Annotated in this window: 51 protein-coding genes (1 of these 51 running past the window's edge); 33 read left to right on the top strand and 18 right to left on the bottom strand. The window is 67.1% G+C overall.

Annotated features, from left to right (window positions below):
• Nucleotides 1-574 carry the 5' end (the start) of an efflux RND transporter periplasmic adaptor subunit gene (locus tag ACIGII_RS17935; protein ID WP_399657605.1) on the bottom strand. It extends 695 nt beyond the left edge of the window, so the window shows 574 of its 1,269 coding nt (coding positions 1-574); its start codon is at nt 572-574; the stop codon falls past the left edge of the window.
• 203 nt (nt 575-777) lie between these two features.
• On the opposite strand from ACIGII_RS17935, the gene glmS reads away from it, so the two are divergent.
• Nucleotides 778-2,619 carry a glutamine--fructose-6-phosphate transaminase (isomerizing) gene (gene glmS / locus ACIGII_RS17930; RefSeq protein ID WP_399640759.1) on the top strand — a complete coding sequence of 614 codons (1,842 nt, stop codon included), beginning with the start codon at nt 778-780 and terminating at the stop codon, nt 2,617-2,619.
• Nucleotides 2,620-2,865: 246 nt separating this feature from the next.
• On the top strand, nt 2,866-3,297 hold the full coding sequence (locus ACIGII_RS17925; protein WP_095362998.1) for a CBS domain-containing protein: 432 nt from the start codon (nt 2,866-2,868) through the stop codon (nt 3,295-3,297).
• Nucleotides 3,298-3,364: 67 nt separating this feature from the next.
• Here ACIGII_RS17925 and ACIGII_RS17920 read toward each other — a convergent pair whose 3' ends face one another.
• The 6 genes from ACIGII_RS17920 to gloA all read right to left on the bottom strand — a co-directional run bounded on the left by ACIGII_RS17920 (nt 3,365) and on the right by gloA (nt 8,552).
• Nucleotides 3,365-4,063, bottom strand: coding sequence for a hypothetical protein (locus tag ACIGII_RS17920; protein ID WP_399640755.1), 699 nt, complete (start codon nt 4,061-4,063; stop codon nt 3,365-3,367).
• A complete protein-coding gene (locus ACIGII_RS17915; RefSeq protein WP_217535702.1) occupies nt 4,060-4,203 on the bottom strand; it encodes a hypothetical protein in 144 nt (47 codons plus the stop codon). Before ACIGII_RS17915 ends, ACIGII_RS17920 begins: the two co-directional genes overlap by 4 nt.
• Before the next feature lie 249 nt (nt 4,204-4,452).
• Nucleotides 4,453-5,916 (bottom strand): UdgX family uracil-DNA binding protein, encoded by a 1,464-nt coding sequence (locus ACIGII_RS17910; RefSeq protein ID WP_399640752.1) that lies wholly within the window; start codon nt 5,914-5,916, stop codon nt 4,453-4,455.
• Nucleotides 5,913-7,220 (bottom strand): putative DNA modification/repair radical SAM protein, encoded by a 1,308-nt coding sequence (locus tag ACIGII_RS17905; protein WP_399640750.1) that lies wholly within the window; start codon nt 7,218-7,220, stop codon nt 5,913-5,915. Before ACIGII_RS17905 ends, ACIGII_RS17910 begins: the two co-directional genes overlap by 4 nt.
• Nucleotides 7,221-7,347: 127 nt before the next feature.
• Complete coding sequence (locus ACIGII_RS17900) at nt 7,348-7,782, bottom strand: VOC family protein (protein WP_399640748.1); 435 nt, start codon at nt 7,780-7,782, stop codon at nt 7,348-7,350.
• 242 nt (nt 7,783-8,024) lie between these two features.
• A complete protein-coding gene (gene gloA, locus ACIGII_RS17895) occupies nt 8,025-8,552 on the bottom strand; it encodes a lactoylglutathione lyase (protein WP_399640745.1) in 528 nt (175 codons plus the stop codon).
• Nucleotides 8,553-8,654: 102 nt separating this feature from the next.
• Here gloA and ACIGII_RS17890 point away from each other — a divergent pair, with 102 nt between their 5' ends.
• Nucleotides 8,655-9,767, top strand: a complete 1,113-nt coding sequence (locus tag ACIGII_RS17890; RefSeq protein WP_399640742.1) for a PLP-dependent cysteine synthase family protein — start codon at nt 8,655-8,657, stop codon at nt 9,765-9,767.
• Nucleotides 9,768-9,879: 112 nt separating this feature from the next.
• Nucleotides 9,880-11,916 carry a M3 family metallopeptidase gene (locus tag ACIGII_RS17885; RefSeq protein WP_399640740.1) on the top strand — a complete coding sequence of 679 codons (2,037 nt, stop codon included), beginning with the start codon at nt 9,880-9,882 and terminating at the stop codon, nt 11,914-11,916.
• Between the two features lie 118 nt (nt 11,917-12,034).
• Here the strand turns inward: ACIGII_RS17885 and ACIGII_RS17880 are convergent, their stop codons facing one another.
• Genes ACIGII_RS17880 through ACIGII_RS17870 form a run of 3 tightly spaced genes read right to left on the bottom strand, consistent with a single transcriptional unit; the run spans nt 12,035 to nt 13,917 of the window.
• Entirely contained in the window at nt 12,035-12,850 is an 816-nt protein-coding gene (locus ACIGII_RS17880; RefSeq protein ID WP_399640737.1) for an SDR family oxidoreductase, read from the bottom strand.
• Nucleotides 12,841-13,428 (bottom strand): DUF1415 domain-containing protein, encoded by a 588-nt coding sequence (locus ACIGII_RS17875; protein WP_399640735.1) that lies wholly within the window; start codon nt 13,426-13,428, stop codon nt 12,841-12,843. Before ACIGII_RS17875 ends, ACIGII_RS17880 begins: the two co-directional genes overlap by 10 nt.
• A gap of 6 nt (nt 13,429-13,434) precedes the next feature.
• Nucleotides 13,435-13,917 carry a YajQ family cyclic di-GMP-binding protein gene (locus ACIGII_RS17870; RefSeq protein WP_399640732.1) on the bottom strand — a complete coding sequence of 161 codons (483 nt, stop codon included), beginning with the start codon at nt 13,915-13,917 and terminating at the stop codon, nt 13,435-13,437.
• 78 nt (nt 13,918-13,995) lie between these two features.
• Here ACIGII_RS17870 and ACIGII_RS17865 point away from each other — a divergent pair, with 78 nt between their 5' ends.
• The 3 genes from ACIGII_RS17865 to ACIGII_RS17855 all read left to right on the top strand — a co-directional run bounded on the left by ACIGII_RS17865 (nt 13,996) and on the right by ACIGII_RS17855 (nt 16,718).
• Nucleotides 13,996-14,892, top strand: a complete 897-nt coding sequence (locus tag ACIGII_RS17865; RefSeq protein WP_399640730.1) for a DMT family transporter — start codon at nt 13,996-13,998, stop codon at nt 14,890-14,892.
• Nucleotides 14,893-15,024: 132 nt separating this feature from the next.
• Nucleotides 15,025-16,032, top strand: coding sequence for a methionine ABC transporter ATP-binding protein (locus ACIGII_RS17860; RefSeq protein ID WP_399640783.1), 1,008 nt, complete (start codon nt 15,025-15,027; stop codon nt 16,030-16,032).
• Nucleotides 16,029-16,718: a methionine ABC transporter permease gene (locus ACIGII_RS17855; RefSeq protein WP_145479139.1), complete on the top strand. Its 690-nt coding sequence runs from the start codon at nt 16,029-16,031 to the stop codon at nt 16,716-16,718. The genes ACIGII_RS17860 and ACIGII_RS17855 overlap by 4 nt, the downstream gene beginning before the upstream one ends.
• 79 nt (nt 16,719-16,797) lie before the next feature.
• Here the strand turns inward: ACIGII_RS17855 and ACIGII_RS17850 are convergent, their stop codons facing one another.
• Entirely contained in the window at nt 16,798-17,400 is a 603-nt protein-coding gene (locus ACIGII_RS17850) for a lipocalin family protein (protein ID WP_399640727.1), read from the bottom strand.
• Nucleotides 17,401-17,564: 164 nt separating this feature from the next.
• On the opposite strand from ACIGII_RS17850, the gene ACIGII_RS17845 reads away from it, so the two are divergent.
• Together ACIGII_RS17845 and ACIGII_RS17840 are read left to right on the top strand one after the other, a co-directional pair.
• Complete coding sequence (locus tag ACIGII_RS17845) at nt 17,565-17,921, top strand: hypothetical protein (protein ID WP_399640725.1); 357 nt, start codon at nt 17,565-17,567, stop codon at nt 17,919-17,921.
• A 34-nt stretch (nt 17,922-17,955) separates the two neighbouring features.
• The gene (locus ACIGII_RS17840; RefSeq protein ID WP_399640722.1) at nt 17,956-20,049 is read left to right on the top strand and encodes a prolyl oligopeptidase family protein; all 2,094 of its coding nucleotides are present in this window, start codon (nt 17,956-17,958) and stop codon (nt 20,047-20,049) included.
• A 155-nt stretch (nt 20,050-20,204) separates the two neighbouring features.
• Here the strand turns inward: ACIGII_RS17840 and ACIGII_RS17835 are convergent, their stop codons facing one another.
• On the bottom strand, nt 20,205-21,401 hold the full coding sequence (locus tag ACIGII_RS17835; RefSeq protein ID WP_399640719.1) for a pyridoxal phosphate-dependent aminotransferase: 1,197 nt from the start codon (nt 21,399-21,401) through the stop codon (nt 20,205-20,207).
• A gap of 112 nt (nt 21,402-21,513) precedes the next feature.
• Here ACIGII_RS17835 and ACIGII_RS17830 point away from each other — a divergent pair, with 112 nt between their 5' ends.
• The 7 genes from ACIGII_RS17830 to hslU all read left to right on the top strand — a co-directional run bounded on the left by ACIGII_RS17830 (nt 21,514) and on the right by hslU (nt 28,592).
• A complete protein-coding gene (locus ACIGII_RS17830) occupies nt 21,514-23,598 on the top strand; it encodes a S9 family peptidase (RefSeq protein ID WP_399640781.1) in 2,085 nt (694 codons plus the stop codon).
• A 96-nt stretch (nt 23,599-23,694) separates the two neighbouring features.
• Entirely contained in the window at nt 23,695-23,949 is a 255-nt protein-coding gene (locus tag ACIGII_RS17825; RefSeq protein WP_399640716.1) for a lipoprotein, read from the top strand.
• Nucleotides 23,942-24,793, top strand: a complete 852-nt coding sequence (gene dapF / locus ACIGII_RS17820; protein ID WP_399640714.1) for a diaminopimelate epimerase — start codon at nt 23,942-23,944, stop codon at nt 24,791-24,793. Before ACIGII_RS17825 ends, dapF begins: the two co-directional genes overlap by 8 nt.
• The gene (locus tag ACIGII_RS17815) at nt 24,790-25,467 is read left to right on the top strand and encodes a DUF484 family protein (RefSeq protein ID WP_399640711.1); all 678 of its coding nucleotides are present in this window, start codon (nt 24,790-24,792) and stop codon (nt 25,465-25,467) included. The genes dapF and ACIGII_RS17815 overlap by 4 nt, the downstream gene beginning before the upstream one ends.
• 22 nt (nt 25,468-25,489) lie before the next feature.
• Entirely contained in the window at nt 25,490-26,395 is a 906-nt protein-coding gene (gene xerC, locus ACIGII_RS17810; protein ID WP_399640708.1) for a tyrosine recombinase XerC, read from the top strand.
• A gap of 89 nt (nt 26,396-26,484) precedes the next feature.
• Nucleotides 26,485-27,036: an ATP-dependent protease subunit HslV gene (hslV, locus tag ACIGII_RS17805; protein WP_399640705.1), complete on the top strand. Its 552-nt coding sequence runs from the start codon at nt 26,485-26,487 to the stop codon at nt 27,034-27,036.
• Between the two features lie 182 nt (nt 27,037-27,218).
• On the top strand, nt 27,219-28,592 hold the full coding sequence (gene hslU / locus ACIGII_RS17800) for an ATP-dependent protease ATPase subunit HslU (protein WP_399640702.1): 1,374 nt from the start codon (nt 27,219-27,221) through the stop codon (nt 28,590-28,592).
• 89 nt (nt 28,593-28,681) lie between these two features.
• On the opposite strand, the gene ACIGII_RS17795 is transcribed toward hslU, so the two are convergent.
• On the bottom strand, nt 28,682-29,350 hold the full coding sequence (locus ACIGII_RS17795; protein ID WP_399640699.1) for a TetR family transcriptional regulator: 669 nt from the start codon (nt 29,348-29,350) through the stop codon (nt 28,682-28,684).
• 229 nt (nt 29,351-29,579) lie between these two features.
• Between ACIGII_RS17795 and smeD the strand changes: the two genes are divergently transcribed.
• From smeD to ACIGII_RS17780, 3 genes are read left to right on the top strand one after another with little or no spacing between them, the layout of a single operon-like run.
• Nucleotides 29,580-30,764 carry a multidrug efflux RND transporter periplasmic adaptor subunit SmeD gene (smeD, locus tag ACIGII_RS17790; protein ID WP_399640696.1) on the top strand — a complete coding sequence of 395 codons (1,185 nt, stop codon included), beginning with the start codon at nt 29,580-29,582 and terminating at the stop codon, nt 30,762-30,764.
• Between the two features lie 12 nt (nt 30,765-30,776).
• Nucleotides 30,777-33,908 (top strand): multidrug efflux RND transporter permease subunit SmeE, encoded by a 3,132-nt coding sequence (smeE, locus tag ACIGII_RS17785; RefSeq protein WP_399640693.1) that lies wholly within the window; start codon nt 30,777-30,779, stop codon nt 33,906-33,908.
• A complete protein-coding gene (locus ACIGII_RS17780) occupies nt 33,905-35,302 on the top strand; it encodes an efflux transporter outer membrane subunit (RefSeq protein ID WP_399640691.1) in 1,398 nt (465 codons plus the stop codon). Before smeE ends, ACIGII_RS17780 begins: the two co-directional genes overlap by 4 nt.
• A gap of 41 nt (nt 35,303-35,343) precedes the next feature.
• Here ACIGII_RS17780 and ACIGII_RS17775 read toward each other — a convergent pair whose 3' ends face one another.
• From ACIGII_RS17775 to ACIGII_RS17765, 3 genes are all read right to left on the bottom strand, one after another.
• Entirely contained in the window at nt 35,344-35,748 is a 405-nt protein-coding gene (locus ACIGII_RS17775; RefSeq protein WP_399640688.1) for a low affinity iron permease family protein, read from the bottom strand.
• Nucleotides 35,749-35,837: 89 nt separating this feature from the next.
• A complete protein-coding gene (locus ACIGII_RS17770) occupies nt 35,838-36,170 on the bottom strand; it encodes a hypothetical protein (protein ID WP_399640686.1) in 333 nt (110 codons plus the stop codon).
• A gap of 195 nt (nt 36,171-36,365) precedes the next feature.
• Nucleotides 36,366-36,818: a nucleoside deaminase gene (locus tag ACIGII_RS17765; protein WP_399640683.1), complete on the bottom strand. Its 453-nt coding sequence runs from the start codon at nt 36,816-36,818 to the stop codon at nt 36,366-36,368.
• A gap of 70 nt (nt 36,819-36,888) precedes the next feature.
• On the opposite strand from ACIGII_RS17765, the gene ubiE reads away from it, so the two are divergent.
• The 3 genes from ubiE (at nt 36,889) to ACIGII_RS17750 (ending at nt 40,532) form a co-directional block, all read left to right on the top strand.
• The gene (gene ubiE, locus ACIGII_RS17760) at nt 36,889-37,650 is read left to right on the top strand and encodes a bifunctional demethylmenaquinone methyltransferase/2-methoxy-6-polyprenyl-1,4-benzoquinol methylase UbiE (RefSeq protein ID WP_399640680.1); all 762 of its coding nucleotides are present in this window, start codon (nt 36,889-36,891) and stop codon (nt 37,648-37,650) included.
• 104 nt (nt 37,651-37,754) lie between these two features.
• Nucleotides 37,755-39,689: a M1 family metallopeptidase gene (locus ACIGII_RS17755; protein WP_399640677.1), complete on the top strand. Its 1,935-nt coding sequence runs from the start codon at nt 37,755-37,757 to the stop codon at nt 39,687-39,689.
• A gap of 111 nt (nt 39,690-39,800) precedes the next feature.
• A complete protein-coding gene (locus ACIGII_RS17750) occupies nt 39,801-40,532 on the top strand; it encodes a hypothetical protein (protein ID WP_399640674.1) in 732 nt (243 codons plus the stop codon).
• Nucleotides 40,533-40,963: 431 nt separating this feature from the next.
• Here the strand turns inward: ACIGII_RS17750 and ACIGII_RS17745 are convergent, their stop codons facing one another.
• Nucleotides 40,964-41,902, bottom strand: coding sequence for a carbohydrate kinase family protein (locus ACIGII_RS17745; protein WP_399640672.1), 939 nt, complete (start codon nt 41,900-41,902; stop codon nt 40,964-40,966).
• Nucleotides 41,903-42,176: 274 nt separating this feature from the next.
• Here ACIGII_RS17745 and ACIGII_RS17740 point away from each other — a divergent pair, with 274 nt between their 5' ends.
• The 8 genes from ACIGII_RS17740 (at nt 42,177) to ACIGII_RS17705 (ending at nt 52,180) form a co-directional block, all read left to right on the top strand.
• Nucleotides 42,177-43,223 (top strand): rod shape-determining protein, encoded by a 1,047-nt coding sequence (locus ACIGII_RS17740; protein WP_038686189.1) that lies wholly within the window; start codon nt 42,177-42,179, stop codon nt 43,221-43,223.
• Nucleotides 43,224-43,379: 156 nt separating this feature from the next.
• The gene (gene mreC, locus ACIGII_RS17735) at nt 43,380-44,384 is read left to right on the top strand and encodes a rod shape-determining protein MreC (protein ID WP_399640670.1); all 1,005 of its coding nucleotides are present in this window, start codon (nt 43,380-43,382) and stop codon (nt 44,382-44,384) included.
• The gene (mreD, locus tag ACIGII_RS17730) at nt 44,381-44,866 is read left to right on the top strand and encodes a rod shape-determining protein MreD (RefSeq protein WP_145479163.1); all 486 of its coding nucleotides are present in this window, start codon (nt 44,381-44,383) and stop codon (nt 44,864-44,866) included. Before mreC ends, mreD begins: the two co-directional genes overlap by 4 nt.
• Nucleotide 44,867: 1 nt before the next feature.
• Nucleotides 44,868-46,931: a penicillin-binding protein 2 gene (mrdA, locus tag ACIGII_RS17725; RefSeq protein ID WP_399640666.1), complete on the top strand. Its 2,064-nt coding sequence runs from the start codon at nt 44,868-44,870 to the stop codon at nt 46,929-46,931.
• Nucleotides 46,928-48,040, top strand: coding sequence for a rod shape-determining protein RodA (gene rodA, locus ACIGII_RS17720; protein ID WP_399640664.1), 1,113 nt, complete (start codon nt 46,928-46,930; stop codon nt 48,038-48,040). The genes mrdA and rodA overlap by 4 nt, the downstream gene beginning before the upstream one ends.
• 511 nt (nt 48,041-48,551) lie before the next feature.
• The gene (mltB, locus tag ACIGII_RS17715; RefSeq protein WP_399640662.1) at nt 48,552-49,697 is read left to right on the top strand and encodes a lytic murein transglycosylase B; all 1,146 of its coding nucleotides are present in this window, start codon (nt 48,552-48,554) and stop codon (nt 49,695-49,697) included.
• Nucleotides 49,694-50,905: a septal ring lytic transglycosylase RlpA family protein gene (locus ACIGII_RS17710; protein WP_399640659.1), complete on the top strand. Its 1,212-nt coding sequence runs from the start codon at nt 49,694-49,696 to the stop codon at nt 50,903-50,905. The genes mltB and ACIGII_RS17710 overlap by 4 nt, the downstream gene beginning before the upstream one ends.
• Before the next feature lie 60 nt (nt 50,906-50,965).
• Nucleotides 50,966-52,180 carry a D-alanyl-D-alanine carboxypeptidase family protein gene (locus tag ACIGII_RS17705; protein WP_399640656.1) on the top strand — a complete coding sequence of 405 codons (1,215 nt, stop codon included), beginning with the start codon at nt 50,966-50,968 and terminating at the stop codon, nt 52,178-52,180.
• A 103-nt stretch (nt 52,181-52,283) separates the two neighbouring features.
• Here ACIGII_RS17705 and ACIGII_RS17700 read toward each other — a convergent pair whose 3' ends face one another.
• Complete coding sequence (locus tag ACIGII_RS17700; protein WP_399640653.1) at nt 52,284-53,345, bottom strand: lipid A deacylase LpxR family protein; 1,062 nt, start codon at nt 53,343-53,345, stop codon at nt 52,284-52,286.
• A gap of 192 nt (nt 53,346-53,537) precedes the next feature.
• Here ACIGII_RS17700 and ACIGII_RS17695 point away from each other — a divergent pair, with 192 nt between their 5' ends.
• The 3 genes from ACIGII_RS17695 to lipA are packed head-to-tail and all read left to right on the top strand — an operon-like array spanning nt 53,538 to nt 55,540.
• The gene (locus ACIGII_RS17695) at nt 53,538-53,816 is read left to right on the top strand and encodes a DUF493 family protein (protein ID WP_399640650.1); all 279 of its coding nucleotides are present in this window, start codon (nt 53,538-53,540) and stop codon (nt 53,814-53,816) included.
• Nucleotides 53,804-54,511 (top strand): lipoyl(octanoyl) transferase LipB, encoded by a 708-nt coding sequence (lipB, locus tag ACIGII_RS17690; protein WP_399640648.1) that lies wholly within the window; start codon nt 53,804-53,806, stop codon nt 54,509-54,511. The genes ACIGII_RS17695 and lipB overlap by 13 nt, the downstream gene beginning before the upstream one ends.
• Nucleotides 54,512-54,529: 18 nt before the next feature.
• Entirely contained in the window at nt 54,530-55,540 is a 1,011-nt protein-coding gene (lipA, locus tag ACIGII_RS17685) for a lipoyl synthase (RefSeq protein ID WP_399640645.1), read from the top strand.
• Nucleotides 55,541-55,679: the final 139 nt, after the last annotated feature.

The following is a 55,679-nucleotide window of genomic DNA, read 5'->3' as shown; positions in this document are numbered from 1 at the left end:
TCAGGGTGTCGTTGGCCTTGGCCAGGTCGATCTGCGGCACCGCACCGCCGTCGTACCCACGCTGGTAGCGCTGCAGGTCGCGCTCGGCGGCCTGGCGTTCGATGTTGGCCTGGTCGGTGTCCTTGCTGGCCTTGGCACGGGCCAGGGTGGCGTCAAGCAGGGAGCGGCTGGCTTCGGCTTCCAGGCCGGCCAGGGTGGCGCGCTCCTGGGCCAGCTTGCTGCGCAGCTCCGGGCTGTCGATCACCGCCAGTTCCTGGCCTTTCTTGACCACGTCACCGGCGACCACCTTCAGGTCCACGGTACCGGCGGAGATCGCGTACAGCACGGGGCTGTTGGCGGCGATCACCTTGCCGTCGGCGGCCAGGTCGCGGACCAGGTCGCCCTGCTTGACCTCGGCAATGCGCACCCGCGCGCTGTCGAAGGACCGGCTGGCGCCCAGCCAGGCGCGGGCGGCAAAGCCGATCGTCAGCAGCACCACCAGCGCGGCGATGCCCGGCCACAGCCAACGCTTCCACGGCGCCGCCGTGGCCGGGGTGGAGAAGGTCTGGTCCTGTGCGGAAGTGTCGCGGATCATCGGGCTCGGTCGCGGTTGGGTTGCGATATACCAAGCACGCCGCGTGCCAAGTTTTAGCCATTTAAAAACAATAACTTGCGAATGTGATCCGACTGTCCGGGTGTCCGCGGACACGGGTCCGGACACTTTTGTTAAGCGGACAGCGGCAGGGCCGCAGCGCGGCCCACGCTAGAATGGCGCATCGACAGCAGGGATTCGAATCTATGTGCGGGATTGTGGGGGCGATCGCGAATCGCGATGTGGTACCGGTGCTCATCGAAGGACTGAAGCGGCTGGAATACCGGGGCTATGACTCCTCCGGCATCGCGGTGCTGGACCAGACCCAGGCGCAGCCCGACGTGCGCCGCGTTCGCCGCACCGGCCGGGTAGCGGAGATGGAAAAAGCTGCTGCGGCCGAAGGCTTCGACGCCAGGCTGGGCATCGGCCACACCCGCTGGGCCACCCATGGCGGCGTGACCGAAGCCAATGCCCACCCGCACACCAGTCACGGCGTGGCCCTGGTGCACAACGGCATCATCGAGAACCACGAAGAGCAGCGCGAACGCCTGCGCGCGTTGGGGTACGTCTTCGAGTCGCAGACCGACACCGAAGTCATCGCGCACCTGATGCACCACAACCTGAAGAACGGCGACAGCCTGCTCTCGGCGCTGCAGCGCACGGTCAAGGAGCTGACCGGTGCCTACGCGCTGGCGGTGATGAGCCGCGCCGAGCCGGACCACTTCGTCTGCGCGCGCATGGGTTGCCCGCTGCTGGTGGGGCTGGGGGAGGGCGAGAACTTCGTCGCCTCCGACGTGTCGGCCGTGATCTCCTCCACCCGCAACGTCATTTTCCTGGAAGAGGGCGACACCGCCGACGTTCGTCGCGACGGCGTGCAGGTGTATGACGAACACAACCTGCCGGTGGACCGTGGCGTGCACCAGTCCGACGTGTCGCTGGCCTCGCTGGAGCTGGGCCCGTACCGCCACTTCATGCAGAAGGAAATCCACGAACAGCCGCGCGCACTCGGCGACACCATCGAAGCGGCGATCGACGCCGGTGGCTTCCCGGCCGAGCTGTTCGGCAAGAACGCCGAAGCGGTGCTGTCGGGCATCGAAGGCGTGCAGATCCTGGCCTGCGGCACCAGTTACTATGCCGGCCTGATCGCGCGTTACTGGATCGAGTCCATCGCCGGCCTGCCGTGCAGTGTGGAAATCGCTAGTGAATACCGCTACCGCGCTGCGTACGCCAATCCAAAGCATCTGATCGTCACCATCTCCCAGTCGGGCGAAACGCTGGATACGATGGAGGCGCTGAAGTACGCCAAGTCGCTGGGCCATCTGCACACCCTGTCGATCTGCAACGTGCCCGAGAGCGCCATCCCGCGCGCCAGCGAACTGGTCTGCTACACCCGCGCCGGCGCCGAGATCGGCGTGGCCTCGACCAAGGCCTTCACCACCCAGCTGGCCGCGCTGTTCCAGCTGACCGTGGTGCTGGGCAAGCTGCACGGGTGCGTCGACGCCGCGCAGGAAGCCGAGTATCTGGAGCAGCTGCGCTTCCTCCCGGGCAGCGTGCAGCATGCGCTGAACATGGAACCGCAGATCGCGATCTGGGCCGAGCGTTTCGCGCGCAAGAACAGTGCACTGTTCCTGGGCCGTGGCCTGCATTATCCGATCGCGCTGGAAGGCGCGCTCAAGCTGAAGGAAATCACCTACATCCACGCCGAAGCCTACCCGGCCGGCGAGCTCAAGCACGGCCCGCTGGCGCTGGTGGATGAGGACATGCCGGTGGTGGTGATCGCGCCCAACGACAGCCTGCTGGAGAAGGTGAAGTCCAACATGCAGGAAGTGCGTGCGCGCGGTGGCGAGTTGTTCGTGTTCGCCGACCAGGACAGCAACTTCGTCGAATCCGAAGGCGTGCACGTCATCCGCACCCCGCGCCACGCCGGCGTGCTCAGTCCGGTGGTACACACCATCCCGGTGCAGCTGCTGGCGTACCACACCGCGTTGGCGCGCGGCACCGACGTGGACAAGCCGCGCAACCTGGCCAAGAGCGTGACGGTGGAGTAACGAGCGAGCCTGGTCGATCCAGGGTAGGTGCCCACCGTGGGTGGGCACGCTTCAACGAAAAGGGGCGGCCAGGCAGGGCCGCCCTTTGCCGTTTCTGGCGTCGGGAAAACTTTAGTCGAGTCCGCCTGCGACATTCAGCGTCGGTTCTAGTCGAAATGCCATTCTCGGGGTGTCAGCCGCTGGCTGCGTCAATCGGTCCCACCACGCAAGGCGTGTGGCTTCACCCAGTCTGCAACAGGAAAAAGAATGAACGTCCGCGAACTTCTGCAATCCAAGAAAGACTCCGTTGTCACCATCGACGTCGAAGACACGATCGGCGCCGCCGCCCACAAGATGAGCGCGCACAAGATCGCCGCGCTGGTGGTGATGAAGGATGATGTGCCGGTCCGGATCATCTCCGAGAAAGACATCGTGCGCAGCCTGGCCGACGACGGCCCGCAGGCAGGTCGCCGGGTCATCGCCACGCTTCCCTCGGCCGGTCTGGAAGGCATCGCCCCCGAGGCGACCCTGAAGCAGGCCATGGCGCTGATGACCTACTCGCGCCACCGCCACCTGATGGTGACCGAAGGCAGCAAGCTGGTGGGCATCCTGAGCCTGGGTGACATCGTCAAGAACCTGCTCAGCGAGCTGGAGCTGGAGAAGGCGGTGCTTCAGGACATCTACATGGCCGCGCACTGATGGCATGACGTAGAGCGGGGCTCTGCCCCGCTGAAGGAAAGCGGGGCAGAGCCCCCCGCGCCATCGTCTACCTGGATTCCAGGCGCTGTCGGGACTTGGCGGTTCTCTCCCTCAACAGACGCAAGGTGGTTTGCGCCTTGATGAGTTCGGTTGGCGATAGCTGGGTCGTACCCGGCGGAAGAAACCAGCCCTTGATGCAGCCGGTGTCCCTCAAGGCAATCTGCACATGGCTATCCCTGTGAAAACCGGAATTCGGTGCGATCTCGGGGCCTTGCCGGAACGCACCCCGCACGGCCTGGAATTGCTCGAGCCCGGCTACGTCTTCCCGGCTTGAGTGTATGAATTGGATCACTGCTCTATCCAGCCCGCGCAGGAGGATCTCTTCGTCACGTGCATCCACCGGGACATTCAGTGGTAGTGACTGCCCAATGCGAAGGTAGCCTGCCTGAAAGTTCAGGTACGCATTTTCGAACTCCAGGCGGCCGGCCCTGGTGGTCATATCGAGGCATCGGTGAACGCTGAAGACGCAGCCGACGACGGCAGGTGTCGCAATGGGCCTGGCAGTCAGCCTGCGCTGCGGTTGGCTGGCCGCTGCTTCGGCGAAGGCCATCGCCCTTTCTTCATCGCCTTCGAAAAGGTAGAAGCCTGGGCCAAGCCAATCGTACTGATTGCCACTGGGCGCAGGCGACAGTCGTCCGGAAACCAGCCCGTCTCTTACAGTGACATCGCAGCCGTGATAACCGATCTGAAGATGTCCATCGTTCATCGGTAGCCGCGCTTCAGCTTCCCGGAAGCGGTCAATATCCCCGACTTGCGTATGATCGCCTCCGCCTGCTCCGGCGTCATGTCATAGATTCGGCGAATCCTTTCCTCATCGCTCAAGGTGAGCAGGTCCGCAGCGGTCATCCGGACACGTCTGCTTTCGACCCTTTGCACAGCGAATGACTGCGGACTGGATTTTGAAGTAGCCATGGACGCAGCATACCTTCGCGCAGCGTGGTACCTCACAAGCGCTTCATCAGCCTGCCAAGGATGAGAATGTCGAACCAGGGAAGGAGCCGGAAAAACGCACAAAAAGCGTATTTCAATCATTCCAGGAGCGTTGCGCATTCGCCCCTGCCCCTTGTCGCGAACGGCAACCTCGGGTGTTTCGACCTACCTTAAGTCGCCGGATGAGTTGGTCGAAACGTAATCTGCAAGGTTCGCCAGGTCGCTGAGCAACAGGCGATACGCATCCCCCTGCGCTTGTCCCGCGGCTTGCCGCAGCACCCATGACGGGTGGACCGTAGCGAAACCGCGCGTGCCGTCCTCCAGGGTGTGCCATCGGCCACGGTCACGCCCGAGTTGGAAGTCGCTGCCGAACACCGCCCGTGCGGCGCTGGCACCCAGGCATACGATCACCTTCGGATGCACCTGTTCGATTTCCGCCAGCAGCCATGGCCGGCACGCGTTGATATGAGTGACCTGAGGTTTGGAATGGATGCGCTTCTTGCCGCGCCGCTCGTAGCGGAAGTGCTTCACCGCGTTGGTCAGGTACAACGTGCTGCGGTCGATGCCCAGCTCCTGCAGCGCACGGTTCAACAACTGCCCGGCCGGGCCGACAAACGGATGTCCACTGAGGTCTTCGCTGTCGCCCGGCTGTTCGCCGACCACCATGACCTGCGCATCCTGCGGGCCCTCGCCGAACACGGTCTGCGTGGCCGGCTCCCAGAGCGGGCAGCGGCGGCAGCCGGCGGCCGCTGTCCGCAGTTCGTCGAGGGAGTCGCCGGTGGCGGTGGCCGGGCCGCGCACGGGAATGTGCTGCTCGGGAATCCGCCGCTGCGGCGCCTGCGCCTGGCGGTCGTGCATTTCCTGCACGCGGTCGCCTGCGTCACGCACCAGCGTAGGCAGCAGGCTCGCCTCCGGCAGGTGCTTCCAGTATTTGGCCGGCATTTCCTGCTGCATCATCCGGGTGTTCAGGCGGGCAGGATTGAAGATGTTGGCGTAGTAGGTGCGCCACAGCTCTTCGCGGGCATCTTCCACCGGTGCGTCTGCCTGCTTGCTGCCGGGTCCGAACGCCAGTTCCTGTCCGTCCCAGCGCGCGCTGCGATACGGCGTGAGGATCGCCCAGCGCATGCCCGCAAAGCGGCGCGCGAAGAACGGCGCGACCCGCTCCACGATGAAGTGGTCGGGCTCGAACCAGGCGATGAAGGCATCCTCTTCGCCCGGGACCTCGCGGAAACGCACGAAGGCTTTCATCTTGTGGCTGTCGCGGCGCACCGCCTGGGCCAGGGCCATCGCCCGCAGTACGTCCGGATCGGCCGGGTTGGTGAGCAGGCCGCGCTCGCCGTGGGTGATCCGCCACAGCATGCGGTACAGCAGGAAGTGTCGCTGCGGGTCGCGGTGGCACAGGCAGGTGGCGGCCAGTTCGAGGAACGCCTTCGGCACCGCAATGGTGGTGCGCTCAACGTCAGGGGCCGACAGGGTGGCGAGCGCAGGCGCATCCAGCAGCGACCCTTCACCGTCCTGCAGCCAGTCCAGCTGCGCCGGCGCGACGCAGTGCTGCAGCGCCCGCCGCGCGGCCTCACGCCAGGACTGCACCGACCACGACGGGTCGAGCCGCACACTCCACCGGGTCATGCGGCGGCGTCGGGGAACAGCGAGGCCTGGCGCGGTGGTGGTGCCAGCCGCGCGCGCAGCGCGGTGGGGTCATCCAGCGCGCGACGCGGATGATGGTCGGCCAGCTGCACGAACGGCAGCAGCTTGCTCATCGGTGCGCGCAGGCGGGCCACGTCGGCCACGCGCAGGCGACCATGGCGGCGTGCCATCAGCACGCGTTTGACGTTGCGCACACCCAACCCCGGCACGCGCAGCAGCATTTCCTTGGAGGCAATGTTGAGATCGACCGGGAAGCGTTCGGGGTGGCGGATGGCCCAGGCCAGCTTCGGGTCGATGTCCAGGTCGAGCATGCCGTTCTGCGTGGTATCGGTGATTTCATCCACCCCGTAGCCATAGAAGCGCAGCAGCCAGTCGGCCTGGTACAGCCGGTGTTCGCGCGCCAGCGGCGGTGCCTGTACCGGCAGCAGGCGGCTGGCGTCGGGGATCGGGCTGAAGGCGGAGTAGTACACCCGGCGCATGCGGTAGTTGCCGTACAGGTTGTCGGCGGCCCCCAGGATCTGCTGGTCGCTGGCGCCGTCGGCACCGACGATCATCTGGGTACTCTGCCCAGCCGGTGCGAAGCGTGGGGCGCGGGCGCGGCCGGTACGTCTGGCGGGCGCGGCAGGGGCGGGTGCCGCGACCGGGGTAGGTTTGGCCTCGCTGGCCGCCTTGGCTTCCTTGGCCTCCTCGATCCGCCAGCGCAGCTCGCCCATCGCACCGCGGATGGACGGCAGGGATTTTTCCGGGGCGAAACTGGACAGGCCTTCTTCGGTGGGCAGCTCGATGTTGATCGACAGGCGGTCGGCATGGCGCCCTGCGGCGGCCAGCAGTTCCGGCGAGGCCTCGGGAATGGTCTTGAGGTGGATGTAGCCGGAGAAGCGATGGTCCTCGCGCAGCTGGCGCGCCACTTCCACCATCTGCTCCATGGTGTAGTCGGCATTGCGGATGATGCCGCTGGAGAGGAACAGGCCTTCGATGTAGTTGCGCTTGTAGAAGTCCATGGTCAGCGCCACCACTTCGGCCACGCTGAAGCGCGCGCGCGGCACGTTGCTGGAGACGCGGTTCACGCAGTACGCGCAGTCGTAGATGCAGAAGTTGGTCAGCAGGATCTTCAGCAGCGAGACGCAGCGGCCATCCGGGGTATAGCTGTGGCAGATGCCGGCGCCCTCGGTGCTGCCGATGCCGCCGGAGGCACGCGAATCGCGCTTGCCCGCTCCGCTGGAGGCGCAGGAGGCGTCGTATTTGGCGGCATCGGCCAGGATCGCCAGCTTGCGGATGGTTTCCATGGAGGAACGGTAGGGGGGATCAATCTCACGTTGTGAGACTGGGATGGGGGGTGGCTGAAGGGTTCAGGGACGGTGGGGGCCAGCCACGCAGGGCGTAGCGATACGGAGTGACGGGCGACCCTTCCGCTCAGCGTTCGAAGGTGACCTTCACAGAGTCGGCGCTGTAATCGGCCGGGCCGTGGAAGACCACTTCAATGTTGTTGCCGTCCGGATCGATGGCGAAGGCGGCGTAATAGCCCGGGTGGTAGGGCCGCTCGCCCGGGGCGCCGTTGTCCTTGCCGCCGGCGGCAAGGGCGGCGGCGTGGAAGGCGTCGACGGTGGCGCGGTCGCGGGCCTGGAAGGCCAGGTGGTGGCGGCCGGTCAGCTCGCCGGCGGCGGCGTCGCTGCTGGCGGTGGAGACGAACAGCTCGTCGGCCCAGAAGTAGTCATCGCCTTCGCCGGCGATCGGAATGCCCACGGTGTCGAACACCGCCTGGTAGAAACGGCGGCTGGCGGGCAGGTCGCGCACGATCAGTTGCAGGTGGTCGATCAGTCGACCGCGGTGCAGTTCCATGGTGTCCATGCGATGTCCTTCGGCTGGGAAGGAGCGCAGGTATACCACCGGAGGGATTCAGGGAACGTCTTGGCCCGGTTACGACCAACGGTCGTAACCTACCGGCTTCCCGGCGGAGACGGGCGGGTTGCAGCACCGGCGCCGCGCATGCCTGGCGGATCACGCCGCCGGCCGCGGGCAACGGTGGGCCACGACCGCCGGCCGCGGGCAACGGTAGGCCACGACCGTTGGTCGTGGCCCGCCCCAGGCGATCAGGCCCGCGGGGTATTGGAGATGATTTCCACCCAATAGCCGTCCGGGTCCTTGATGAAGGCCAGGTGCTTCATGCGGCCGTCTTCCAGGCGCTTCTGGTAGGGCACCTGCAGGTCGTCGAAGCGCCTGCAGGCCGCGTGGATGTCCGGCACGGACACGCAGATGTGGCCGAAGCCGCGCGGGTCCTGGTTGCCATCGTGGTACACCGGGCCGTCCTGCGTCTCGGTGCCGTGGTTGTGCGTCAGTTCCAGTACGCCCGGCAGGCCGGCCATCCAGAGGCGGCGCGCGCTGTCATCTTCCGGGACGGGCGTACCGGCCGGCAGCAGGGCCAGGAAATACAGGCTGAACTCGGCCTCGGGGAAATCGCGCTGGTCGAGCAGGCGGAAGCCAAGCACGCGGGTGTAGAAATCCAGCGACGCGGCGGCATCCTTCACCCGCAGCATGGTGTGGTTGAAAACGAAGCCGGTGGTTTCGGCCGGCGGCTGGGCGGCCACGCCGGGCTGGGACTGCAGGGACGCAAGGCTCATGGGGGATCCTGTGGAGGGCCGCGCAACGCGGCTGGCCGTTCATTTTAGCGGCGCAGCGGCAAGGCGACGTAGAATGCTGCATCTTCCTGGCCCGTCGTCGACATGTCGCAGCGTGAATGGGTGGCCGCCGCCATCCGCAAGATCGAAGCCGATTTCAACCGCTCGGCCGACACCCACCTGATTCCGATGGACCTGCCGGGGCACCCGGGCATCGAGCTGTATTTCAAGGATGAATCCAGCCATCCGACCGGCAGCCTGAAGCATCGCCTGGCGCGCTCGCTGTTCCTGTATGCGCTGGCCAATGGCTGGCTGCGCGAGGGGCGCCCGGTGATCGAGGCCTCCAGCGGCTCCACTGCGGTGTCCGAGGCGTACTTCGCCCGCCTGCTGGGGTTGCCGTTCATCGCGGTGATGCCCGCCACCACCTCGCCTGAAAAGATCGCCGCGATCGAGTTCCACGGGGGGCGCTGCCATCTGGTCGAGCGCGCCTGCGGCCTGAACGGCGCGTCGGAACGGCTGGCGCAGGAAACCGGCGGCCATTTCATGGACCAGTTCACCTACGCCGAGCGCGCCACCGACTGGCGCGCCAACAACAATATTGCCGAATCCATCTTCAAGCAGATGGCCGAGGAGCCGCACCCGGTACCGGAATGGATCGTGTGCAGTCCCGGTACCGGGGGCACCGCCGCCACGCTGGGGCGCTACGTCAGCTACCGGCGGCACGACACCCGCATCCTGTGCGCGGATCCGGAAGTGTCGATCTTCTTCGACGGCTATCGCGCTGCCCTGGCCGGCGAGCCATGGCGCGAGCTGACCTGCACGGGCGGCTCGCGGGTGGAAGGCATCGGCCGGCCCCGGGTGGAGTCCAGCTTCATTCCGACCAGCGTGGACGCAATGGTCAAGGTGCCCGATGCGCTCAGCCTGGCGGCCATGCGCCACGTCAGCCGGCAGCTCGGGCGCCGCGTAGGCGGGTCGACCGGGACCAATTTCATCGGCGTGCTGCATGCGGCCGAGCGCATGCGTGCGGCCGGGCGCAGCGGCTCGATCGTGACCATCCTGTGCGACAGCGGCGAGCGTTACGCGCACAGCTATTACAACCCGGACTGGTACCCGCGGCAGGGCATCGACGTGGACCAGGCCGACGCGGTCATCGCAGCGGCAGTGGCCGGGCAGGGCCTGCCCGAGCTGCCCAGCGCCGCACTGGAAACCCTGTACTGAGCCACGCCCACCGGTGAACCGCCCCGAATCGGTGGTGCTCAGGCCTTGTGACCGGCCGGACCCAGTGCCATATGGTGAGGGAATGCCGCGCATGCGGCCCCGTTGCCTGGAGATGCCTGTGACCCCCGCCAACCCCCTGCTCGATTTTTCCGGCCTGCCCCGTTTCGATGCGATCCAGCCCGCGCATGTCGGCCCGGCCATCGATACCCTGCTGGCCGAGGCGGAAGCGGCAGTGAAGGCAGCCGAGACCGTGCAGCCGGTGAGCTGGGCCACCTTCGTCGAGCCGCTGGACGATGCCACCGAGCGCCTGTGGCGTGCCTGGGGCCAGGTCGGCCACCTGCAGGCGGTGGTCAATACGCCGGAGCTGCGCGAGGCGTACAACACCAACCTGCCCAAGGTGACCCGCTTCGGCAGTGCGCTGGGCCAGAACCTGGCGCTGTTCCAGCAGTACCGTGCGCTGGCGGCTACTGCGGAAGCGGCGCAGTACGACCCGGCCCGGCGCAAGGTGCTGGACAACGCACTGCGCGATTTCCGCCTCGGCGGTGCCGAGCTGGATGACGCCGGCAAGGCCCGCTACAGCGCAATCCGCGAGGAACTCTCGGCGCTGTCGGCGACGTTCTCGCAGAACGTGCTCGACGCCACCGATGCGTGGTCGCTGCATGTGGAAGACCGCAGCGAATTGGCCGGCCTGCCTGAAGACGTGGTGGTCGCCGCCCGCGCTGCCGCCGAAAAAGCCGGTCTGCCGGGCTGGAAGCTCACCCTGCAGATGCCGTGCTACCTGCCGGTGCAGACCTACGCCGAACACCGGCCGCTGCGCGAGGCGCTGTACCGCGCCAACGCGCTGCGTGCCTCGGAATTTGGCGATGCGACGCTGGACAACAGCGCGAACATCGACCGCATCCTCGCGCTGCGCGCCGAGCTGGCCGCGCTGCTGGGGTTCGCCAGCTACGCCGAGTACTCCATCGCCACCAAGATGGCCGACGACGCGCCGCAGGTCCTCGGCTTCCTGCGCGACCTGGCGGCACGCGCCAAGCCGTATGCACAGCGCGACCGTGCCGAGCTGGAGGCCTTCGCGCGCGATGAACTCGGTCTTCCGGCATTGGACGCCTGGGACCTGGCATTCGCCGCGGAAAAGCTGAAACAGGCGCGCTACAGCTATTCCGAGCAGGAAGTGAAGCAGTACTTCACCGAACCGAAGGTGCTGGCCGGTCTGTTCGATGTCATCCACAGCCTGTACGGCCTGCAGGTACAGCCGGACCAGGCGCCGGTGTGGCACCCGGACGTACGCTTCTTCCGCGTGGTCGACGCGCAGGGCGCGCTGGTCGGCCAGTTCTACCTGGACCTGTACGCGCGCGAAGGCAAGCGTGGCGGGGCGTGGATGGACGACTGCCGCAACCGTCGCGAGACCGCGCAGGGCGTGCAGACGCCGCTGGTGTACCTGGTGTGCAACTTCGGCAAGGGCGCCGAGGGCAGGGTATCGACCTTCAGCCACAACGAAGTCACCACGCTGTTCCATGAAATGGGGCATGGCCTGCACCAGCTGCTCACCCGCATCGGCGAGCTCGGCGTGGCCGGCATCAACGGGGTGGAATGGGACGCGGTGGAGCTGCCGAGCCAGTTCATGGAGAACTTCTGCTGGGAGTGGGACCGCGTGCAGCAGATGACCGCCCACGTGGACAGTGGCGAGCCGCTGCCGCGCGCGCTGTTCGACCGCATGCTGGCCGCACGCAACTTCCAGAGCGGCATGTTCACCGTGCGCCAGCTGGAATTCGCGCTGTTCGACATGCAGCTGCACAGCAGCTTCGACCCGACCCAGGACAGCGTGCTGCAGCTGCTGGAACGCGTGCGCGACGAGGTGGCGGTCAATCGCCCACCCGAGTGGAATCGCTTCCCGCACCAGTTCAGCCACATTTTTGCCGGCGGGTATGCGGCGGGCTATTACAGCTACAAGTGGGCCGAAGTGCTCAGCGCCGATGCGTATGCGGCGTTCGAGGAAGCACCGGGGCAGGTGGCCGAAACGGGCAGGCGCTTCCGCGATGAAGTGTTGTCGCGGGGCGGCAGCCGCAGTGCAGCCGAGAATTTCGCCGCGTTCCGCGGGCGTGCACCGAACGTGGACGCGTTGTTGCGCCACAACGGCATGGCCGGTTGATGCGAGGCGTACCGACCAACGGTCGGTACCTACCGGCGATTGGGGCAGGTGCCGAGCGTTGGTGCACACGTACCGCTGATCAAGGTAGGTGCCGACCGTTGGTCGGCACGGCGGTGAATCACTCGGCGTAGATCATCGTGCGGCTCATGCCGCCATCGACGATGTGGTCCTGCCCGGTGATGAAACCGGACAGGTCCGAGAGCAGGAACACCGCGAGCGCACCGATATCTTCCGGTTGGCCAACACGCCCCACCGCATGTTGCGCGTGGTCGCGGCGCGACAGCTTCGGCGCACGCCGCCGTGCCGGGGCCTGCCAGGCGTCGGTAGTGATCCATCCCGGGCTGATGCTGTTGACCCGCACCTGCGGTCCGCTGCTGATCGCCAATGCGTGGGTGAACGCCACCAACCCGCCCTTCGCGGCCGCATAGGCTTCGCTGTCCGCTTCGGACTGCCACGCGCGGGTCGAGGCGATGTTGAGGATGGCCCCGCCGCGTTTGTCGGCCGCCTGTTCGCGCAACGCGGCCAGCGCATGCTTGCTGCACAGGAAGGCGCCGTGCAGGCTGGACAGGCGGCGCTGCCATTCGGCCAGTGGCATCTCCGCCAGCGGCGTGCCATGCGCGCTGGCAATGCCGGCGTTGTTGACCAGGCCATCGATACGACCGAACCGTTTCAGCGTGGCCCTCACCAGCGCCTGCACGCTGCGTTCGCTGGCCACGTCCGCGCGCTGGAATGCGGTGCGCTCGGGCAGTGCCCATTCCTTCAGGCAGGCGCGGCCGGCGTCGGCGTCCAGGTCGGCGATCATCACGCTGCCGCCAGCGCCCAGCACCGCCTGCGCGATGCCGCGGCCCACGCCCTGCGCGCCGCCGGTGACGATCACCACCCGATCGCGCAGCGGCTGTGCCGGCCAGTCGCTGATCGACGGGGTCAGTGGCATCGCGGCGTGTCCTTGCGCCCGAGCAGGCGGGTCCAGCCTTCGATGCCCAGCTTATCCAGGGTTTCGATGTTGCGCTGGACGATCACGTCCGGGTCCGGGAACGCGGCGACCGCCCGCTCCACGCTGTCCTCGCGCAGCAGGTGCAGGGTCGGGTAGGGCGCGCGGTTGGTGTAATTGCTCACGTCATCCGGGGCCACACCCTCGAACTGGTACTGCGGGTGGAAGCTGGCCACCTGCAGGATGCCCTGCAGGTCCAGCGCCTCGATCGCCGCGTCGGCGTTGTCGAGGAAGTCGTTGTAGTCCAGGAAATCGGTGAGCACGTCCGGGTGCACGATCAGCGTGGTGTCGATCTGCTCGGCCGGGGTGTCGCGCAGCAGCACCAGTTCCTCGGCCAGTTCCTCCACCAGGGCTTCGACCGTGGTGGCATCGCTGAGCACGAAGCGCACCTGGTCCTTCACATACACCGCCTTGGCGAACGGGCACAGGTTCAGGCCGATCACGATCTGCTCGAGCCACGTGCGGGTCTCGGCGATGGGGTCGGGCGCGTCGCTGCCGTCGATGGCGGGCGTGTCATTCATGGCCGATCAATCGCGGAAGTTGTCGTACTGCAGCGGAACCTCGAAGCTTTCCTTCTTCAGCAGGGCGATGGCGTCCTGCAGGTCGTCGCGCTTCTTGCCGGTCACGCGCAGCTTGTCGCCGTTGATCTGGGTGTCCACCTTGAGCTTGGCTTCCTTGATCTTGGCCGCGATCTTCTTGGCCACCTTCTGCTCGATGCCCTGCTTGACGGTGATCTTCTGGCGCGCGCCGGCCAGGTTGGTTTCGATGTCGCCGAATTCCAGGCAGGCCGCATCGATCTTCCGCGCGGTCAGGCGCTGGCGCAGGATGTCGGTCATCTGCTGGAGCTGGAAGTCGCTCGGCGCGGACTGGTTGATCACGCTGTCCTCCAGCACGAACTTCGCGTCCACGCCCTTGAAGTCGAAGCGGGTGGACAGCTCGCGGTTGGCCTGGTCGACCGCGTTGGTCAGTTCGTGGATGTCCACTTCGGACACGACGTCAAACGAGGGCATGGGGATTCTCCTGCGGGTGAAGTCCCCATTCTAACCAACCGCGCATGCACGCCCCGGCATGGGCGGCGATAATGGCGCATGGATACCCAACGCTCCCCTACCCGCGCCGTGGCCTGGATGTTGCTGGCGGTGGCCTGCTTCTCGCTGATGGACGCGGGCATGAAGCAGCTGTCGGCCAGCTATTCGACCCTGCAGGTGACCTTCCTGCGCGGGGCGGCGTCGCTGCCGTTCGTGCTGGTCTGGGTGCTGGCCACGGCCGGGCCGCGCTCGCTGATCCCGGTGCGCTGGGGCCTGCACCTGCTGCGCGGGGTGCTGGGCATGGCCATGATCGGCTGCTTCGTGTTCGCCCTGCGCAGCCTGCCGCTGTCCACCGCCTACACCATCTACTTCGTGGCGCCGCTGCTGATCGCCGCGCTGTCGGTGCCGTTGCTGGGGGAGCAGGTGGGCCCGCGGCGCTGGATTGCCATCGGCATCGGCCTGGTCGGGGTGCTGGTGGTGCTGCGTCCCGGCGTGGGCGGGTTCATTTCCATTCCCGGGCTGATGGTGCTGCTGGCCGCCACCGCGTATGCGGTCGCAGCCATCACCGTGAGCATGCTGACCCGCACCGATACCCCGCAATCCATGGTGGTGTGGTTCCTGGTGCTGCTGGCGCTGGGCGCCGGGCTGCTGGCGATCCCGGACTGGCAACCGCTGCAGCTCGGTCATGCGGGCCTTATCGCCGGCATGGGCCTGGCCGGGGCCGGCGGCCAGGTCGCGCTGACCCGGGCCTTCCAGCTGGGCGAGGCCTCCATGATCGCCCCGCTGGAGTACACCGGGCTGGTCTGGGTGATCGGCTGGGACCTGCTGTTCTGGGGCGCGCTGCCCGACCGCTATACCTGGCTGGGCGCGGCGATCATCGTGGCCTCCGGGCTGTACCTGCTGCACCGCGAGCGGGTCCGCAAGGTGACCGCCCCGCAGCCGCTGGACCACCCCTGAGGCCCGCCGGGCGGGCGAGGACATCGCCTTATAAGCAAACGGAATATGATTCGCTGCTGCCGCGCGGGCCAGGGCCGTCCCGCGCTGGTAGGCTGCACGCCCCCTCCCGTCGATGCCCCGGTTGACCGCGAAGTGATCGAGTTCCAGCGCCTGCACAAATCCTATGCCGTCGGGGGCCGCGCGATCGCCGCGCTGCAGCCGCTGGACCTGACCATCGAGGCCGGCGAAGTGTTCGGCATCATCGGCCATTCCGGCGCGGGCAAATCCACCCTGATCCGCTTGATCAACCGGCTAGAAGAGCCCAGCGGCGGGCGCCTGCTGATCAATGGCGAAGACGTCACCGCGCTGGACCGCGACGGGCTGCGCGCGCTGCGCCGGAAGATCGGCATGATCTTCCAGCACTTCAACCTGCTGTCCTCGCGCACGGTGGCCGCCAATGTCGCGTTCCCGCTGGAGCTGGCCGGCACCCCGCGCGCGGAGATCGAGGCGCGGGTGGCCGAGCTGCTGCAGACCGTGGGCCTGGAGGCGCATGCCAGCAAATACCCGGCGCAGCTGTCCGGTGGCCAGAAGCAGCGTGTCGGCATTGCCCGCGCGCTGGCCACGCGCCCGCAGATCCTGCTCTGTGATGAAGCGACCAGTGCCCTGGACCCCCAGACCACCGCATCGGTGCTGAAGCTGCTCGGCAGGATCAACCGCGAGCTGGGCCTGACCATTGTGCTGATCACCCACGAAATGGACGTGATCCGCCGCGTCTGCGACCGCGTGGCCGTGCTCGATGCCGGCCACCTGGTCGAGACCGGTCCGGTCACCGAGGTCTTCCTGCACCCGCAGCACCCGACCACCCGGCGGTTCGTCAACGAGTCCGAACAGGTCGACGAGGGTGAGCTGCACAAGGACTTCGATGCCGTGGCCGGGCGCATCGTGCGCCTGACCTTCCTCGGCACCGATACCTACGAACCGGTACTGGGGCGGATTGCCCGCGAAACCGGGGTGGACTACAACATCCTGTCCGGACGCATCGACCGCATCAAGGACACCCCGTATGGCCAGCTGACCGTGTCGCTGGTGGGCGGCGACGTGCAGGCCGCGCAGGCCGGCTTCGTGGCCGCCGGCGTCCACCTGGAGGAACTGCGCCGATGAACCTGGCTACCGCAGGCGGTTTCTTCCGCCATCTCGACGCGGGCAAGTGGGCCGACATCGGCCAGGCCACCGTCGACACCCTGCTGATGCTGGCCGGTTCGCTGCCGCTGACCCTGGCCATCGGGCTGCCGCTGGGCGTGCTGCTGTTCCTGACCGGGTCGCCGCAGCTGCACCGCAAGCCGGTGCTGTATGGCGGGCTGGCGTTGCTGGTCAACCTGCTGCGCTCGGTGCCCTTCATCATCCTGATGATCGTGTTGATTCCGATCACGCTGTGGATGATGGGCACCTCGCTCGGCGTGCGCGGCGCGATCGTGCCGCTGGTGATCGGTGCCGCACCGTTCTACGCGCGCCTGGTGGAAACCGCGCTGCGCGAAGTGGACCGGGGCGTGATCGAGGCCAGCCAGGCGATGGGTGCCACCACCTGGCAGCTGGTCAGCCGCGTCCTGCTGCCCGAAGCGCGGCCCGGCCTGATCGCCGGCGCCACGGTCACCGTGATCGCGCTGATCGGCTTTACCGCGATGGGCGGTGCGATTGGTTCCGGGGGCCTGGGTGACCTGGCCTTCCGCGACGGCTACCAGCGCTCGCATACCGACGTGGCGCTGGTCACCGTGGTGCTGCTGCTGGTGCTGGTGCAGCTGCTGCAGATGCTGGGCGACTGGCTGGTGGCGCGTTACTCGCGCAAGTAATCCTGAAGCGCGGCTCCGGTCGGTCCAAACGCCGGCCGGATGATTACATGCGGATTTGAAATGACGTTGGCCGGCCTGATCACCTTACGTTCGGCACCTCGTAGCCCAGCCGGTCCACCTGCTCGCGGTGCTGCGGCACGCGCTTGAGCTTGTCGGTGTTGACCCCGTAGTCGTCGCGCAGGCGGGTCGCCAGCTCTTTGTACAGGTCCTTGTCCATGTCCGGCGTGCGCGCGAAGATCCACGCCATTTCGCGGCCCGGGTAGCCCAGCATCGCCCAGGAGTAGTCCGGCGCCACTTCCAGCACGCGGGTATGGGTCGGCACCACTTTGTAGAACCAGGTCCGCCAGTTGTGGTTGCCGCTCTCTTCGTCCACCGATGCACGCACGGTGATCTGCTGCAGCGGCTCGGAGAAGCCGTCGCGGAACGAATAGGTGATCGCCACCTTCTGGTCGCCGCGCAGGCTGTACCGGTTCACACTGGCCACATGGCCGCGTTCAACCGGGTTCGGCACGCGGCCGATCACGTACCAGGTGCCCATGAACCGCTGCAGGTCGATCGGCGCGCTGGCCGGGGTGCTGACCGACGGCGCAGGCGTTGGCTTGCTGTCGCCAAATGCACAGGCGGACAGCAGCGACAGCGTCGACAGCAGCAGGACAACGCGAAGCGGGCGGGTCGAAGACATGCGGCGAAAAGCTCCAGTGGTGGTACGGGCCGTGGGTCGGTCAGGGTGGCTGCAGGCATGGTGGGTGGGACGGAAGAGAACGTCAATGGCGGGAATGCGAAGGTCGCAGCCTGTGAGATGGCAGCACGGCAAGGTGGCGCATCACTTTCGCATGGAGCCCTGTCATGACCCTGTCGTCTTCGCGCCGTTCCGGCACCCCGCGCTCCAGCGCCCGTGCCCTGCAGGCTCCCGATCCCCGCGTCCTGCGGGGCATTCGCCAGCTGGCCCTGGCCGGTCTGGCCCTGGTCCTGGTGTGGCCGGCAGCACGTGGCAGCAGTGAATGGCTGGGCTGGTTGCCGATGTGGCTGGTGGCCATGCCGTGCCTGGCCTGGTGGAGCCTCTACCGATTCCGCCTGCCGGCGACGTTGCTGGCCTGGCACGGGCAGCGGCGACGGGGGCCGCAGGCACGGCGCCGCGCCCCGCTGCGCCCGCGCCGGGCGCGCCCTGACCTTCGACAGGGGGGAGCCGGGCAGGCCGTGTGATAGCGTCGGGGGGATATGACCGACTGGAGCCGCAATGTCCCGACTCGCTTCCGCCTGCCTGATGGCAGGCCTGTTCTCCGCTGGCATGGCCGGAACCGCCATGGCCGCTGAAACCCCTGCAGATCCGTATGCCTGGCTGGAAGATGTCACTGGCGACAAGGCGCTGGACTGGGTCAAGCAGCAGAACGCCGCATCGGAAGGCCGCCTGGCCCAGACCCCGGCGTTCAAGCAGATGGAAGCCAGCATCCGCGAGGTGCTCGACTCGGACGCCAAGATCCCCGGCGTGCAGAAGATCGGCGAGTACTACTACAACTTCTGGAAGGACAAGCAGCACGAGCGCGGCGTATGGCGCCGCACCACCCTGGAGGAGTACCGCAAGCCCGCGCCGGCGTGGGAAACCGTGCTAGACCTGGACGCGCTGAACAAGGCTGAAGGTGAAAACTGGGTGTGGCACGGCGCCGAGTGCCTGCGCCCCGACTACAGCCGCTGCCTGATCGCGCTGTCGCGCGGCGGCGCCGACGCCGACGTCACCCGCGAATTCGACCTGGCCAACAAGACCTGGATCAAGGACGGCTTCTTCCGCCCGGAATCCAAGGGCGGGCTGGGCTGGATCGATCGCGACACCGTGTTCGTCTATACCGATTTCGGCAAGGACAGCATGACCACCTCCGGCTACCCGCGCGTGGCCAAGCTGTGGAAGCGCGGCACGCCGATGACCGCCGCCAGCGTGGTCTACGAGGGCAAGCCCGATGACATGTACATCGCGGCCATGCACGACGATACCCCCGGCTTCGAGCGCAACCTGGTCAGCCGCACCCTGGCGTTCTACAACAATGAACTGTATCTGCGCGCCGACGATGGCACGCTGACCCGGATCGATGCGCCGAACTCGGCGGAGAAGGGGCTGCGCCGGGAGTGGCTGACCCTGGAACTGCGCGAACCGTGGACCGTGGGCGGCAGGACCTACGCCGCCGGCTCGCTGCTGGTGACCCGGCTGGATGACTTCATGGCCGGCAAGCGCGACTTCGACGTGCTGTTCGCCCCCACCGACACCACCTCGCTGGCGGGGTCGAGCTGGACGAAGAACCACCTGGTGCTCAACGTGCTGGACGACGTGAAGAGCCGCCTGCAGGTGCTCACCCCCACCGCGAAGGGCTGGGAGAAGAGCGACTTCACCGGCGCGCCGTCCTTCGGCACGATCGCGGTGGGCGCGGTGGACGCCGATGAAAGCGACGCGGTGTGGATGACCGTCACCGACTACCTGACCCCGACCACGCTGGCCCTGGCCGAGATCGGCAGGCAGCCGGAAGTGCTCAAGACCATGCCGGCGTTCTTCGATGCCGACGGCAAGGTCATCGAGCAGCACTTCGCCACCAGCAAGGACGGTACCCGCGTGCCGTACTTCGTGGTGCACGCCAAGGACATGAAGCGGGATGGCGCCAACCCGACCCTGCTGTATGGCTACGGTGGCTTCGAGATCTCGCTGACCCCGTCGTATTCCGGTGGCATGGGCCGCGCCTGGCTGGAAAAGGGCGGCGTGTACGTGGTGGCCAACATCCGCGGCGGCGGCGAATACGGCCCGCGCTGGCACCAGGCGGCGCTGAAGCAGAACCGGCACAAGGCGTATGAGGACATGGCCGCCGTCGCGCGCGATCTGGTCAGCCGGAAGATCACGTCGCCGAAGCACCTGGGCGTGCAGGGCGGCAGCAACGGCGGCCTGCTCACCGGCAACATGCTCACCCAGTACCCGGAGCTGTTCGGGGCGGTGGTGGTGCAGGTGCCGCTGCTGGACATGAAGCGCTACAGCCATCTGCTGGCCGGTGCGTCGTGGATGGCCGAGTACGGCAATCCGGACACGGCCGACTGGGCGTACATCCAGACCTTCTCGCCGTACCATCTGTTCGATCCGGCCAAGACCTACCCGCCGGTGCTGTTCACCACCTCGACCCGCGATGACCGCGTCCACCCGGGCCATGCGCGCAAGATGGCGGCGAAGATGATCGCGGCCGGTAAGGACGTGACCTACTACGAGAACATCGAAGGCGGCCACGGTGGCGCGGCGAACAACGCGCAGGCCGCCCACATGTCGGCGCTGGCGTACGCGTTCCTCTGGGAGCGCCTGAAATAAGCAGTGTGCCGACCAACGGTCGGCACCTACCGACGGCAGCCGCCGACCGTTGGTAGCCACCGACCGTTGGTCGGTGGACGTCTCCGGGTGGTGGGGCGTCTGGTTGGCTCCACCCCTTTTGAACGCCGCGCGTAATGCGCGGCGTTTTTTTGTACCTACCGGGCGGTAGGCGCCGACCGTTGGTCGGTGCGTTTCCAGCTTTCCAGGCCGCGTGCGACCCGTGCCACCGCCTCTTCCAGCCGTGGAATTTCCTGCGTGTACGCCAGGCGCACATGCTGGTTCGCGCGGTAATGGCCAAAGTCCAGGCCGGGGGTGAATGCGACGTGCTCGGTGTCCAGGAAATGGGCGCAGAACGCCTGCGCGTCATCGGTGAACGCGCTGACGTCGCAATACAGATAGAACGCGCCCTCCGGTTCCACCTCGATGCGGAAGCCCAACGCGCGCAGCGCCGGCAGCAGATAGTCGCGACGTGCCTGGAAGGCATGGCGGCGCTGCTCGAAGATCGCGATCGTGTCCGCCTCGAAACAGGCCAGCGCGGCATGCTGGGCGATGCTGGACGCGCTGATGTACAGGTTCTGCGCCAGTTTCTCCAGCTCCGGTACGGCCTGCGGCGGTGCCACCAGCCAGCCCAGCCGCCAGCCGGTCATGCCGAAGTACTTGGAGAAGCTGTTGAGCACGAAGGCATCGTCATCCACCTGCAGCACGCTGGCCGCGTCCATGCCGTAGGTGAGGCCGTGGTAGATCTCGTCCACCACCAGGTGTCCACCGCGGTCCTTCAGCGACTGCGACAACGCCGCCAGCTGCGCCGCGGCGAGCACCGTGCCGGTCGGGTTGGCCGGCGAGGCCACCAGCGCACCGACGCTGGCCGCGTTCCAGTGGGCGTCCACCAACGACGGGGTCAGCTGATAAGCAGTCTGCGGGCCGACCGGCACCAGCTGCGCGGCACCTTCCACCAGCCGCAGGAAGTGGCGATTGCACGGGTAACCCGGGTCGGCCAGCAACCAGTGCCGGTCCGGGTCGACCAGCAGGCTGCTGGCCAGCAGCAGCGCGCCGGAGCCGCCCGGCGTGACCAGTATCCGGTCCGGGTCCAGGTCCAGGTCATGGCGGGTGCCATAGAACGTGGCGATGGCGGCGCGCAGCGCCGGCAGGCCGCGCGCGGCGGTGTAGCGGGTGTGCCCGGCGGCCAGTGCGGCCTGGCCGGCACGCACGATCGGGTCGGCGGTGGTGAAATCGGGTTCGCCGATCTCCAGATGGATCACATCATGGCCCTGCTGCTCCAGCGCCTGGGCGCGGGCGAGCAGGGACATCACATGGAAGGGGGCGATGTCGTGGCTGCGGCGGCTGTAGTTCATGCGCCCATGATAGGCGAGCGCCCGCGGGCTAGACTGGACGCCCACCATTGCATTCGCGGGCAAGGAGCCTTATTTCGTGAATCCCACCGTCTCTTTCCTGGTTGCCAGCCTGATGACCGCTTCCGTGCATGCCGCCCCCGCGCTCACCCCACCCGACGCCGAGAAGCATCCGCACGTGGTGACGGCCCCGTTCGGTGCCACCCGCACCGATGATTACTATTGGCTGCGCGACGACAAGCGCGAAGCACCGGCGATGCTGGCCTACCTGAATGCGGAAAACGCGTACACCGACCAGGTGATGGCGCCGCTCAAGCCCGTGCAGGACACGCTGTACAAGGAGATCGTCGGCCGCATCAAGCAGGACGACGCCAGCGTGCCTGCGCGTGAGCGCGGGTACTGGTATTACACCCGTTTCGAGACCGGCAAGGATTACCCGATCCAGGCGCGCCGCAAGGGCGGCATGGAAGCGCCCGAAGAAATCCTGCTCGACATCAACCAGATGGCGGCCGGCAAGGGCTACTTCAGCGTCGACGACGCCGAGGTCAGCCAGGACAACCAGCTGCTGGCCTGGGCCGAGGATGCGGTGGGTCGGCGCCAGTACGTGATCCGCTTCAAGGACCTGCGCACCGGCGAGGTGCTGCCGGACCGCATCGAGAACGTGTCGGCCAACGTGGTCTGGGCCGACGACAACCGCACCCTGTTTTACGTGGAGAACGATCCGGAGACACTGCTCACCGTACGGGTGAAGAAGCACGTGCTGGGGACGCCGGTGAGCAGCGACGTGCTGGTCTACGAAGAAAAGGACGACAGCTTCTACATGGGCGTGGGCCGCACCCGCGACGACAACTACCTCACCATCGAACTGCACAGCACGGTCAGCTCCGAAGTGCGTTACGCGCCGGCCGCCGACCCACGCCAGTTCACCGTGCTGGCACCGCGCGCCCGCGATGTGGAATACGACGCCGATCATTTCGCCGGGCGCTGGGTGATCCGCACCAACGACGCGGGCGCGAAGAACTTCAAGATCGTCACCGCGCCGAGCGACGCCACCGCACGCAGCCAGTGGACCGACTGGGTCGCGCACGACGACAAGGTGCTGGTGGAGGGCTTCGAGCTGTTCGACGGCTTCACTGCCATTGCCGAGCGCTCCAACGCGCTGGAACGGGTGCGCCTGTTGTTCGCCGATGGGCGCCAGGACTACGTCAAGGCCGATGAACCGGCGTACTCGATGGGCCTGGCCGCCAATCCCGAAGCGGACACGCCATGGCTGCGCTATGCCTATACCTCGCTGACCACGCCGACCACCACCTATGAGCTCAACACCGTCACCGGCGAACGTCGCCAACTCAAGCAGCAGCCGGTGATCGGCTATGACCCCACGCAATACACCACCGAACGGGTCTGGGTGACCGCACGCGACGGGGTCAAGGTGCCGGTGTCGCTGGTCTACCGCAACGGCTTCAGGAAGGATGGCAGCGCCGCGCTGTACCAGTACGCCTACGGCAGCTACGGCATGTCCATGGATCCGGGATTCAACCAGACCGTGGTCAGCCTGCTGGACCGCGGCGTGGTGTATGCCATCGCCCACATCCGCGGCGGTGAGGAAATGGGCCGCGCCTGGTACGACGACGGCAAGCTGCTGAACAAGCAGAACACCTTCAACGATTTCGTCGACGTCACCCGCGAGCTGGTCCGCCAGGGCTACGCCGCCCCGGACCGCGTGGCCGCGTCCGGTGGCAGCGCCGGCGGGCTGCTGATGGGCGCGGTGGCCAACCAGGCGCCGCAGGACTACCGGGTGATGGTGGCGCAGGTGCCGTTCGTGGACGTGGTCACCACCATGCTCGACCCGACCATTCCGCTGACCACCAACGAGTACGACGAGTGGGGCAACCCCGAGCAGCGCGAGTTCTACGACTACATGCTGACCTACTCGCCCTACGACAACGTCGCGCGCCAGGCCTACCCGTCGCTGTTCGTCGGCACCGGGCTGTGGGATTCGCAGGTGCAGTACTGGGAGCCGGCCAAGTGGGTGGCGCGCCTGCGTGACCACAACACCGGCAGCCTGCCGATCGTGTTCCGCACGAACATGGAAGCCGGCCACGGTGGCAAGTCCGGCCGTTTCCAGCGCTACCGGGAGCTGGCCGAATCGTACGCGTTCGTGCTGGACCAGCTGGGCGTGGACGCCGCCTCGCACTGACCCGGCCCAGGGCCGGGGCGCCGTGCTGCAGGCGCCGCCCCGGCCCGTTCATTGAATCGGCACACGGGCCTGCTTTACCCCCGTTATACTCGGCCAATGAGCATCCCCCATCGCAATCGCATCCTGATTCCGTTGGCAGCGCTGGCGCTGCTGTTCCTTTCGGCCTGCGGCAACAAGGGCCCGCTGGTGATGCCGCAGAAGCCGGTGCCGGTGGAAGACCAGGCAGTGGAACCCGCCACCGACGCGGCGACCGTGCCCGAAGCCACCAATGCCACCGACGACCCGCCGGTGGTGCCGGATCCGGTCGAGCCGCAGCTCGACAATGCCAGTGACGACGACGGGGATGAGTAAGGCCGCTTCCACCGCGCTGCGCTTCAGCAAGATGCACGGCGCGGGCAACGACTTCGTCGTGCTCGACCTGCGCGATGGCACCCCGGCGCCCACCCCGGCGTTGGCCGCACAGCTGGCCGATCGCCACACCGGCGTCGGCTGCGACCAGATCCTGACCATCGAGCCGCCGCGCGCGGACGGCTCGGTGGCGTCCTATCGCATCTGGAATTCAGACGGTTCGCAGTCCGAACAGTGCGGCAACGGCGCGCGCTGCGTGGCCGCCTGGCTCGTGCGGGACGGCGCCGCGCAGGGCGAACGCTTCACCATCGACAGCCCCTTGGCCACCCATGCCATCGAACGCATCGGCGATGACCACTACGCGGTGGCCATGGGCGTGCCGCGCTTCGAACCGGAGCAGGTGCCGCTGCTGGGTTTTGCCCGTGCCCGCGAGGAATACCTGCTGCCCCTGCAGGGCGACACCGTCCGCTTCGGCGCGGTGTCCATGGGCAATCCGCATGCGGTGATCGAAGTCGGCCTGGTCGATGCCGCTCCGGTGGAACGGCTGGGTCCGCTGCTGCAGCAGCACGCCACGTTTCCGCAGTCGGTCAATGTCGGCTTCGTGCAGGTCATCGACCCGCAGCATGCCCGCCTGCGCGTGTTCGAGCGCGGCGTTGGCGAAACCCTGGCCTGCGGCAGCGGCGCCTGTGCCGCTGCGGTGGTGATGATGCAGCGCGGTCGCCTGCAGCGCGACGCCAGCGTGTCACTGCCGGGTGGCGAGCTGCGCCTGCGCTGGCCCAGCGACGACGCCCAGGTGGTGATGTCCGGCCCGGCTGCATTCGTCTTCGAAGGGGAGTGGAACGCATGAGCGAGACCGTCGAGAAGATTGGAGCGCACGAGGTCGCGGCGTGGCTGCGCCGGCACCCGACGTTCCTGAAGCAGTTCCCGGACCTGGCGTTGACCCTGGTGGTGCCGCGCGATGACGGTCCGACCGCATCGCTGGCCAGCTACCAGCTGGAAGTGCTGCGCGACAAGAACCGCGAACTGTCGCGGCGGCTGGCCGACCTGGCCGCCAATGCGCAGGTCAACGAACGCCTGGCCGTGCGTACCCATCAGCTTACCCTGGCGCTGATGAAGCAGGACAACGCCGCCGACACCCTGCGGGCGATGGCGGCTTCGCTGGAAGAGGACTTCGCCGGCGACCTGGTTCGCCTGGTGGTGCTGCACCCGGTGCCGGGCCTGGAACAGGCGCCGTGGTTGCAGGTGGTCGAGGAGGGCAGCCCGCTGCTGGCCTCGTTCCGTGACTGCCTGAAGGACGGTGAGCCGATCTGCGGCCGGCTGCAGCCGGAAAAGAACGCCGTGCTGTATGGCGGACGTGTCGACGAGGTGCAGTCCAGCGCGTTGCTGCCGCTGCCCGGCGTCGGTCTGATCGCGGTCGGCAGCCACGATGGCAACCGCTTCTATCCCGGCATGGGCACGTTGTTCCTGCGCATGATGGGCGAAGCGCTGGTCGTGGCGCTCAAGCGGTTCGATCCGGCCTGAGCCTGCCCGGACGAGCGAGCACATGAACGCCGTCCAGGACTTCCTCGGCTACCTGCAGGTGGAGCGCCGTGCCTCGGCGCACACGCTGGACGCCTACCGGCGCGACCTGGAGGCGCTGGGCACCTGGGCGTCTGCCCATGAGGCCCGGACCGAAATGCTGGATGGCGCGCAGCTGCGCCAGTTCATCGCCGACGAACACCGCCGCGGGCTGGCGCCGAAGTCGCTGCAACGGCGGTTGTCGGCGTGCCGCAGCTTCTACGCCTGGCTGTTGAAGCACCAGCGAATTGCAGCCAGCCCCGCCGCGGGGCTGAAGGCCCCGAAGGCGCCGCGCAAGCTGCCGCAGGTCCTCGATGCCGATGAGGCAGTGCGCCTGGTCGAGCTGCCCACCGATGCGCCGTTGGGCATGCGTGATCGTGCGCTGCTGGAGTTGTTCTATTCCTCCGGGCTGCGCCTGAGCGAACTGTGCGCCCTGATCTGGCGCGACCTGGATTTCGCCACGGGCCTGGTCAACGTGCTCGGCAAGGGCAACCGCCAACGCCGCGTGCCGTTCGGTTCGCACGCCCGCGAGGCGCTGTCGGGGTGGCGTGCGGAAAGCGGCGGCGGTGACGGCCAGCCGGTGTTTCCCGGGCGCAAGGGCGGTCCGATCACCCAGCGCGCGGTGCAGATCCGCATCCGACAGCTGGCCCAGCGCCAGGGTCTGTTCAAGCACGTGCACCCGCACATGCTGCGGCACAGTTTCGCCAGCCATATCCTCGAATCGTCGGGTGACCTGCGCGGCGTGCAGGAGCTGCTGGGGCATGCCGACATCGCCACCACGCAGATCTACACCCACCTGGATTTCCAGCACCTGGCCAAGGTGTACGACGCATCGCACCCGCGCGCCAAGCGGCGCCGGCAGCCCGATGACGGTGCGCCGTCGGGCGGCTGAAGGCGCCGCCGCTGAACGGCAGCTTCACCTGCAGGGTTGATGGCAGCGGCGGGTGGCCCCATGTCCCTCGAACGCACCCCGGAGGCTCCATGGATCCCAGTCAGAATCCCACCGTATTTCACGCCACCACCATCGTCTGCGTCCGTCGCGGCGCGCATGTGGCCATTGCCGGCGACGGCCAGGTCACGCTGGGCCACACGGTGATGAAGGGCAACGCGCGCAAGGTGCGCCGACTGGGCCGCGACGGCCAGGTACTGGCCGGGTTCGCCGGTGCTGCCGCTGACGCGTTCACCCTGTTCGAATTGTTTGAAGCCAAGCTGGAGAAGCATGGCCAGCTGACCCGCGCCGCGGTGGAACTGGCCAAGGATTGGCGCACCGAGCGACGCCTCGGCAAGCTGGAGGCGCTGCTGGCCGTGGCCGACACCGAGACCTCGCTGATCATCAGCGGCACCGGCGATGTGATCGAGCCGGAAGACGGCATCATCGCGATCGGTTCCGGTGGCTCGTACGCCCTGTCGGCCGCACGCGCGTTGATGGCGCACACCGAACTGGACGCACGCACCATCGCCAGCGAAGCGATCAACATTGCCGGTGACATCTGCATCTACACCAACCGCAACGTCGTGGTGGAGGAGCTGTAACGCGAAGCGTTGCAGCCCGGTAGCGCCGGCCATTGGCCGGCCCAGGCGGTGTCGGATGCCGATCAACGGCCGGCGCTGCCTCACCGTTACGTCGTGACCCGTGACCGCCTCAGCGCGGGATTCCTCCAGCAGGCAAAGCGTCGCCTGCACGGTTCCCCCCATTCCCTGTGAGCACCCACCCCATGCCGCACAAGATCGAAGTTTCCTCCGCCACCATGACCCCGCGCGAAATCGTGCAGGAACTGGACCGGCACATCGTCGGCCAGCACGACGCCAAGCGCGCGGTGGCCATCGCGCTGCGCAACCGCTGGCGACGCATGCAGCTGCCGGCCGAGCTGCGCGATGAAGTCATGCCCAAGAACATCCTGATGATCGGCCCGACCGGCGTCGGCAAGACCGAGATCGCGCGCCGCCTGGCGACGCTGGCCAATGCACCGTTCGTGAAGGTCGAAGCCACCCGCTTCACCGAGGTCGGCTACGTTGGCAAGGACGTCGAGCAGATCATCCGCGACCTGGCCGATACGGCGGTCAAGCTGTACCGCGAGCAGGCCAAGGTGCGCGTGCGCAACCAGGCCGAGGAGCGCGCCGAAGACCGCATCCTTGATGCGCTGCTGCCGCGCCGTGCCGGTGGCATCGGTTTCGACCCGGAGGCGGCGCGCAACGAGCCGTCGGCGCAGGACAATGAAACCCGGATCAAGTTCCGCCGCATGCTGCGCAACGGCGAGCTGGATGAGCGCGAGATCGAGCTGGAAGTCAGCGCCAATGTCGGGGTGGACATCATGACCCCGCCGGGCATGGAGGAGATGGGCCAGCAGCTGCGCCAGATGTTCTCCAACCTGGGCGGCGGCAAGGCGCAGAAGCGTACGCTGAGCATCAAGGCGGCGCGGCCGCTGCTGGTCGAAGAAGAAGCCGGCAAGCTGGTCAACGAAGACGATATCCGCGCCGCGGCGATCGAGGCCTGCGAGCAGCACGGCATCGTGTTCATCGACGAAATCGACAAGGTTGCCAAGCGCGGCGACAACGTCGGTGGCGGCGACGTCTCGCGCGAAGGCGTGCAGCGCGACCTGCTGCCGCTGGTGGAAGGCTCCAACGTGTCGACCAAGTACGGCACGGTCAAGACCGACCACATCCTGTTCATCGCCTCCGGCGCGTTCCACCTGGCCAAGCCGAGTGACCTGATTCCGGAGCTGCAGGGACGTTTTCCGATCCGGGTGGAACTGGGCGCGCTGAGCAAGGACGATTTCGTGCGGATCCTGACCGAACCGAAGGCGGCACTGACCAAGCAGTACGAAGCCCTGCTGCAGACCGAGGGCGTTGCGGTGAACTTCACCGCCGATGCGGTGGACCGCCTGGCCGAGATCGCCTTCCAGGTCAACGAGCGCCAGGAAAACATCGGCGCCCGCCGCCTGCACACGGTGCTGGAACGCCTGCTCGATTCGCTCAGCTACGAAGCGCCCGACCGCGACGGCGAAACCATCGCCATCGACAAGGCGTACGTGGACAAGCACCTGGGCGAGCTGGTCAAGGACCCGGACCTGAGCCGGTACATCCTGTAACCGGTTCGACGGAACGGCCCACGAAAAGGCGACACTTCGGTGTCGCCTTTTTTGTTGCGCAGCCACGCAGGGCGTGGCGCTACGCGGCGTTACGCCTCGTCGTCGGTCGGTAGCGCTTCCGGCGGTGAGCCGGGGACGAACACGCCCGGCACCACGAAGGCGCTGAAGATCGCGTCCAGGGTCTGGGTGCCGTCGCGCTGCAGGTCGAACAGGTCCGGCTCCAGCATCGCGCTGTACAGCACACCGGTCAGGCTGGTGCTGATGATGCGCGCCACCGTGTCCACCTCCACGCCGGCGCGCAGCTGGCCCAGGTCGCGCGCGCGCTGCAGGGCCGCGGCGAAGATCGCCAGCTCCTCGCGCGACATCTCGCGCTGCATGTCCTGCATGGCCTGGCTTTCCACCGACAGATCGTTGCGCAGCATGATCTCCAGCATGTTGCGCAGCCGCTCGTCCTCGGCAATTTCCTGGAATGACACCAGCAGCGCCGAGCGCAGGTCGCGCACCGGGGTGGTGCGCTTGGACGATGCCGTGCGCCGCAGGCGCTCGATGAACGGAATGCGCTCGCGATCGATCATCGCCGTGAGCACTTCCGACTTGTTCTTGAAGTGCCAGTACACCGCGCCGCGGGTATAGCCCGCACGCTCGCCGATCATCGCCAGGCTGGTGCCGGCGACCCCGGATTCGTGAAAGCAGGCCTGGGCCGCATCCAGGATGCCCTCCCGGGTGGCCTGCGCCGCTTCTTTGGTTTTTCTGGCCATGGCGCTTGTGCACGTGCTGGATGAAACCGGCATGAATTGTACCCGTTTACAAACAAACATGCATGTATGTATATTTACCGCCCACTGATCCAGGCCAGGACCGCGCGCACCCGGACGCGCGGACCCGGCGCGGGATCACCCCCTGCATGGCTGGCGTGTCGTGGCCCGGTATCCCGGTTCGTCGATGGCAGGTCAGCCCATTTCTTCCTGCTTGCCGCGAGTCCCCGCCATGCCCTCACTCCCGTACCGTCTTCCCGCGTTGTCGCTCGCGGTTGCCCTGGCCCTTTCCGCATGCGGCGGCGGTGAACCGCAAGGCCCGCAGGGCGGCCCCGGCCAGGTCACCGTCGCCACCCTGAAGGCCGGCCAGGTCAGCCTCACCCGCGAGCTGCCCGGCCGCACCAACGCGTTCCTGGTGGCCGAAGTCCGCCCGCAGGTGAGTGGCATCGTCGCCAAGCGGCTGTTCACCGAAGGTGGCCTGGTCACCGCCGGCCAGCCGCTGTACCAGGTCGACGACGCCAGCTATCGGGCGCAGGCCAACAGCGCCCGCGCCCAGCTGGCACGGGCCGAGGCCACCGCCAATGCCGCCCGCCTGAGCGCCAGGCGCATCAGCGAGCTGGCCAAGGTCGATGCGGTCAGCCAGCAGGACCTGGAAAATGCCGTGGCCGCGCAGAAGCAGGCCGAAGCCGATGTCGGTGCTGCCAGGGCCGCGCTCGACGCCGCCAATGTCACCCTGGGCTTTGCCCGCATCACCGCGCCGATCAGCGGCCGCATCGGCAAGTCCTCGGTCACCCAGGGCGCGCTGGTGAGTGCTGGCCAGGCCGACGCACTGGCCACCGTGCAGCAACTCGACCCGATCTACGTCGACCTGACCCAATCGGCCAGCGAACTGCTGCAGCTGCGCCGCGAGCTGGCCAACGGCCGCCTGCAGGACAACCAGACCCTGCCGGTCACGATCCTGCTCGATGACGGCAGTGAATTCGCCCACAAGGGCACGCTGGAGTTTGCCGAAGTCAGCGTCGACCCCAGCACCGGCAGTTACGCGCTGCGGGTCAAGGTGGCCAATCCCGACCAGGTGCTGATGCCCGGCATGTACGTCCGCGCCAAGGTCGGCAGCGGCGTGCGCGACAACGGCCTGCTGGTGCCGATGCAGGGCATTGCCCGCGACGCCAAGGGCGACACGACCGCAATGGTGGTCGGCAAGGACGGCAAGGTCGAGGTGCGTCCGGTCAAGGTCAGCCGCGCAGTGGGCAGCGCCTGGCTGGTCGAGGACGGCCTGAAGGCCGGTGACAAGGTCATCGTCGAAGGCCTGCAGAAGATCCAGCCGGGCATGCCCGTGCAGGCCACCGAAATGGGCGCCGCGCCGGCCACGCCGTCGGCGCCTGCCGCGGCCGCCGCGCCGGCCGAAAAGCAGTAAGCGGAGACCCCCATGGCGCGTTATTTCATTGATCGACCCATCTTCGCGTGGGTCATCGCGATCATCATCATGCTGGCCGGTGCGCTGGCGGTGGTGAAGCTCCCCGTCTCCATGTACCCGGAAGTGGCTCCGCCTGCGGTCGAAATCAGCGCCAGCTACCCGGGCGCGTCGGCCAAGGTGGTCGAAGACTCGGTGACCCAGATCATCGAGCAGAACATGAAGGGCATCGATGGCCTGATCTACTTCTCCTCCAACAGCTCGGCCAATGGCCAGGCCACCATCACCCTGACCTTCGAAAGCGGAACCAACCCCGACATCGCCCAGGTGCAGGTGCAGAACAAGCTGCAGCTGGCCATGCCGCTGCTGCCGCAGGAAGTACAGCGGCAGGGCATCAACGTGGCCAAGTCCAGCAGCGGCTTCCTGCAGGTCATCGGCTTCGTCTCCAACGACGGCAGCATGGACGCCACCGACATTTCCGACTACGTCGGCTCCAATGTGGTGGACCCGCTCAGCCGCGTGCCCGGGGTGGGCAACATCCAGGTGTTCGGTGGCAAGTACGCCATGCGTATCTGGCTGGATCCCAACAAGCTGCACACCTACCGGCTGTCGGTGGACGAGGTGACCGCTGCGATCACCGCACAGAACGCGCAGGTGGCCATCGGCCAGCTGGGCGGTGCGCCGTCGATCAAGGGCCAGCAGCTCAACGCCACGATCAACGCGCAGGACCGCCTGCAGACCCCCGAGCAGTTCCGCAACATCCTGGTGCGCGGCGGCACCGACGGCAGCGAGCTGCGGCTCGGCGACGTGGCCCGGGTCGAACTGGGTGCGGAAAGCTATGACTTCGTCACCCGCTACAACGGCAAGCCCTCGTCGGGCATCGCCATCACCCTGGCCACCGGCGCCAATGCGCTGGACACCGCCAACGGCGTGCGCGCCGCACTCGATGACCTGAAGCAGAACTTCCCCGCCGGCCTGGAATCGGTGGTCCCCTACGACACCACGCCGTTCGTGCAGGTGTCGATCAAGGGCGTGATCAAGACCCTGATCGAAGCGATCGTGCTGGTGTTCGTGGTGATGTACCTGTTCCTGCAGAACTTCCGCGCCACCCTGATCCCCACCATCGCGGTGCCGGTGGTGCTGCTGGGCACGTTCGGCATCCTGGCCGCGCTGGGCTTCTCGATCAACATGCTGACCATGTTCGCGATGGTGCTGGCGATCGGCCTGCTGGTGGACGATGCCATCGTGGTGGTGGAGAACGTCGAACGGATCATGTCCGAGGAAGGCCTCTCGCCACTGGAAGCGACCCGTAAATCGATGGGCCAGATCACCGGCGCACTGGTCGGCATCGGCCTGGTGCTGTCGGCGGTGTTCGTGCCCATGGCGTTCATGAGCGGCTCCACCGGCGTGATCTACCGGCAGTTCTCGGCCACCATCGTCTCCGCCATGGCGTTGTCGGTACTGGTCGCGATCGTGCTGACCCCGGCGCTGTGCGCCACCATGCTCAAGCCGCTGAAGAAGGGCGAACACCACGTCGCGCACAAGGGCTGGGCCGGCCGCTTCTTCGGCGGCTTCAACCGCGGCTTCGACCGTTCCAGCGAAACCTACCAGCGCGGGGTCAAGGGCATCCTGGCGCGGCCGTGGCGCTTCATGGCGATCTTCGCCGCGCTGGTGGTGGTGATGGGCCTGCTGTTCGCCCGCCTGCCCAGCTCGTTCCTGCCCAATGAAGACCAGGGCATCCTGATGGCGCTGGTGCAGACGCCGGTCGGCGCCACCCAGGAACGCACCCTGGAGGCGATGTACAAGCTGGAAGACCACTTCCTGAAGAACGAGACCGAGGCGGTGGAGTCGGTGTTCTCGGTGCAGGGCTTCAGCTTCGCCGGCATGGGCCAGAACGCGGGCATGGCGTTCATCAAACTCAAGGACTGGAAGGAGCGTGACGCCGACCAGGGCGTGGGTCCGATCACCGGGCGCGCGATGGGCGCGCTGGGCCAGATCAAGGACGCCTTCATCTTCGCCTTCCCGCCGCCGGCCATGCCGGAGCTGGGCATTGGTTCGGGCTACACCTTCTTCCTGAAGGACAACAGCGGCCAGGGCCACGAGGCCCTGCTCAACGCGCGCAACCAGCTGCTCGGCGGCGCCGGGCAGAGCAAGCTGCTGGCCAACGTGCGTCCGAACGGCCAGGAAGACACCCCGCAGCTGCGCATCGACGTGGACGTGGAAAAGGCCAATGCGCTGGGCCTGTCGACCAGCGCGATCAACAGCACCCTGGCCGCCGCGTGGGGCAGCAGCTACATCGATGACTTCATCGACCGTGGCCGGGTCAAGCGCGTATACGTGCAGTCCGATGCGCCGTTCCGCATGAACCCGGACGACTTCAACCTGTGGTCGGTGAAGAACAGCGCCGGTGAGATGGTGCCGTTCAGCGCCTTCGCGACCAAGCGCTGGGACTACGGCTCGCCGCGCCTGGAACGCTACAACGGCGTGTCGGCGATGGAAATCCAGGGTGAGCCTGCACCGGGCGTGGCCTCGGGCGATGCCATGGCCGAGATCGAGCGCATTGCCAGGGACCTGCCGCCGGGCTTCGAGATCGAATGGACGGCGCTGTCCTACCAGGAACGCCAGGCCGGTTCGCAGACGCCGCTGCTGTACACGCTGTCGCTGCTGATCGTGTTCCTGTGCCTGGCTGCGCTGTATGAAAGCTGGAGCGTGCCGACCTCGGTACTGCTGGTGGCGCCGCTGGGCATCCTCGGGGCCGTGCTGGCCAACAGCATGCGCGGCATGGAGCGCGACATCTACTTCCAGGTGGCGATGCTGACCACGGTGGGGCTGACCAGCAAGAACGCGATCCTGATCGTGGAGTTTGCCAAGGAGAACCTGGAGAAGGGTGCCAGCGTGCTGGAAGCCACCATGCACGCGGTGCGCGACCGCCTGCGGCCGATCATCATGACCTCGCTGGCCTTCGGCCTGGGCGTGTTGCCGCTGGCCATCGCCTCCGGTGCGGGTTCCGGTGCACAGCGCGCGATCGGCACCGGTGTGCTCGGCGGCATGATCGTCGGCACCCTGTTGGGCCTGTTCTTCATTCCGCTGTTCTTCGTAGTGGTGCAGCGCCTGTTCAACCGCAAGGCGACGGAGTCCACGCGATGAAAACCACGCATCTCTTCCTCTGTCTTTCCATGCTGCTGCTGTCCGGCTGCGGCACGCTGGAACCGCGCAGCACCGAGGTCGCTCCGGCGATCCCGGCCCAGTGGCCGGCCACGGCTTCCACCGCCGCGACGGTGGAGGTGGCCGACATCGGCTGGCGCGACTACTTCAACGACCCGCGCCTGCAGGCCGTGATCGCCCAGTCGCTGGACAACAACCGCGACCTGCGCGTGGCCGTGCTGAACGTGGACAAGGCGCGCGCCCAGTACCGCATCCAGCGTGCCGACCGCGTGCCTGCAGTGGGTGTGCAGGGGCAGATGACCCGCAGCGGGGGCGATGCCCCGGTCACCGAGCAGTTCAGCGCCAACCTGGGCGTGGTCGCATTCGAACTGGACCTGTTCGGCCGCGTGCGCAGCCTCAGCCAGGCCGCCCTGCAGCAGTACTTTGCCGAAGCCGCCAACCGGCGCAATGCGCAGCTGGCGCTGGTGGCCGAAGTGGCCAACGCCTGGCTGACCCTGGGCGCCGACCGCGAACAGCTGACGATCGCCCAGGCCACCCTGGACAGCTACGAGCACTCATTGCGTCTTGGCGAGGCGCGGTACCAGCTCGGCGGCGTGTCGGCGCTGGAGCTGAGCCAGACCCGCACCCTCGTGGAAACCGCGCGCACCGATGTCGCCCGTTTCCAGGGCCAGCTGGCGCAGGACCGCAACGCGCTGGTGCTGCTGGCCGGTGGCCCGGTGGACGATGCACTGCTGCCGGACGGCGAGGCCACCGACGTAGCGGCGGTACGCGCCCTGCCCGGCGGGGTGCCCGGTGAGGTGTTGCTGCGGCGGCCGGACGTGATGGCGGCCGAACACACGCTGCTGGCAGCCAACGCCAACATTGGCGCTGCGCGCGCGGCGTTCTTCCCGTCGATCAGCCTGACCGGCAGCGTCGGCTCGGCCTCCTCGGAGCTGTCCGGGCTGTTCGAGTCGGGGACGCGGGCGTGGAGCTTCATGCCGACGCTGAATGTGCCGATCTTCCAGGGCGGCAAGCTGCGCGCTGGACTGGGCGTGGCCACGGCCAACCGCGATATCGCCCTGGCCCAGTATGAGAAGGCGATCCAGTCCGGGTTCCGGGAAGCGGCCGACGCGCTGGCGCTCAACGACAGCCTGGACGCGCAGCTGGCGTCGCAGCGCGCGTTGGTGGCTGCCGCCGAGCAGGCGCAGCGCCTGTCCCAGGCGCGCCATGACGCCGGCCTGGACAGCTTCCTGACGCTGCTGGATGCACGCCGCACCGCGTACAGTGCACGGCAGTCGCTGGTGGCCACGCAGCTGGCGCAGCAGTCGAACCAGGTGGCGCTGTACAAGGTGCTGGGTGGCGGCTGGTACGAGCGCGGGGAGATGGCCGTCCGGTGATGGCATGCGTGTCCACGCGGTGCCGGAACCCGACGCGGCCGTCAGCGACCTGCGTTGCCGGCCCGCACCTTGTCCAGGGCGGTGCGCGCATCGCGCGCCATCTGCTCATACGTGCGGCGGATGTCTTCCAGCCGTTCTTCGTCGAGCTCCTCCAGGTCCAGCAGCTCGTTGTTGGCCTGGGCGGTCACCCGGATCAGCTCGTCCAGCTTGATCTGGATCGCGGCGGTATCGGCGTTCTGGCTGTGCTGGATCAGGAACACCATCAGGAAGGTAATGATGGTGGTGCCGGTGTTGATCACCAGCTGCCAGGTGTCGTTGAACTTGAATACGGGGCCGCTCAGGCCCCAGATCACCACGATGCAGAGCGCACCGAGGAAGGTCCACGGCGTGCCCGCCGCATAGGACGCCTTCTTGGCGACCAGGTTGAAAAGGCTGCGGAGTTTCATCTGCACCGGGACGAAATGGCGTTGGCCCATCATGGGCCGGGGCGGCGTGCAGGCGCCGTGCAGCCCTCCGGTATCCGCGACGCAATCGCTCAGGCGCGGGCGGTCAGGCGCGGGCGGGCATTCAGGTCGTGCCGGCTGGTCAGGTACACGTGCTCCCAGACCTGCTCGATGAACTCGCGGGTCTCGTCCTCGGTAAGGCGCGGCATGATCTGGAACTCGAACTGCTTCTGGAACCTCTCGTGACGCTCGAGGTCGCCCGCGTGCGGCTGCGAAATCAACGAGTCGCAGGCGAACTTGATCCACGGAACGTAGTGCCCGAATGACGTCAACTTCAGCTTTCCCTCGGCGTGCTGGGTTCGCCAGTAGCTGACCTCGGCGTCAACGTCGATCACGGCGGGAATGGACAGTGGTACAGAGGACATGGTCGCGTCGATTCACAGGGAAGAAGACACCGTGATCATGCGTAACATCCAGTGCATGGGGTGTCACGGCGGTGTGCAGCGGGCGTGCGTTTGGACCTTCGCACCTGAAGTGTTAATGACCGTGCCGCGTGCAGCACCCGCCCGCGGTGACGCGTTCAGCCCGCACCGTGCGCAGGCGCGCACGGTGCATTGCACTCACTCGCCGATGTCTTCGTTCCAGATCTCTGGATGCGCCGAGATGAATCCGCCCAGCAGCTCGATGCACTCCTGGTTCTGCATGTCGATCACCTGCACGCCGTTTTCGCGCAGCCAGTCGATGCCGCCGTGGAAGGTGACCGACTCGCCCACCACCACGGTGCCGATGTTGAACTGGCGCACCAGCCCGCTGCAGTACCAGCACGGGGCCAAGGTGGTCACCATGATGGTGTCCTGGTAGCGGCGCTGGCGGCCGGCCTTGCGGAAGGCGTCGGTTTCACCGTGCACCGAGGGGTCGCCTTCCTGCACGCGGCGGTTGTGGCCGCAGCCGAGCAGGCGGCCGTCGGCGTGGTACAGCGCCGCGCCAATGGGAATGCCGCCTTCGGCCAGGCCCTGGCGGGCTTCGGCGATCGCGGTTTCAAGCAGGGCGGCGTAGTCGGGGGTCGTGATCATGGGGAGTCCGTTCAACTGAAGGGGGCATCATAAGGTGCCGCAGGCAGGCAAGCGGTGCGATAATCGGGCCATGAGCGAATCCCCCTACAAAACCGGCACCACCCATTTCGGCTTCCGTGACGTTGCCGCCTCGGACAAGCAGAAGCTGGTGGGCGAAGTGTTCACTTCGGTCGCGCGCAATTACGACCTGATGAACGACCTGATGAGCCTGGGCATCCACCGGGCGTGGAAGCGTTACTACGTGGCTACCGCGCAGGTGAAGCCGGGCGACAGCGTGCTCGACCTGGCCGGCGGTACCGGCGATATCGCCGTCCTGCTCAAGGAACGGGTCGGCGAGGAGGGGACCGTGGTGGTCGGCGACATCAACGCGGGCATGCTCACCGTGGGCCGGGACCGCCTGACCAACCGCGGCGTGGTTGCCGGGCTGGATTTCGTGCAGCTCAACGCGGAAGCGCTGCCGTTCCCGGATGCCAGCTTCGACCTGGTCACCATCGCCTTCGGCCTGCGCAACGTGACCGACAAGGACGCGGCGCTGCGCGAGATGTACCGCGTCCTGAAGGTGGGCGGCCAGGCCCGGGTGCTGGAGTTCTCCGAAGTCACCGCGGACTGGTTCAAGCCGATCTACGATTTCCATTCGTTCAAGATCCTGCCGAAACTGGGCCAGCTGTTCGCCCGTGATGGCGCCAGCTACCAGTACCTGGCCGAGAGCATCCGTAAGCATCCGCCGCAGGAAGCCCTGAAGACCATGATGGGCGAGGCCGGCTTTGCCCGCTGCCACTACAAGAACCTGACCGGCGGGATCGTCTCGATCCATTCCGGCTACAAGGTGTAGAACGGGGCTCGGCGCTGCCGACGCTGCCCCGCTGCGGCGGGGCATTCCGTATTCAGCTTCCCGGAGGGGTAAACTGGCGGTTTCACCCTGATCGGTCCCGATTCATGCGATCCCCGTTCCTGCTGATTCCCCTGGCCGTCGCGCTTGCCGCCGGCTGCTCCAAAGAGCCCGCCGCCCCGACCCCGGCCCCCGCCGCCCAGCCGAGCGCCGCCAACGCCGTGAAAGCCGTCAATCGCAGCCACGATGAAAGTTCCTACGCCGAACCGGACAAGGTCGTCATCAAGGACCTGGCGCTGGACCTGAAGCTGGACTTCGACAACAGGCAGATCGGTGGCACCGCCACCTACGCCCTGGAGTGGAAGGACAAGGCCGCCAGACAGCTGGTGCTCGATACCCGCGAGCTGACCATCGAAAAGGTCGAATCCGTGTCCGCCGATGGCAAGACCGCGCCACTGCAGTTCGCGCTGGCGCCGGCCGACAAGGTGTTCGGCAGCAAGCTGACCATCGAGGCCCCGGAACAGCCGGGCAAGGTGCTGGTGACCTACCACACCGCGCCGACCGCGTCGGGCCTGCAGTGGCTGGAGCCGTCGATGACCGAGGGCAAGCAGCTGCCTTTCATGTTCAGCCAGTCGCAGGCGATCCACGCCCGTTCGTGGGTGCCGTTGCAGGACACGCCGAGCGTGCGCTTCACCTACAGCGCGCACGTAACCTCGCGCCCGGACGTGATGGTGCTGATGAGCGCCGACAACGACCCCAAGGCGGCGCGTGACGGCGACTACAGCTTCAAGATGCCGCAGCCGATTCCGTCCTACCTGCTGGCCATCGCTGCCGGTGACCTGGTGTTCGAACCGATCTCCGGACGTTCCGGCGTGTGGGCCGAGCCGAGCATGGTCGGCAAGGCCGCCAAGGAATTCGAAGACACCGAGAAGATGATCGGCGCCGCCGAGAAGCTGTACGGCGACTACCGTTGGGGCCGCTACGACATGCTGGTGCTGCCGCCGTCGTTCCCGTTCGGCGGCATGGAGAACCCGCGGCTGACTTTCGCCACCCCTACCGTGATCGTGGGCGACAAGTCGCTGGTCTCGCTGGTCGCCCATGAGCTGGCGCACAGCTGGTCGGGCAACCTGGTGACCAACTCCAGCTGGAAGGACATCTGGCTCAACGAAGGCTTCACCACCTACGTGCAGGGCCGCATCACCGAGGCGTTGTATGGCCAGGAAATGGCCGAGATGGAGCGCGAGATCGACCAGAACGACCTGCTGGCCGAGGTCAAGGACATGAGCCCGGCCGACCAGGCACTGGCCCTGCCGCCGCTGACCGAACGCGATCCGGACGAAGCGCTGAGCAACGTGGCCTACGTCAAGGGCTCGTGGTTCCTGCAGTTCCTGGAACAGCGCTTCGGCCGCGAGGTGTTCGATCCGTTCCTGCGCGGCTGGTTCGATGACCACGCCTTCCAGAGCGCCAACACCGACCAGTTCGTCGAGTACCTGAAGAAGAACCTGCTGTCGAAGAAGCCCGGTGCGGTCACCGACGCCGAGCTGAAGGCGTGGCTGGACGAGCCGGGCATTCCGGCGTTCGCGACCAAGGCGCGTTCGCGCAACTTCAGCATCGTCGACACCGCGCGTATCGCCTGGCAGGGCAGCGGCACCCTGCCGAACTCGCAGATCACCAATGAATGGGGCACCCAGGAATGGGTCCACTTCATCGATGGCCTGGGCAAGACCCTGCCGGTGGACAAGCTGGCAGCGCTGGACCGCGCCTACACGTTCACCGGCACCGCCAACGGTGAGATCGCCATGCGCTGGTACCCGCTGGCGATCCGCAGCGGCTATGCCGAAGCCAATGAAGCGGCCGGTGCCTTCATCGAGCGCGTGGGCCGCCGCAAGCTGATCCTGCCGATCTACGCCGAGCTGGTGAAGACCCCGGAAGGCCTGGCGTTTGCCAAGGCTGCTTTCGAGAAGGCCAAGCCCAGCTACCACCCGATCACCACCGCATCGGTGCAGGACATGCTGGACAAGGCGACTCCGGCCGCACCGTAACTGCGGTTGCAGTGCAGCCAGGCATGAGAAGCGGCGGGGGCGACCCCGCCGTTTTTTTTGCGTTTGCGCTACCGGTAAACTCGGCGTTGCACCCGAACCGGACGTCCCGCAATGAAACCACTGATCCTCGCCGCTGCCTGTGCGCTCGCCCTGGCTGCCTGCACCAACCCTGAGGAAGAACGCAAGGCGCAGGACGCTGCGGCTGCCGCCGCCAGGGCGCAGCAGGAAGAAAAGGCCGAAGGCGTGGCCAAGCAGTACGACATGGCCGTGGCCGCGCAGGATTGGGAACGCGCGCGCATCCATGGTGGGTCGCTGCTGGACCAGTACAAGGACACCGACGTGGCCGCGCGCATCGAGCCGGGCTACGCCGAGGTCAAGGCCAAGGCCGAAACCGCGCGTGAGCTGCGCCGCATGCAGGCCCTGTGGCAGTACAACCAGGTGCCGGTGGGCAGCAAGGGCGCCCAGGTGTCGGCCTCGATCTACAGCAAGGAGCGCGTGGACGTGGACGGCAGCGGCCCCAAGCCGGTGCAGCTGGTCTTCCGCGACCATCCCGAATGGAAGCGTCACGCCTACCTGGTGCTGCAGGCGGGTGATTTCCGCTGCCCGCAGTGCACGGTCAAGGTCACCGTGGACGACGGCAAGCCGATCAGCATGGCCGCCTGGCGCCCCAAGACCGACGAGGCCATCGCCATGTTCATCACCGACCAGAAGGCGCTGTGGAAGCTCGCACGCAAGGCCAGGTCGATCAGCATCGAGTTCCCGGTCAAGGCCGGCGGCACCCGCACCGCCGTCTTCGAAACCGGCGGCGTAGACGCCAGCCGCATGCCGAATTGGTGGAATTGATCGCCCGGTGACGCAGCGTGCCGACCAACGGTCGGCACCTACCGATATCGCACGCCCCGTACGAACCGATGTCCCACCCCGGTATCGCACGCCCCGTACGAACCGATGTCCCGCCCCGGTATCGCACGCCCCGTACGAACCGATGTCCCGCCCCGGTATCGCACGCCCCGTACGAACCGATGTCCCACCCCGATATCGCACGCCCCGTACGAGCCGATGTCCCGCCCCGGTATCGCACGTTCCATACGAACCGATGTCCCCCCGGTAGGTACCGACCGTTGGTCGGTACGGCAGGCGCCGGTAACCCCTCTGGGGTAACAGCCCCCTTCTGTTAAGGGGGCGCGCCGACAGGCGCGGGGATAGGAGACATGCCTCGGGGCCCGCCATTCGCACCGCGAATGGTGGGCGAGCAATTCAAACAGCAGATTCGGTTACGCCGAAAGGGCGTACCCGAACTGCTGTTTGAATTGCTCGTTGAACTCGTCAAAGGTGAACCGCTGGTTCTGCGTGCCCGGATGTTCCACCTTCAGCGCGCCCATCAGGTTGCCCATGCGGCCGATGGTCAGCCAGTCGTAGCCCTTCTCGATGCCGTAGATCAGACCCGCGCGGAACGCGTCGCCGCAGCCGGTCGGGTCGACCACGCGGCGCTCGTGTGCCGGCGGGATGTCGTAGGTCTTTTCCGGGGTGTGGATGACCGCGCCCTTCGGGCCGCGGGTGGTGATGTAGGCCTTGACCCGGCTCACGATCTCCTTTTCATCCCACCCGGTGCGTTCCTGCAGCAGGTTGGACTCGTAGTCGTTGACCACCACGTAGTCCGCCTGCTCAATGAAGGTGCGCAGCTCCGGGCCATTGAACAGCGGCATGGCCTGGCCCGGGTCGAAGATGAACGGCACGCCGGCCTCGAAGAACTCCTGCGAGTTCTGGATCATGCCCTCGCGGCCATCCGGACCGACCAGCCCCAGGGTCACGCCCGGCACGTCCTTCACATGATTCTCGTAGGACCGCATCATCGCGCCCGGATGGAAGGCGGTGATCTGGTTGTTGTCGTGGTCGGTGGTGATGAACGCCTGCGGGGTGAACAGCTCGTCGATCACCTTGATCCGGCTCAGGTCGATGCCCAGGCCCTGGAAATACTCGCGGTACGGGCCGAAGTCGGACCCCACCGTGCCCATCGGGATCGGCTCGCCGCCCAGCAGGTGCAGGTTGTAGGCGATGTTGCCCGCGCAGCCCCCGAACTCGCGGCGCATGCGCGGCACCAGGAACGAGACGTTCAGGATGTGCACCTTGTCCGGCAGGATGTGATTCTTGAACTGGTCCGGGAACACCATGATGGTGTCGAAGGCAAGAGAACCACAGATCAAAGCGGACATCGATTAAGGCCTATGCGAATGGGGTTTGAGGCCCGGCGGGCGGGCAACGAAACGGCGCCATGAGGCGCCCAATGGCGCAAAGGTTAACGGGTGCGGCGCCGCAGGGCCAGAACCCCGGCTGTCCGGATCCGGCTGAATGGCCGCCAAGGCTGGCGTTGGGGCAGATTTCTCCTTGCTCGCGCACAGGGGGATTGCTAGGCTTGTCGACCTCGAATTCTGCCCAATTTTTCGCCATCCGGCGCTGGGCGCGGCACCCCTCAGGATCAACTCCCAGATGTTCAAGAAACTGCGTGGCATGTTCTCCAATGACCTGTCCATCGACCTGGGCACGGCCAATACCCTCATCTACGTGCGCGGGCAGGGGATCGTGCTGAACGAACCGTCGGTCGTGGCCGTACGCCAGGACCGTGCCATCGGCGGTACCCGTTCGGTGGCCGCCGTCGGCGCCGAGGCCAAGCAGATGCTCGGTCGTACCCCGGGCCATATCACCACCATCCGCCCGATGAAAGACGGCGTCATCGCCGATTTCACCTACACCGAGGCGATGCTCAAGCACTTCATCAAGAAGGTGCACAAGTCGCGCTTCCTGCGCCCGAGCCCGCGCGTGCTGGTCTGCGTGCCGGCCGGTTCGACCCAAGTCGAGCGCCGCGCCATCAAGGAATCGGCTGAAGAGGCCGGCGCGCGTGACGTGTTCCTGATCGAAGAACCGATGGCCGCCGCGATCGGCGCCGGCATGCCGGTCACCGAAGCGCGCGGCTCGATGGTCATCGACATCGGCGGCGGCACCACCGAAGTGGCGGTGATCTCGCTCAACGGCATCGTGTATTCGGCCTCGGTGCGTATCGGCGGCGACCGTTTCGACGAGTCGATCACCAACTACGTGCGACGCAACCACGGCATGCTGATCGGTGAAGCCACCGCTGAGCGGATCAAGGTCGAGCTGGGCTGCGCCTACCCGCAGGCGGAAGTGATCGAGATGGAAATCTCCGGCAGGAACCTCGCCGAGGGCGTGCCGAAGATGATCAAGATCAACTCCAATGAAGTGCTGGAAGCCCTGCACGAGCCGCTGTCGGGCATCGTCAGCGCGGTCAAGCTGGCGCTGGAGCAGACCCCGCCGGAGCTGTGCGCCGACGTCGCCGAGCGCGGCATCGTGCTGACCGGCGGTGGCGCCCTGCTGCGCGACCTGGACCGCCTGATTTCCGAGGAAACCGGCCTGCACGTGCAGGTGGCCGATGATCCGTTGACCTGTGTGGCCCGTGGCGGCGGCCGTGCCCTGGAGCTGGTCGACATGCACGGCAACGAGTTCTTTGCGCCGGAGTAAGTCGTACCGTCGCTGTTTCGTGGACGCGCCCCTGCGGCGTGATGCCCGCCGCGTGCCCCGCCACGCCGGGCATCGCAGCGCCGGGGCGTTGTCGCATCCCCGTACCGCGGGGCTCTGCCCTGTCGTACTCCGCCCCTTGATCAGTCGAACCTCCTCGTGCCGCCCTACGCCGGTCCACCCGTAGCCTCCCGCCAGGGCGATGCCAGCAGCCCGCTGCGGCTGCTTGCCTACCTGGCCCTGGCCATCACCCTGATCGTGCTCGACGACCAGGCCGGCTGGCTGGCGCGTGCCCGCGCCCAGGCCAACGTGCTGGTGCAGCCGGTGTGGGCGCTGGCCGGCCTGCCGGGGCGCCTGGGCAGCCAGGTCAAGGACAACGCGGCCAGCCATGGCCAGCTGGTCGAGGAGAACCGCGAGCTGCGCAACCAGCTGCTGATCGCCAATGCGCGGCTGACCCGCCTGCAGACCGCCGCGCTGGACAACGCGCAGCTGCGCGAACTGCTCAACGTCGCCGAGCGCAGCGGCCTGGACGTCCAACTGGCCCCGATCCTGGATATCGACCTGGACCCGGTGAAGCAGCGCCTGGTGCTGGCCGCCGGCAGCCGCGACGGCGTGCACATGGGCCAGGCGGTGATCGACGCCGGCGGGCTGATGGGGCAGGTGATCGCCACCACCGGCGGCACCGCCACCGTACTGCTGCTGACCGACCCGGACCACGCGGTGCCGGTCACCGTGGCCCGCAATGGCGTGCGCCTGATCGTGTACGGGCGCGGCGACACCCTGGAGCTGCGCGACATTCCGCTCAGCGCCGGTGTCGAGGTCGGTGATGAGATCGTCACCTCCGGCCTTGGTGGCCGTTTCCCGGCCGGCTTCCCGGTCGGCAGGATCACCGCACTGCGCCCCGACGACACCCACGCCTTCCTGGTCGGCCAGCTCGACCCGGCGGCCAAGCTCGACCGCGGCCGCGACGTCCTCCTGTTGAGGCCGGGCGCCGCAATCCGGATCCCGCCCAACCTCCACCTTTCAGAATCAGCGGGCGGACCGGCAGGGCCTGCACCTGAGGCGGCGACACCGGTAGCGCCGACTGTTAGTCGGCCCACGGAAACCGCGCCACAAGCGACCCAACCCGCACCCCAGCCACCTCCGACGGAACCCACCCGATGAGCCGCCTGCGCGACAAACCGTGGGTGCTGCCGGTCAGCATCGTGCTGGCGCTGCTGCTGGGCCTGCTGCCGTTGCCGGAACTGCTGCAGCCGCTGCGTCCCTACTGGCTGGCGCTGGTGCTGGCGTACTGGGTGATCGAAGCGCCGGACCGGGTCGGCCTGGGCGTGGCGTTCATCTGCGGCGTGATCGCCGACCTGCTGTATGGCGGCGTCCTGGGTGAACAGGCGCTGCGACTGGTCATGCTGACCTTCATCCTGCAGCGCTTCCGCGCGCGCATCCGCTTCTTCCCGATGTCCCAGCAGGTGCTGGCGATCGGCGGGCTGCTGTTCAACGACCGCATCGTCAGCGCGGTGGTCCATATCGCCGTTGGCGAACCGACCCTGCCGTGGTCGTACTGGTGGGCGCCGCTGCTGGGCATGGGCCTGTGGCCGCTGGTGTTCGTGCTGCTCGACGCGGTCCGCTTCGGACGTCGCGGGCGCTGACATGTACGTGCGCCGCCAGGCCAAGAATCCCCACGCCGAAGCCGAACAGTTCCGGCGCCGCGCCGCGCTGGGGTTCCTCGGCGTGCTGGTCTGCCTGCTCGGCCTGGGCGGCTGGTACTTCAAGCTGCAGGTGCTGGACCACGACATCTACGCTACGCGTTCGGAGGCCAACCGGATCAAGCCACGACCGGTGGTACCCGGACGCGGCATGATCTATGACCGCAACGGGCGCCTGCTGGCTGAAAACGTGCCTGCCTTCCGGCTGGACATTACCCCGGACAAGGTCAAGGACATGGACGCCACCCTGGCCGGGCTGGCGAAGATCCTCACCCTCAGCCCCGAAGACATCGAGACCTTCAACAAGTCGCGCAAGGCGCGCCGCAGCTTCCTGCCGGTAACGCTGAAACTGCGCGTGACCGATGAGGAAATGGCGCGCTTCGCGGTCGACCGCTGGCGCTATCCGGGCGTGGAGCTGGAACCGTACCTGACCCGCCGCTACCCCTACGGCGATCTGTTCGCGCACATCATCGGCTACGTCGGCCGGGTCGATGACAAGGACCTGGAGATGCTGGGCGAGGGCAATGCCGCGCTGACCCACATCGGCAAGTCCGGGCTGGAGCGCTATTACGAGACCCAGCTGCGCGGCAAGGTCGGCTACGAGCAGGTCGAAACCAACGTGCAGGGCCGCGCCATCCGCACCATCGGCCGGGTCCCTGCCCAGTCCGGCAGCGACCTGCGCCTGTCCATCGACGCCGACCTGCAGCGCGCCATGGTGGCCGCGTTCGGTGAGTTCGAAGGGTCGGCCGTGGCGATGGATCCGCGCACCGGCGAGGTGCTGGCCATGGTCAGCCTGCCATCGTACGACCCCAACCTGTTCGTCAACGGCATCTCGCACACCGACTTCAAGGCGCTCAACGACAACCCGTCGCGCCCGCAGTTCAACCGCCTGGTGCTGGGTGGGGTGGCGCCGGGTTCTACGATCAAGCCGCTGATCGGCCTGGCCGGACTGGACAGCGGCACCCGCCGCCCCGAAGACCGGATCTACTCCAGCGGCATGTTCTACCTGCCGGGCACCTCGCGCGGCTGGGGCGACGCCAACCGCAGCGGCCACGGCTGGACCGACCTGCGCAAGTCGATCACCCAGTCGGTCAACACCTATTACTACAAGCTCGCCCTGGACATGGGGATCGAGAAGTTCGATCACTACATGGGCTACTACGGCTTCGGCCAACCCACCGGCATCGACCTCACCGGCGAAATCGGCGGGATCCTGCCGTCGCCGCAGAACAAGGCGAAGGCGCGCAAGGAGCGCTGGTACCCGGGCGACACGGTCAACGTCAGCATCGGCCAGGGCGACTGGAAGGTGACCCCGCTGCAGCTGGTGCATGGCGTGGGCGGCATCGCCAATGGCCAGCTGCGCACCCCGCACCTGGTGATGCAGCAGCGCGAAGGCTTCGACGCCGACTGGGTGGCCACCCCGGCCGGTGCCAGCAAGCCGGTCAGCCCCAGCCCGGGCAACCTGCAGGCGGTGCGCGAAGGCATGATGGGCACCATGCGCCCTGGCGGCAGTGGCGCCCGCGCTGCGGCCGGCGCGCCCTACACGATTGCCGGCAAGACCGGTACCGCGCAGGTGATCAGCCGCCGCGGCACCGCCGCGGTGAATCCCAAGAGCCTTCCCATGCACCTGCGCCACCGCTCGTTGTTCGTCGGCTTTGCCCCGGCCGAAAATCCGGTGATTGCACTGGCCATTGCGGTCGAAGGCGGCGGCTACGGCGGTTCGGCGGCGGCACCGATCGCGCGCAAGCTGTTCGACGCCTGGCTGCTGGGCAAGATGCCCGATGGCATGGAGTCGCTGGACAGTGCGCGCGGTACCACCGCCATCGGCATCACCGCGTTCGAAGGCGACAGCACCGCGCGCGAGGCCGGCGACATCGCCGCCGCGGCGCTGGAGGGGGTGCCGGTGCAGGTCGGCCTGCCCGAACCGGTCCCGGCGCCCGTCCCCGTGCCCGGCACGCCCCCGGCCCCTGCTGCTGCCCCCCCGACGCCACCGGAGCGCGGCCGATGAAGGTGTTCCTGCGCTGGGCGACCGACATGGTCGTCCGCTTCTGCAGCACCCTGGACTGGGTGCTGTGCCTGGCCCTGGGCGCGCTGATGCTGATCGGCCTGTCGGTGCTCAAGAGCGCCGGCGGCGACGGCCTGGTGTACGCACAGGCGGCACGCTTTGCGGTGGGCCTTGCCGCGCTGTGGATGATTTCGCGGGTGTCGATCCTGCGCATCCGCTCGGCCACGCCCCTGATCTATGCGATCTCGATGATTCCACTGCTGGCCGTGTTCGTGCTGGGTACCGGCAAGTACGGCCGCCAGTGGCTGGACCTGAAACTGTTCTACCTGCAGCCGGCCGAGCTGCTCAAGGTGAGCCTGCCGATGATGGTGGCCTGGTACCTGCACCGCATGCCGCTGCCGCCCCGGTTCACGACCGTGCTGGTCAGTGCGGTGATCATCGGCGTGCCGACCGGGCTGGTGATGCTGCAGCCGGACTTCGGGACCGGCGTGCTGATCGCCGCCAGCGGCGCCTTCGTTCTGTTGCTGGCCGGCCTGCCGTGGTGGTGGGTGGGCGTGGCGGTGGGCGGGGTGGCAGCGGCGGCTCCGGTGGCCTGGATGTGGCTGCTGCGGCCGTACCAGAAGGACCGCATCATGATGTTCCTGGACCCGGAAAGCGATGCGCTCGGCGCGGGCTGGAACATCATCCAATCCAAGATCGCGATCGGTTCCGGCGGCCTGGATGGCAAGGGCTGGGGCCAGGGCTCGCAGTCGCACCTGAACTTCATTCCCGAACAGACCACCGACTTCGCCTTCTCCGTGCTCAGCGAAGAGTTTGGATGGATCGGCGTGGCCATCGTCCTGGCGTTGTACCTGGTGGTCATCGGGCGCTGCCTGTGGATCGCATCGCAGTCGCGCGACTCCTATTCCCGCCTGCTGGCCGGGGCCACCGGCCTGGCCTTCTTCGTCTACGTGCTGGTCAACGGCGGCATGATCTCCGGCCTGCTGCCGGTGGTGGGCGTACCCATGCCGCTGATCAGCTACGGCGGGACCTCGGCGGTGTCGTTGCTGGCCGGGTTCGGCCTGGTCATGGCCGCGCGCAGCCACAATCCGGTGCACGGCGGCTACAGCTGACGCGGCGGCAAACCGACGCGACCCCTTATGTATAGTCAAAACAACGGCAACCTGAGCGCCGTGTTTTGCGCAATCGGGGCTTTGGAACGATATGAATATGCCGAAACCGGCAGCGCTGGTGCGGGCCGCGTCAACATGTCGGCAACAAAATGAGATGTTGCTCACAGAACTGAATGCGCTTGATCACGATCAATGGACTTGTCGTAAACGGCCTGCACAATGGCGGCCCGCAGCAGCTGCGCAGTCAGCCAAGTGACGCGTCCGAGCGCTGCGGGACGTAGTTGACCTGACGGGTACAGGGGGTGCGACGTTGCGCTGGGGAGTAGCGCGTCGCGCTGGTATCGACCTGGTCGGTAATGCCGGTCGCGCCCATGGGGATGGGGGCGCGACCGGCCATACCTTGACCGGGGATTTACACGTCGTCTTAACGAACGGGTTCCTGTCTACGCAAATCGTTGGGATTCATGGTGTTAGGGGTTTTATTTCATCTTTGACCTGCTAACCTGCGGCGATGATTCGACGCACTTTGGCCTGCATGCTTACGCTCGGTTTGGTTGCCTGCGCGACCCAGCCGCATTCCCCGTCACCGCCGCCGCAGGCGTCGGGTGCGCCCAACAAACCCGGGGCCGCGCACAAGGGGCCGGCCGAGGCCGCGCCCGAAGCCGCCGCCGCCACCGCGCCGCCGGTCGACCTGACCCCGGTGCCGTTCGAGATCGCCCGGGCCAACTTCGTACGCGATACCGCCGCACGCTATGGCATCCCGGCCGCGCAGATCGACGCCACCCTGGCCCAGGCACAGGTGCGCGACCCGATCATCGCGGCCATGTCGCGCCCGGCAGAGCGGGTCAAGCCGTGGAACGAGTACCGGCCGATGTTCATCAGCCAGGCGCGGATCGACGGCGGCAGGAAATTCCTGGCCCAGCACCGCGACGAACTGATGCGGGTGCAGGAACGTACCGGTGTACCGGCCGAAGTGATCGTGGCGATCATCGGCGTTGAAACCAGTTACGGGGCCAACACCGGCAGCTACCGGGTACTCGATGCGCTGTACACCCTGGCGTTCAACTATCCGCGCAGCGGCGACCCGGCCAAACTGGAACGCGAAGTACGCCGTGAACTCTATTTCCGCGATGAACTGGCGCGCCTGTTCGCGCTGAGCCGTGACGAAAAGCTGGACATCCTGGCGATCAAGGGCAGCTACGCCGGCGCCATGGGCATGGGCCAGTTCATGCCCTCCAGCTATCTGGATTTCGCCGTGGACGGCAACGGCGATGGTCGCCGCGACCTGTTCAACAGCTACGACGACGTGTTTTCCTCGATCGCCAATTACTTCGTCAGGAAGGGCGGCTGGGTGCGCGGCGGCCCGGTCGCCGTGCCGGCCACCCTGGCTGCCGGACGGACCCCGTTCGATCCTGTCGACTGGACCCCGACCTGGACGTTGCCCGACCTGGCCCAGCGCGGTTACCAGCCCAGCGAACCGGTTCCCGTCGGGTTGACGGCGACCCCGATCACGCTGGAAGGCAGCGCCGGCAAGCAGTACTGGCTGGGCTTCCAGAACTACTACGCGATCACCCGTTACAACCTTTCCAAAATGTATGCGATGGCCGTGTACCAGCTGTCCCAGGCCATCGCCGGACAGGAGCTGCCGCCGGCATGAACGCATTCGCACACTGCAGATGGCTGGTTCCCGGCCTGATGATCCTGGCGCTGGCCGCCTGCAGCAGTGCGCCCAGCAAGCCGCCCACCGCCAGCGCGGGCGCGGGCAAGCCCGGGGGCACGCTGGTGCAGCGCCCGGGCAAGGGCGCGCGGCCTGCGCATTGTCCGGAGGGCTCGCCGTACAAGGCCGCCACCGAAGACCCCAGCACGCGCGGGGACTATCGCGCGGGCGGGCTGTACAAGCCCGGGGTCAACGACAGTACGCCCACCTACATTCCCAACGTGGCCTGCATTCCCGAACCGGAGGTGGTGGACCTGCCGCGTTCGCCGGTGGGCAACAAGACGCCCTATGCGGTGCTGGGCAAGCAGTACCAGGTCATGGACAGCACCCGCGGTTATGCCGAGAAGGGCACCGCGTCGTATTACGGCGCGAAGTTCCACGGCCGCCTCACCTCCAACCGCGAGGTGTACGACATGTACGCCTTCACTGCCGCACACAAGACCCTGCCGTTGCCGAGCTTCGCGCGGGTAACCAACCTGGACAACGGCGAGTCGGTGATCGTTCGGGTCAACGACCGCGGACCCTTCCACGACGGCCGCGTGGTCGACCTCAGCTACGCCGCCGCGGTGCGCCTGGGCATCACCCAGCGCGGCACCGGCAACGTGGAGGTGCGCGCGCTGCAGCCCGGCGATGACAACCTGCTGGCCGACAAGCCGTCGCGGCGCGAGCGCCGCGCGGCGGCCACGGCCGCAGCGGTCGTGGCCGCCACGCCCCCGCCCCCGCGCAGCGCCAGCGAGATGGACCGCCTGGTGGGCGCGCTGCCGCCCAGCCCTGCGGCCGCGCGACCCGCCGCGACCCAGGCTGCCTCGCTGGAGACCGGCCCGGTCACCGTGAGCAGCTTGCCGCCGACAGCGCCGGTGGCCGCCGCGCGTCCACTGCCGGCGGCCGTTGCCGCGCCGTCGCTGCAGCAGCAGGTCGGCAACGTGCTGCTGCAGGTGGCCAGTTTTGCCAGTCGCGAAAACGCCACCAAGGCGCTGGGCCAGCTGTCCTCGGCGGGCATCGTGGGGGCCAGCATCAGCGACATCGTGAGCGGGGGCCGCACGTTGTGGCGCCTGCGCGTGCCGGCGACCGACCATGCCACGGCGTCGGAACTTGCCGGCCGCATTGCCGGTCTGGGATTCGGTGCGCCACAGATAGTCAAAGAGTAAACGGCCTACAATGGCCCACCCCTGTACCCCCCTTGGCGCCTTCCTGGAGCTTGCTGTCCGATGAAATTCCGCTTTGCCGCTGCTGCCCTGGCCACGACGTTGTTCGTGGGCATGGTCTCCGCCCAGACCCCCTTGCCGACCCCGGCCCCGGCCCCCGCGCCCGCCGCGGCTCCGACTGCCGTGGCGACGCCGCCGGCGCCCAAGCCCAGCGTGGCCAAGGCCTGGATCCTGATGGACTACGCCACCGGCCAGGTGCTGGCGGGCGAGAACATCAATGAACAGCTGGCGCCGGCCAGCATCACCAAGGTGATGACCTCCTACGTGGTCGCCGCCGAAGTGAAGAACGGCAAGGTCCGCACCGACGACCAGGTGATGATGAGCGAGCGCGCCTGGCGCGAAGGCGGCGCCGGCACCGACGGCAGCTACAGCGGCTTCCCGGTCAACCAGACCGCACGCCTGGAAGACATGGAAAAGGGCATGGCGATCCAGTCGGGCAACGACGCGGCGATCGCGCTGGCCGAACACGTGGCCGGCAGCGAAGAGGCGTTCGCTTCGCTGATGAACAGCTACGCCGCCAAGATCGGCATGAAGGATTCGCACTTCGTCAACGCCCACGGCCTGAGCGCCGAAGGCCACCACACCACCGCCTACGATTTGGCACTGCTGGGCCGTGCGTTCGTGCGTGACTACCCGGAAACCTACGCCTACAACAAGGTGAAGGAATTCACCGTCGGCAACATCACCCAGCCCAACCGCAACCTGCTGCTGTGGCGCGACCAGAGCGTGGACGGCATCAAGACCGGTCACACCTCCGAAGCGGGCTACTGCCTGATGAGCTCGGCCCAGCGTGGCGACCAGCGCCTGATCGCGGTGGTGCTGGGCGGCGCCTCGGAGAAGCAGCGCGCCGATGACAGCCTGGCGCTGCTCAACTGGGGCTTCCGCTTCTTCGAAACCCATCGCATGTACGAGCCGGGCAAGGCCGTGGCCGAACACAAGGTGTGGAAGGGCAAGGCCGATACCCTGCAGCTGGGCGTGGCCCAGCCACTGCTGGTGAGCGTGCCGCGGGGCCGTTACAACGACCTCAAGCCGAGCATCGACGTGCCCAAGACCCTGGAAGCCCCGTTCACCGCAGGCCAGCAGGTCGGTACGCTGAAGGTCACCCTGGATGGCAAGGTGGTGGCGCAGGCCCCGCTGGTGGCAGTGGCCGCGGTGGAAGAAGCCGGCTTCTTCAAGCGCCTGTGGGACAGCTTCTGGATGTGGTGGGAATCGGAATAACGGTTCCCTGGTTCGTCCTGGAAATGCAAAAAAAAGACCGGCTCGCGCCGGTCTTTTTTCTTTTCGGTGTGCCCACCAACGGTGGGCACCTACCCGCAGATCGCTATAGCGATCTGCTGATCGTGAACGACCCGTAGATCGGCGACTGGTCCTGCAGGTCGAACTCGCGGGTGCTGTGGTAACGGGCGAGGGCGAACTTCCAGCGGTTGTACATCACCGCCAGGCCGTAGCCGCCCTGGGCGACCCAGTTGCGCTTGTCCACGCTGTGGCTGTTGCGGAAGGTGTTGCCATCCAGGGTGATGTCGCGGATTACCCAGGCCGCGTCGGTGGTGGCGAACAGGTGGAACGACCAGCCGGTCGGCTTGCCACCGCGGGTGGGCGCGGTGTTTTCGCCGGCCGGGCGCAGCGGCGTGCTGCCGAAGTCGTCCGGCAGCTTCCAGCCCACGCGGACTTCGCCGCCGGCATTGAGGTGGGTAGCCAGGTTGCCGACCGCGCCGCCGTAATGGCTGATCGCATCCCAGCCCCAGCCGGCCAGGTTGTCTTCGGCATCGCCCCAGCGGTGCATGCGCTCGTGGGTGAGCATGACCACCGGCTCGTTGTGCAGCTGGTTGTCCCAGCCCTGGAATTTCTCATCGCCCAGCAGGTCGTGCACGGCATCCTGGACTTCCTTGCCCAGTGCCCATGGCCCGACCACGCCCAGGGTCAGCTGGGTGGTCTGCAGGTAGTCGCCACGGCGGGCGTTGTAGCCGAAGCTGCCCACCAGCACGCCGGCGTAGGGCCGGTCGTCCTCGATCACGTCGCGACGGGTGAAGTCCTTGGGGGTATAGATCTGCTGGGCGAAGCTGAACAGCATGTTCTGCTGCTCGAATTCGCCAGGTGCCAAGCGCTCGAGGTGGCGGTTCACCCAGCGCGCCAGGCGCGGCAGGCAGGGGTCGTCGGTGTAGTCGACCAGGTTGGGCGAGACCAGGGTGATCTGGGCGCCGTTGGTGTAGCCCTGGTCCTGGTCGGCGCCACCGAACAGATCGTTGTCGACGCGGAAATTGACCTGGGGCGGGTGCTCGCGCATGGCGTCGGGCCCGCATTGGTCGGCTGCCTGTACCGCAGGGGCGGCAGCTGCAAGGACGCCGGCAAGAGCGGCCGGCAACGCGTATCGCTTCAGAAGCATAAGGTTCCCGCTGATGGTTTATTCATTTTTAAGCGGGAGCAGGGTATGCAGGGCGTGATGCCCTGACCAGCGCCGCGCACGCACTGGTGCGTCTTGTTCGTGAAGACCGATTTTCACGTAGCGTTGGGCGCCGCTGTGGCCACGTTCGCGCAGCGCTTGGGTTCAGGCGCATCCGTCCCCATAATCGCGGACATGGAAATCAAGTCTGACAATCCCGATCACGGCTTCCAGTTCCCCGGTCAGTTCGAGCTCAGTGCCATGGGCCCGGCAAACATCGGTCTGGAGCACGAACTTCCGCACCTTCTGCAGCAGAAGGGCATCCAGGTGCTCAAAGAGCGCATCACCTGGAAGACCTCGTCCAACAGCAAGTATGTGGCGGTCAAGCTGGTCTTCATGGCCGAAAGCCGCGAACAGCTCGACCTCGCCCATGCGGCGTTGCGCGACCACCCGGAAGTGAAGTGGACGCTGTAACCCAATGCGAAACCCAGGCTGCTCCGGGCCAGCGCCCGGCGCAGCCGGCCATCGTGCGCGACCTCGGGCGCCAGCCCTACGCGCCGGTGTGGCATGCAATGCAGCGTTTCACTGATGCGCGTACGGACGACACCGCGGACGAACTGTGGGTGGTCGAGCACGATCCGGTGTTCACCCTGGGCCAGGCCGGCAAGGACGAGCATGTGCTGGCGCCGGGCGACATCCCCGTACTGCACGTGGACCGTGGCGGCCAGGTGACCTACCACGGGCCCGGCCAGATCGTGGTGTATCCGCTGCTGCAGCTGCGTCGGCTGGGGATCGGGGTGCGCGATTACGTGTGCCGGATCGAGCAGGCCATCATCGACACGCTGGACGAATGGAATATCGGCGCTGAACGGCGCGATGGCGCGCCCGGGGTGTACGTGGGCGGGGCCAAGGTCGCCGCGCTCGGCATCCGCGTGCGCCGGGGCTGCACGTTCCATGGCCTGGCGTTCAACGTGGCGATGGACCTGGAGCCGTTCCACCGCATCAATCCCTGTGGCTACCAAGGGCTGCAGGTCACCTCGGTGGTAGACTTGGGGGGACCGTCCGGCATGGCGGCCGTCACGCCGGTACTGCTGGGCCATCTGGCCCGCCAGTTCGGGTTGGACCTCCAGCCTGCCACGGACCTGCCCGATCTGACTGACGCGGCCTGAGCGCCGCCGACCAAGGCCATGACTGAAACCACCGCTCGCATCATTCCCCTGCAGGTCGTGCAGGGCGACACGCCGTCCGCCGCGCCGTTGCAGGCGGGGGTCAAACAGCTGGGCGGTGACAAGATCGGCCGCTCGCCGGTGCAGTTCGCCGACGCGCCGGTGCTGCGCAAGCCGTCGTGGATCCGGGTGCGGATTCCGTCGGGCAACGCGGTGCAGACGCTGAAGGCCAAGCTGCGCGAGAACCGCCTGGTGACCGTGTGCGAGGAAGCCAGCTGCCCGAACATCCACGAGTGCTTCAGCCACGGCACCGCCACCTTCATGATCCTGGGCGAGGTCTGCACCCGGCGCTGCTCGTTCTGCGATGTGGCCCACGGCCGGCCGAAGCCGCCGGACGCGGGTGAGCCGGCCAGCCTGGCCCAGACGGTGGCCGACATGGGCCTGAAGTACGTGGTGGTGACCAGCGTGGACCGCGACGACCTGCGCGACGGCGGTGCCCAGCACTTCGCCGACTGCATCGGGGCGATCCGCGCCAAGTCGCCCAACACCCGCATCGAGGTGCTGACCCCGGACTTCCGTGGCAAGGGCCGCATGGAGCGGGCGCTGGACATCCTGGCGACCAACCCGCCGGACGTGTTCAACCACAACATCGAGACCGTGCCGGACCTGTACCGCAACGTGCGGCCGGGTGCCGATTACCAGTGGTCGCTGACCCTGCTGAAGAACTTCAAGGCGCAGCATCCGTCCATCGCCACCAAGTCCGGCATCATGCTGGGCCTGGGCGAGGACATGGACCAGGTGCGGGCGACCCTGCGCGACCTGCGCGCGCACGACGTGGACATGATCACCATCGGCCAGTACCTGCAGCCGACCGCGCACCACCACCCGGTGCTGCGCTACTGGACCCCCGAGGAATACAAGGAACTGGAGGTCTACGGCTACGAGCTCGGCTTCAGCCACGTGGCCTCCGGCCCGATGGTGCGCTCCTCGTACCACGCGGATGTGCAGGCAAAGGGAGCAGGCGTCGCCTGAGCCTTGGTTCTTCTCCCGTCTGATTGGAGCGTGCGCTTCCTTCAGACGCGGCTGCCGGTGGGGCGAGCGCGGGGCCGCCATGCCCTTGCCTGCGAATGTCCCCCGGCGTCGGCCTGCGGCCGCCCCCTCCTCCTTTACT

This window comes from Stenotrophomonas sp. NPDC077420, from assembly GCF_044543385.1.
In the GTDB taxonomy this organism is placed as follows: Bacteria; Pseudomonadota; Gammaproteobacteria; order Xanthomonadales; family Xanthomonadaceae; genus Stenotrophomonas.
The sequence above is the reverse complement of the archived record's forward strand: the minus strand, read 5'-3'. Positions and strand labels throughout refer to the sequence as shown.

What these genes read in the sequence shown, in the direction of transcription:
- glmS (WP_399640759.1), top strand. Translation starts at nt 778, where the DNA reads ATGTGCGGGATTGTGGGGGCGATCGCGAATCGCGATGTGGTACCGGTG.
- ACIGII_RS17925 (WP_095362998.1), top strand. Translation starts at nt 2,866, where the DNA reads ATGAACGTCCGCGAACTTCTGCAATCCAAGAAAGACTCCGTTGTCACC.
- ACIGII_RS17920 (WP_399640755.1), bottom strand. Translation starts at nt 4,063, where the DNA reads ATGAACGATGGACATCTTCAGATCGGTTATCACGGCTGCGATGTCACT.
- ACIGII_RS17915 (WP_217535702.1), bottom strand. Translation starts at nt 4,203, where the DNA reads ATGACCGCTGCGGACCTGCTCACCTTGAGCGATGAGGAAAGGATTCGC.
- ACIGII_RS17910 (WP_399640752.1), bottom strand. Translation starts at nt 5,916, where the DNA reads ATGACCCGGTGGAGTGTGCGGCTCGACCCGTCGTGGTCGGTGCAGTCC.
- ACIGII_RS17905 (WP_399640750.1), bottom strand. Translation starts at nt 7,220, where the DNA reads ATGGAAACCATCCGCAAGCTGGCGATCCTGGCCGATGCCGCCAAATAC.
- ACIGII_RS17900 (WP_399640748.1), bottom strand. Translation starts at nt 7,782, where the DNA reads ATGGACACCATGGAACTGCACCGCGGTCGACTGATCGACCACCTGCAA.
- gloA (WP_399640745.1), bottom strand. Translation starts at nt 8,552, where the DNA reads ATGAGCCTTGCGTCCCTGCAGTCCCAGCCCGGCGTGGCCGCCCAGCCG.
- ACIGII_RS17890 (WP_399640742.1), top strand. Translation starts at nt 8,655, where the DNA reads ATGTCGCAGCGTGAATGGGTGGCCGCCGCCATCCGCAAGATCGAAGCC.
- ACIGII_RS17885 (WP_399640740.1), top strand. Translation starts at nt 9,880, where the DNA reads ATGCCTGTGACCCCCGCCAACCCCCTGCTCGATTTTTCCGGCCTGCCC.
- ACIGII_RS17880 (WP_399640737.1), bottom strand. Translation starts at nt 12,850, where the DNA reads ATGCCACTGACCCCGTCGATCAGCGACTGGCCGGCACAGCCGCTGCGC.
- ACIGII_RS17875 (WP_399640735.1), bottom strand. Translation starts at nt 13,428, where the DNA reads ATGAATGACACGCCCGCCATCGACGGCAGCGACGCGCCCGACCCCATC.
- ACIGII_RS17870 (WP_399640732.1), bottom strand. Translation starts at nt 13,917, where the DNA reads ATGCCCTCGTTTGACGTCGTGTCCGAAGTGGACATCCACGAACTGACC.
- ACIGII_RS17865 (WP_399640730.1), top strand. Translation starts at nt 13,996, where the DNA reads ATGGATACCCAACGCTCCCCTACCCGCGCCGTGGCCTGGATGTTGCTG.
- ACIGII_RS17855 (WP_145479139.1), top strand. Translation starts at nt 16,029, where the DNA reads ATGAACCTGGCTACCGCAGGCGGTTTCTTCCGCCATCTCGACGCGGGC.
- ACIGII_RS17850 (WP_399640727.1), bottom strand. Translation starts at nt 17,400, where the DNA reads ATGTCTTCGACCCGCCCGCTTCGCGTTGTCCTGCTGCTGTCGACGCTG.
- ACIGII_RS17845 (WP_399640725.1), top strand. Translation starts at nt 17,565, where the DNA reads ATGACCCTGTCGTCTTCGCGCCGTTCCGGCACCCCGCGCTCCAGCGCC.
- ACIGII_RS17840 (WP_399640722.1), top strand. Translation starts at nt 17,956, where the DNA reads ATGTCCCGACTCGCTTCCGCCTGCCTGATGGCAGGCCTGTTCTCCGCT.
- ACIGII_RS17835 (WP_399640719.1), bottom strand. Translation starts at nt 21,401, where the DNA reads ATGAACTACAGCCGCCGCAGCCACGACATCGCCCCCTTCCATGTGATG.
- ACIGII_RS17830 (WP_399640781.1), top strand. Translation starts at nt 21,514, where the DNA reads ATGACCGCTTCCGTGCATGCCGCCCCCGCGCTCACCCCACCCGACGCC.
- ACIGII_RS17825 (WP_399640716.1), top strand. Translation starts at nt 23,695, where the DNA reads ATGAGCATCCCCCATCGCAATCGCATCCTGATTCCGTTGGCAGCGCTG.
- dapF (WP_399640714.1), top strand. Translation starts at nt 23,942, where the DNA reads ATGAGTAAGGCCGCTTCCACCGCGCTGCGCTTCAGCAAGATGCACGGC.
- ACIGII_RS17815 (WP_399640711.1), top strand. Translation starts at nt 24,790, where the DNA reads ATGAGCGAGACCGTCGAGAAGATTGGAGCGCACGAGGTCGCGGCGTGG.
- xerC (WP_399640708.1), top strand. Translation starts at nt 25,490, where the DNA reads ATGAACGCCGTCCAGGACTTCCTCGGCTACCTGCAGGTGGAGCGCCGT.
- hslV (WP_399640705.1), top strand. Translation starts at nt 26,485, where the DNA reads ATGGATCCCAGTCAGAATCCCACCGTATTTCACGCCACCACCATCGTC.
- hslU (WP_399640702.1), top strand. Translation starts at nt 27,219, where the DNA reads ATGCCGCACAAGATCGAAGTTTCCTCCGCCACCATGACCCCGCGCGAA.
- ACIGII_RS17795 (WP_399640699.1), bottom strand. Translation starts at nt 29,350, where the DNA reads ATGGCCAGAAAAACCAAAGAAGCGGCGCAGGCCACCCGGGAGGGCATC.
- smeD (WP_399640696.1), top strand. Translation starts at nt 29,580, where the DNA reads ATGCCCTCACTCCCGTACCGTCTTCCCGCGTTGTCGCTCGCGGTTGCC.
- smeE (WP_399640693.1), top strand. Translation starts at nt 30,777, where the DNA reads ATGGCGCGTTATTTCATTGATCGACCCATCTTCGCGTGGGTCATCGCG.
- ACIGII_RS17780 (WP_399640691.1), top strand. Translation starts at nt 33,905, where the DNA reads ATGAAAACCACGCATCTCTTCCTCTGTCTTTCCATGCTGCTGCTGTCC.
- ACIGII_RS17775 (WP_399640688.1), bottom strand. Translation starts at nt 35,748, where the DNA reads ATGAAACTCCGCAGCCTTTTCAACCTGGTCGCCAAGAAGGCGTCCTAT.
- ACIGII_RS17770 (WP_399640686.1), bottom strand. Translation starts at nt 36,170, where the DNA reads ATGTCCTCTGTACCACTGTCCATTCCCGCCGTGATCGACGTTGACGCC.
- ACIGII_RS17765 (WP_399640683.1), bottom strand. Translation starts at nt 36,818, where the DNA reads ATGATCACGACCCCCGACTACGCCGCCCTGCTTGAAACCGCGATCGCC.
- ubiE (WP_399640680.1), top strand. Translation starts at nt 36,889, where the DNA reads ATGAGCGAATCCCCCTACAAAACCGGCACCACCCATTTCGGCTTCCGT.
- ACIGII_RS17755 (WP_399640677.1), top strand. Translation starts at nt 37,755, where the DNA reads ATGCGATCCCCGTTCCTGCTGATTCCCCTGGCCGTCGCGCTTGCCGCC.
- ACIGII_RS17750 (WP_399640674.1), top strand. Translation starts at nt 39,801, where the DNA reads ATGAAACCACTGATCCTCGCCGCTGCCTGTGCGCTCGCCCTGGCTGCC.
- ACIGII_RS17745 (WP_399640672.1), bottom strand. Translation starts at nt 41,902, where the DNA reads ATGTCCGCTTTGATCTGTGGTTCTCTTGCCTTCGACACCATCATGGTG.
- ACIGII_RS17740 (WP_038686189.1), top strand. Translation starts at nt 42,177, where the DNA reads ATGTTCAAGAAACTGCGTGGCATGTTCTCCAATGACCTGTCCATCGAC.
- mreD (WP_145479163.1), top strand. Translation starts at nt 44,381, where the DNA reads ATGAGCCGCCTGCGCGACAAACCGTGGGTGCTGCCGGTCAGCATCGTG.
- mrdA (WP_399640666.1), top strand. Translation starts at nt 44,868, where the DNA reads ATGTACGTGCGCCGCCAGGCCAAGAATCCCCACGCCGAAGCCGAACAG.
- rodA (WP_399640664.1), top strand. Translation starts at nt 46,928, where the DNA reads ATGAAGGTGTTCCTGCGCTGGGCGACCGACATGGTCGTCCGCTTCTGC.
- mltB (WP_399640662.1), top strand. Translation starts at nt 48,552, where the DNA reads ATGATTCGACGCACTTTGGCCTGCATGCTTACGCTCGGTTTGGTTGCC.
- ACIGII_RS17710 (WP_399640659.1), top strand. Translation starts at nt 49,694, where the DNA reads ATGAACGCATTCGCACACTGCAGATGGCTGGTTCCCGGCCTGATGATC.
- ACIGII_RS17705 (WP_399640656.1), top strand. Translation starts at nt 50,966, where the DNA reads ATGAAATTCCGCTTTGCCGCTGCTGCCCTGGCCACGACGTTGTTCGTG.
- ACIGII_RS17700 (WP_399640653.1), bottom strand. Translation starts at nt 53,345, where the DNA reads ATGCTTCTGAAGCGATACGCGTTGCCGGCCGCTCTTGCCGGCGTCCTT.
- ACIGII_RS17695 (WP_399640650.1), top strand. Translation starts at nt 53,538, where the DNA reads ATGGAAATCAAGTCTGACAATCCCGATCACGGCTTCCAGTTCCCCGGT.
- lipA (WP_399640645.1), top strand. Translation starts at nt 54,530, where the DNA reads ATGACTGAAACCACCGCTCGCATCATTCCCCTGCAGGTCGTGCAGGGC.